The following is a 55,150-nucleotide window of genomic DNA, read 5'->3' as shown; positions in this document are numbered from 1 at the left end:
TGTTCAGCCTCGGCTACGTCCATGCCAGCGACCGCATCAACCAGATGGTCACCCTGCGCCTGCTCGCTCAGGGCCGTCTGGCGGAAATGTCCGGCGCCTCGATGCTCGATGCCGACCGCTACATGCGTGCGGTCAATCTGAAGAAAAGCGCCGGCGAGCTGTACAAGGCTTCGTCGCCACGCCTCAAGCGCTTCTTCGAAGTCTATGCGCGGGGCGTCAACGCTTACCTGTTCCGCTACGCCGACAAACTGCCGGGCGACCTCGCCTCCAGCGGTTACAAGCCGGAATACTGGAAGCCGGAAGATTCGGCGCTGATTTTCGCCCTGCTGAATTTCAGCCAGTCGGCCAACCTGCCGGAAGAGATTTCCTCGCTGGTGCTCGCGCAAACCGTCACCAGCGACAAACTCGCCTGGCTGACGCCGTCCGCGCCCGACGAAAACCTGCCGCTGGCTGAAGCCGACAAGCTGCAAGGCCTCAAGCTCAACGGGCAAATCCCGGGGCTGACCGAACTGAGCAGCGCCAACCAGCAACTGTCGGCACTGAACCTGCTGGGCACCACGTCTTCGAACAACTGGGCAATCGCCCCGCAACGCAGCCGCAGCGGCAAGAGCCTGCTGGCCAGCGACGCCCATGGGCCGTTGGCCGCGCCGTCGCTGTGGAGCTTCGTGCAGATCCGCGCACCGAAATATCAAGCCGCCGGCGTTACCGTGGCCGGTTTGCCGCTGGTCCTCGGTGGTTTCAACGGCAAAGTGGCGTGGAGCATGACCAGCGTGCTCGGCGACAACCAGGATCTGTTCCTGGAAAAAATCCGCCGCCAGGGCAGCAGCCTGACCTACGAGGTCAACGGCAAATGGCAACCGCTGGGCGTGCGTAACGAAACCTACTTCGTCAAAGGTCAGCGGCCGATTCGCGAAGCGGTGTACGAAACCCGTCACGGCGCGTTGCTCAACAGTGCTCAGGCAGCGGCGCAAGGCAGCGGTTTCGGCCTGGCCTTGCAAACGCAGAGCTTCACCGACGACAAGTCGCTGGATGCGTTTTTTGATCTGACCCGCGCGCAAACTGTAGAACGAGCTTCGGATGCCAGCCGGGAAATCCGCGCCATTGCCCTGAATCTGGTGTTCGCCGATGCAAGCAACATTGGCTGGCAAGTCACCGGACGCTTCCCGAATCGCCGCGAAGGCGAAGGCCTGCTGCCATCCCCGGGCTGGGAAGGTCGCTACGACTGGGACGGTTACGCTGACCCGATGCTGCACCCCTACGATCAGGATCCGGCACAAGGCTGGCTCGGCACCGCCAACCAGCGCGTGATCCCACACGGTTACGGCATGCAGTTGTCGAACTCCTGGGCGGCGCCGGAGCGTGGCGAGCGTCTGGCCGAACTGGCCGGCAGCGGCAAGCACGACAGCCGCAGCGTGATCGCCATGCAGTACGACCAGACCACTACGTTTGCCGCCAAGCTGAAGAAAGTCTTCGAAGCGCCGGGCATGAAGCAGCCGCTGAAACAGGCAATTGATGCCCTGCCGGAAGCGGATCGCAGCAAGGCACGCGAAGCGTTTACCCGGTTGATGGCGTTCGACGGAAAACTCAGCCCGACCTCGGCAGACGCGGCAATCTATGAGTTGTTCCTGCAGGAAAGCATGAAGCAGATCTTCCTCGACGAACTCGGCCCGGAATCGAGCCCTGCGTGGAAGGCGTTTATCGCCAACGGCGATTTGTCCTACGCGGCGCAGGCTGACCATCTGTTGGGACGCGAGGACAGTCCGTTCTGGGATGACCTGCGCACGCCGCAGAAAGAGGACAAAGCGGTGATTCTCGCCCGCAGCTTCGCCGCAGCGATCAGCGCTGGCGACAGTCAGTTGGGCGGCGACCATCGCGCCTGGCAGTGGGGAAAACTGCACAGTTATGCCTGGAAGAACAGCAATGGTCAGACCGTACGCGGGCCGCTGGCGGCGGGGGGCGATCACACGACGCTGAACACTTCGGCGTTCGCCTGGGGTCAGGATTTCACCACCACGCGTGCGCCGTCGATGCGTTTCATTGTCGACTTCGGCCAGACTGAACCGTTGATGGGGCAGAACGGTACGGGGCAATCGGGGAATCCGGTCAGCCCGAATTACCTCAATGGCATCGATGCGTGGTTGAAGGGACAGTACATCGGTTTGCCGATGCAGCCGCAGAACTTTGACCGGGTGTATGGCAAAACCCGCCTGACCCTTTCTCCCGGCAAATAAGCTGAACATCAAAAGCCCCTCACCCTAACCCTCTCCCAAAGGGAGAGGGGACTGATTGGGGGTTGCTGGAGATATACGCCGACCTGAACGGGCACTGCCGAATCCATAATCAACTCGGTTCGTGCCTTGCCGAATCCGTAATCGACTCGGTCTTTCAGGTCGATGTAGCTGGCCAGACACCTCAGTCGACCCCCTCTCCCTCCGGGAGAGGGCTGGGGTGAGGGGCTTTTGCTCTGGTCCAGAATCTGTGTTCGACTCGGTATTTCACGTCGGCGTAGCTCTCCCAGACACCTCGGTCGACCCCCTCTCCCTCCGGGAGAGGGCTGGGGTGAGGGTTGCCCTTCAAAGTCGATAGAACTTCCGGACACACGCCAACCTCATAGCTAACAAGCCCCCCATTTCTGGTAACGACATGGATCTTGTTATCGCCCGCCCCGAAGGCCTTTATTGCCCTGCGGGAGATTTCTACATTGACCCGTGGCGCCCCGTCGAGCGCTCGGTGATTACCCATGCCCACGGCGATCACGCGCGCACCGGCAACCAGAATTACCTCGCCAGCAGCGCCAGCGAAGGGATTCTGCGCGCGCGACTGGGGCAGGACATCAACCTGCAAACCCTCGCCTACGGCCAGCGCCTGACGCATCACGGTGTCACCTTGAGTTTTCATCCGGCCGGGCACGTTCTCGGCTCGGCGCAGGTGCGTCTGGAATACGGTGGCGAAGTCTGGGTGGCGTCCGGCGATTACAAAATCGAACCCGACGGCACCTGCGCCCCATTCGAACCGGTGCGCTGCCACACCTTTATCACCGAATCGACCTTCGGCCTGCCGATCTACCGCTGGCAGCCACAGGCGCAGGTGTTCAGCGAGATCAATCTGTGGTGGGCAGCGAACATTGCCGCCGGCAAAGCCAGCGTGTTGTTCTGTTACTCATTCGGCAAGGCCCAGCGGATTCTCCACGGTATCGACGCAAGCCTCGGCCCGATCCTCAGTCACGGCGCCGTCGAGCCGCTGAATCGGGTCTACCGCGAGGCTGGCGTGTACCTGCCGCCGACGATCTACGCCGGCGACGTGAAGAAAAGCGACCCGATCATGCGCCAGGCTCTGGTCATCGCCCCGCCCTCGGCGGGAGGCAGCAGCTGGATGCGTCGTTTTGGCGAGTTCAGCGACGCGTTTGCCAGCGGCTGGATGCGTTTGCGCGGCACCCGCCGGCGGCGCGGTGTCGATCGCGGTTTCGTGCTCTCCGATCACGCCGACTGGCCCGGTCTGTTGTGGGCCATCGAACAGACCGGCGCGGAACGGGTGATGGTCACCCACGGCTCGATTGGCGTGCTGGTGCGGCATCTGCGTGAAAAAGGCCTGGATGCCCAAGGTTTCAACACCGAATACGGCGATGACGAAGAAGAAAACATCGCTGCCGAACCGACCATCGCCGAGATGCCAGCATGAAAGCATTCGCCGAGTTGTACGCTGAACTCGACGCGACCACGTCAAGCAACGCCAAACTGGCGGCGATGCAAACCTACTTCGCCCAGGCCGAACCCCATGACGCTGCGTGGGCCGTGTACTTCCTGTCCGGTGGCCGGCCCCGGCAGCTGGTGCCAGTGAGAGTCCTGCGCGAACTGGCTGTCGAGATTTCCGGCCTGGAACCGTGGTTGTTCGAAGAAAGTTATCAAGCCGTCGGTGACCTCGCGGAGACCATTTCGCTGGTGCTCGCGGAAAACCCGCACAGTTCCGACGCCGGCCTCGCCGAGTGGATCGAAGACAAACTCCTGCCGCTGCGCGGTGAAACACCGGAATACCTGAACCGACAACTGCCCGCCCTGTGGGCGCAACTGGACCGATCAAGCCTGATGCTGTGCATCAAATTGATCACCGGCAGTTTCCGGGTTGGCGTGTCGAAATTGCTGGTCACCCGAGCCTTGGCTGCAATGGCCGGGCTGGACAGCAAGCGCGTGGCGCAACGTCTGGTCGGTTATACCGATCTGTCCAACCGGCCGAGCGCCGCCAGTTACCTGAAGCTGATTGCCCCTGAATCCAGCGATGAACATGCCCAGCGTGGCGGTCAGCCGTATCCGTTCTTCCTCGCCCATGCCTTGTCGCAACCGGTGGAAGAATTCGAAGCGCTGATCGGCCCGGCCAGCGACTGGCAGATTGAATGGAAATGGGATGGCATCCGCGCGCAAGTGGTCAAGCGTGAAGGCCGGTTGTGGGTCTGGTCGCGGGGCGAGGAACTGGTCACCGAGCGCTTTCCCGAACTTGATGTGCTCGTGCACGGACTGCCCGATGGCACGGTGATCGACGGCGAGATCGTCGTGTGGAAAAGCACGCATCCGCGCACTGAAGACGCCTTCGATCCGCAATCGACCGAACCTCCCGCAGTGCAACCCTTCGCCCTGCTGCAACAACGTATAGGCCGCAAGACTCTCGACAAGAAAATCCTCGAAGACGTACCTGTGGTGGTGCTCGCCTACGACTTGCTCGAATGGCAGGGCGAAGACTGGCGCAACCAGCCGCAAGCCAAGCGCCGCGCGCAACTGGAAGAGGTCATCGCCCGCTGCAACAGCCCGGTGCTGCTGCCCTCACCAGTGCTGAGCGGCACTGATTGGTTCGACCTCGCCCGCCAGCGCGAGTCCTCACGGCGCTTGGGTGTTGAAGGCATGATGCTCAAGGCGCGAGATTCCCTGTACGGCGTCGGACGCACCAAGGACATGGGCGTGTGGTGGAAGTGGAAAGTTGATCCGTTCAGTGTCGATGCCGTGTTGATTTACGCGCAGCGCGGCCATGGTCGGCGGGCCAGTCTGTACAGTGATTACACCTTTGCCGTGTGGGACGGTCCGCCCGAGTCCAGCCAACGCGCGCTGGTGCCGTTTGCCAAAGCCTATTCGGGGCTGACCGATGCGGAAATGCGCCAGGTCGACAGCATCGTACGCAAGACCACCGTGGAGAAATTCGGCCCGGTGAGCAGCGTGAAACCGAGCCTGGTGTTTGAGCTGGGTTTCGAGGGCATCGCCCTTTCGCGGCGACACAAGAGCGGGATCGCCGTGCGGTTTCCACGGATGCTGCGCTGGCGCCAGGATAAAACCGTGGACGAGGCGGATAGCCTAGCCACATTGCAGGATCTTCTCGCCTGAGTTCAACATGACGCGAAGATCGTTCCTACGCTCCGCGTGGGAATGTCTCAACGGACGCTCCGCGTTCGGCTCTGGATGGGACGCGGAGCGTCCCGGGCTGCATTTCCACGCAGAGCGTGGGAACGGTCAGCCCTGAATCAGTGCAAGCTATTTTCAGTGCCCGTTTGCGGGCACTGACTCGCTCATCCAATCGCTGCGCCAACCTTTTAAAACACTTGTTCGGGACTCTGGTTCGGAAATTGCTACTTTCTATAGGTCGTACGCGTTCCAGTAACAATAATTCTGCGCCACAAGCGCTCATATTGGTTCTTAGGGATTGAATAATGAAAAAAGCATTGCTGACCCTTTCTGCACTGGCGTTGTGCATGGCCGCTGGCTCCGCGCTGGCCAAGGAATACAAAGAGCTGCGCTTTGGCGTTGACCCTTCGTACGCACCGTTTGAGTCGAAAGCGGCCGACGGCAGCCTGGTGGGCTTCGACATCGACCTGGGCAACGCGATCTGCGCCGAACTGAAGGTCAAGTGCAAGTGGGTCGAAAGTGACTTTGACGGCATGATTCCGGGCCTCAAGGCCAACAAATTCGACGGTGTGATCTCGTCGATGACCGTGACCCCGGCCCGCGAAAAAGTCATCGACTTCTCCAGCGAACTGTTCTCCGGCCCGACCGCTTACGTGTCGAAAAAAGGCTCCGGCATCACCGCCGACGTCGCGTCCCTGAAGGGCAAAACCGTTGGTTACGAGCAGGGCACCATTCAGGAAGCCTACGCCAAAGCCGTGCTGGACAAGGCCGGCGTGAAAACCCAGGCCTATCAGAACCAGGATCAGGTGTACTCCGACCTGACCTCCGGCCGTCTCGACGCCGGTATCCAGGACATGCTGCAAGCGGAACTGGGCTTTTTGAAGTCGCCACAGGGCGCCGACTATGACGTCAGCAAGCCAGTCGACAGCGAATTGCTGCCAGCCAAAACCGCTGTCGGTATTAAGAAAGGTAACACTGAGCTGAAAGCGCTTTTAGATAAAGGTATCAAAGCGTTACACGACGACGGCAAATACGCCGAGATTCAAAAGAAACACTTTGGCGATCTGAATCTGTACAGCGGCAAATAATGCCCCGGCGCCCATCCTCGATGGGCGCCTTTTCCATCCGCTCAGGTTGCTGATTTATGTTCGAAAACCTCTTACAAAATCTGGGGCTCGCCGCCTTCAGCCTCAAGGGCTTTGGCCCGTTGCTGTTGCAAGGCACCTGGATGACCATCAAATTATCGGCGTTGTCGCTGCTGGTGGCCGTGTTGCTCGGCCTGCTCGGCGCCAGTGCCAAGCTGTCAAAAGTCAAACTGGTGCGCCTGCCCGCCCAGCTCTACACCACGTTGATTCGCGGGGTGCCGGATCTGGTGCTGATGCTGCTGATTTTCTACAGCCTGCAAACCTGGCTGACGACCCTGACCGACTACATGGAATGGGAATACATCGAGATTGACCCGTTCAGCGCCGGGGTGCTGACCCTGGGCTTCATCTATGGCGCGTATTTCACCGAAACCTTCCGTGGCGCGATCCTCGCCGTGCCGCGCGGTCAGGTTGAAGCCGCCACCGCGTATGGCCTCAAACGCGGCCAGCGCTTCCGCTTTGTGGTGTTCCCGCAAATGATGCGTTTCGCCTTGCCGGGCATCGGCAACAACTGGATGGTGATGCTCAAGGCCACGGCGCTGGTGTCGATCATTGGTCTGGCCGATCTGGTCAAAGCCGCGCAAGACGCCGGTAAAAGCACCTATCAACTGTTCTACTTCCTGGTGCTCGCCGCGTTGATCTACCTGTTGATCACCAGTGCCTCGAACTTCATCCTGCGCTGGCTCGAACGCCGCTACGCCGCCGGTGCCCGGGAGGCCGTACGATGATCGAACTTCTGCAGGAATACTGGCGCGCCTTCCTTTATACCGACGGCCAGAACATCACCGGGCTGGCAATGACGATGTGGCTGCTCAGCGCCTCGATCTTCATCGGTTTCCTGGTGTCGATTCCGTTGTCGATTGCGCGAGTTTCGCCGCACTTCTACATTCGCTGGCCGGTGCAGTTTTACACCTACCTGTTCCGTGGCACGCCGCTGTATATCCAGTTGCTGATTTGCTACACCGGGATCTACAGCCTCGCCGCCGTGCGTGCGCAGCCATTGCTCGACAGTTTCTTTCGCGATGCGATGAACTGCACGATCCTCGCCTTCGCCCTGAACACCTGCGCCTACACCACGGAGATTTTCGCCGGGGCGATTCGCAGCATGAACCACGGCGAAGTCGAAGCCGCCAAGGCTTACGGGCTAACCGGCTGGAAGCTGTATGCCTACGTGATCATGCCCTCGGCCCTGCGCCGTTCGTTGCCGTATTACAGCAACGAAGTGATCCTGATGCTGCACTCGACCACCGTGGCCTTCACCGCGACCATCCCTGACATTCTGAAAGTCGCCCGGGACGCCAACTCGGCGACCTTCCTGACCTTTCAGTCGTTCGGCATCGCCGCGCTGATCTACCTGACCATCACCTTTGCGCTGGTCGGCCTGTTCCGCCTTGCCGAACGCCGATGGCTGGCCTTCCTCGGCCCGACTCACTAGGACAACTCTGCAAATGCGCCACCTGATCCATGACTTGCTGGCCCCGCTGCCGGGGACCGCACGACAGATCCACAGCTTCCACTTCGGCCCGGAGCAGGCCAAGGGCAAGGTCTACATCCAGTCTTCGCTGCATGCCGACGAACTGCCGGGCATGCTCGTCGCCTGGCACCTCAAGCAACGTCTGGCCGAGCTGGAAGCCGCCGGCCGCCTGCGCAGCGAAATCGTGCTGGTGCCGGTAGCCAACCCGGTTGGCCTCGAGCAAGTGTTGATGGACGTGCCACTGGGCCGCTACGAACTGGAGAGCGGGCAGAACTTCAATCGCTGGTTCGTCGACCTGAGTGAAGAGATCGGCAACGCCATCGAGGGCAAGCTGAATGACGATCCGCAGCACAACCTCGAACTGATCCGCACGCATCTGCGCAACGCCCTCGCCCGCCAGACTGCCAGCACGCAACTGCAATCCCAGCGTCTGACTCTGCAACGGCTGGCCTGCGACGCGGATATGGTGCTGGACTTGCACTGCGATTTCGAATCTGTGGTGCATCTTTACACCACGCCCGAAGCGTGGCCGCAGGTCGAACCGCTGGCGCGCTACATCGAAGCGCAGGCGAGCCTGCTGGCCACCGACTCCGGCGGACAGTCGTTCGACGAATGCTTCACCCTGCTGTGGTGGCAATTGAAGGAACGCTTCGGCGAACACTTCGAAATTCCGCTGGGTAGTTTCTCGGTGACCGTCGAGTTGCGCGGCCAGGGTGACGTTACCCATCCGCTGGCCAGTCGCGACTGCCAGGCGCTGATCGATTACCTGATCCAGTCTGATGCGATCGTCGGCGAGACCAAACCGCAACCGCCGCTGCCGTTCCCCGCCACGCCACTGGCTGGCGTGGAACCGGTGACCACCCCGGTCGGCGGCCTGCTGGTGTACACCGCCACCGCGGGGCAGGTTCTGGAAGCCGGGCAACAGATCGCCGAAATCATCGACCCGATCCACGACCGGGTCACACCCATTCATTGCACCAGTGCCGGCGTGATGTACGCCCGTTCGCTGCGACGCATGGCCACTGCCGGCATGGTCATCGCCCATGTTGCGGGCGCTGAGGCCTATCGCAGCGGCTACCTACTTTCGCCTTGAGGATGTCTGTCCCATGTACAAACTGACCGTTGAAGGCCTGCATAAAAGCTATGGCGACCATCAGGTGCTCAAAGGCGTTTCGCTCAAGGCCAAGACCGGCGACGTGATCAGCCTGATCGGCGCCAGCGGCTCGGGCAAAAGCACCTTCTTGCGCTGCATCAATTTTCTCGAACAACCCAATGATGGCGCCATGAGCCTCGATGGCCAGGCGATCCGCATGGTCACCGACCGTCACGGCATGCACGTCGCCGACGCCGATGAACTGCAACGTTTGCGCACACGTCTGGCGATGGTGTTCCAGCATTTCAACCTGTGGAGCCACATGACCGTGCTGGAAAACATCACCATGGCCCCGCGCCGGGTGCTGGGTTGCAGCAAACAGGAGGCCGACGATCGCGCGCGGCGTTATCTGGACAAGGTTGGTTTGCCAGCACGGGTGGCCGATCAATATCCGGCGTTTCTTTCTGGCGGCCAGCAGCAACGCGTGGCGATTGCCCGGGCGTTGGCGATGGAACCGGAGGTGATGCTGTTTGATGAGCCGACTTCGGCGCTCGACCCGGAATTGGTCGGCGAAGTGTTGAAGGTGATTCAAGGGTTGGCGGAAGAAGGCAGGACGATGATCATGGTGACCCATGAGATGAGTTTCGCCCGGAAAGTCTCCAGCCAGGTACTGTTCCTGCACCAAGGCTTGGTGGAAGAAGAAGGCGCGCCCGAGGATGTACTCGGCAACCCGAAAAGCGAACGCCTCAAGCAATTTCTCAGCGGTAACCTCAAATAGCGCCGTACAACGCCCCCCTGTGGGAGCGAGCCTGCTCGCGAAAGCGGTGTGTCAGTTAAGAAATTGTTGGCTGACACACCGCATTCGCGAGCAGGCTCGCTCCCACATTCGTTTTCCATCGTCTACAAAAATCAAACTTGTCCGCCCGCTGCGTGGTCACTGGAAGAACCCCTCCAGAGCGCGCGCAGCCCGCATGGCGAAATCCCCCGACCTGGCAAAAATCTGGTTCAGCGCCCGCGACTGGAAGCCGTTCGCCTTTCAGAAACAGGTGTGGGCGGCGGTCAAAAACGGCGAATCCGGTCTGCTCCACGCCAGCACCGGTGCCGGTAAAACCTATGCGGTGTGGTTCGCCGCACTCAGTCGTTTCGCTCGCTCGCAGCCTCCCATCGAAACCTCACGCAAACGCAAACCGCCGGCCGAACCGCTGACAGTGCTGTGGATCACCCCCATGCGCGCGCTCGCCGCCGATACTGCGCGCGCCCTGCAAACCCCGGTCGATGATCTGCAGATCCCGTGGAGCATCGGCCTGCGCACCGGTGACACCAGCAGCAGCGAACGCGCCCGCCAAAGCCGACGCCTGCCGACCACGCTGATCACCACGCCGGAAAGCCTGACGCTGCTGCTGGCCCGCGCCGACGCACAAGTCGCGCTGTCGAGTTTGCGCATGATCGTCGTCGATGAGTGGCACGAACTGCTGGGCAACAAGCGCGGCGTGCAGTTGCAATTGGCATTGGCCCGCCTGCGCCATTGGCAACCTGATCTGATTGTCTGGGGCGTATCCGCGACCCTCGGTAACCAATCCCACGCCGAGCAGGTGCTAATCCCGCAGGGCGGCGGAATCAGTATTCAAGGACTAAGCGAAAAATCGCTGAAGGTTGACACCCTCCTCCCGCCGGCCATCGAGCGTTTTCCGTGGGCCGGGCACATCGGTCTGAAAATGTTGCCACAGGTCGTTGCTGAACTGGATGCCTGCGCCAGCACGCTGGTGTTCACCAACACCCGGGCGCAATCGGAAATCTGGTATCAGGCACTGCTGGAGGCACGACCCGATTGGGCCGGGTTGATCGCGTTGCATCACAGCTCCTTGTCACGCGACACTCGCGACTGGGTTGAGAAAGCCTTGAAGGACGGCCAACTGAAAGCCGTGGTCTGCACATCGAGTCTGGATCTGGGCGTGGATTTCCTGCCAGTCGAGCGCGTGCTGCAAATCGGCTCGGCCAAAGGTGTCGCGCGTTTGATGCAACGCGCCGGCCGCTCCGGTCATGCACCGGGACGCACGTCGCGAGTGACACTGGTGCCGACGCACAGCCTTGAATTGATCGAAGCGGCCGCCGCCCGTGATGCCGTCGAACAACGGCGTATCGAACCTCGCCTGTCACCGCTCAAACCGCTGGATGTATTGGTGCAGCATTTGGTCAGCATGGCCCTTGGCGGTGGCTTTATTCCTGAGGACTTGTACGAAGAGGTCCGCGGTGCCTGGGCATATCGTGACCTGACACCCGCCGATTGGGCGTGGGCCCTGGCTTTCGTACGCCATGGCGGGATGTCTCTGACAGCCTATCCGGACTATCGCCGGGTCGAACCGGACGAGCACGGCGTCTGGCGCGTACCGGATGCGCGATTGGCGCGGCGCCATCGCATGAGCATCGGCACCATCGTCAGCGATGCGAGCATCCATTTGAAATTCTGGAGCAAGGGTGGCGGTGGCAAGCAGTTGGGTAGCGTCGAGGAAGGCTTTATCGCGCGGCTCAAACCCGGTGATGGTTTTCTCTTCGCCGGGCGTTTGCTGGAGTTGGTGCGAGTGGAAAACATGACCGCTTACGTCAAACGCAGCACTGCGAAGAAAGCCGCCGTACCGCGCTGGAATGGCGGACGGATGCCCCTTTCCAACGAATTGGCTGAGGCCGTGGTCAGGCGCTTCAGTGCCGCCGCGCAGGGCGAGTTTGTCGGCCCGGAAATGCAGGCATTGCGACCGTTGCTGGAAACCCAGATGCGCTGGTCGGGTTTGCCCACCACAGAAAACCTGTTGGCCGAAGTATTGAAGTCCCGCGAAGGCTGGCACCTTTTCCTGTATCCGTTTGCCGGCCGCCAAGTGCATCTGGGGCTGGCGAGCCTGCTGGCATGGCGCGTCAGTCAACGCCAGCCCGTGACGTTTTCCATCGCGGTAAACGATTACGGCCTGGAATTGCTCAGCGCTACGCCGATCGACTGGGTCGGGCATTTGAATGCCGATCTCTTCAATGCCGATGATTTGTTAGCGGACGTTCTGGCCAGCCTGAATGCCGGCGAACTGGCGCTGCGGCGCTTTCGCGAGATCGCGCGGATTGCCGGGCTGGTCTTCGCCGGTTACCCCGGTGCACCGAAAAGTACCCGGCAGGTCCAGGCATCCAGCGGTTTGTTTTTCGAAGTATTCAAGCAATACGATGCCGACAACCTGTTGCTGGCCCAGGCCGGGGAAGAAGTCTTACGCGAAGAACTGGATATTCGTCGCCTGGAACTGACATTGGAGCGGATTAACGGGATGAAACTGGACGTGCATCAGGTTAAACGTCCTACACCGCTAGGATTTCCGCTGCTGGTGGAACGCATGCGCGAAAGCATGAGTTCGGAAAAGCTCGCTGACCGGATCAGACGGATGGTGGGTGATCTGGAGAATAGCGCCGACAAGGATAAATCCCCATGAACTCAGGCTACCCGGTGCGTCTGGCCGGCGAAGAACTTTGGCTTTTGCCGGAAAAAGCGCTGTACTGGCCGGCGCAACAGACATTGCTGATTGCCGATGTGCATTTCGGCAAAGCCGCCGCTTACCGCAGCCTCGGCCAACCGGTCCCGCAAGGCACCACGGCGAGCAATATCTCGGTGATTGATCGATTACTGGCGAAACTGCCCTGCCGGCAACTGATCTTTCTTGGCGACTTCCTGCACGGACCCGGCTCGCATGCCGTGGGGACTTTGCGCGCACTGGCCGAATGGCGGGCGCGTCATGTCGATCTGCCGATGACGCTGATTCGCGGCAATCACGACCAACGCGCAGGTGATCCGCCTGAATCGTTGAATATCCGGGTGGTGCCGGAACCGCTGCTGCTCGGGCCATTTGCCTTGCAGCATGAACCTGACCCCCACCCTGAAAGGCATGTGCTGGCGGGTCACGTACACCCGGTCTACCGGCTGCACGGCAAGGGTCGGCAGAGTTTGCGCCTGGCGTGTTTCAGGCTCGGCGAACGCATCAGCCTGCTCCCGGCATTCGGCGCATTTACCGGCGGATACGCGGTTGACCGGGAAGACAGTTGCAGGATTTTCGTCGTCGGCGATAACGAAATATGGCCAGTCAGTTGAAGTCTTTGCAGACCTCATCTGACTGGCCATTCGTTTTCAATGCAGATCAGGCAACCGGTGCCGGTGGTGGCTCGTCCGGAAGCGTCGGTTCGCCCGGTTCGGTCGGTTGTTCGTTAGGGGTATCGGGATCGGGTTGACCGGGAATTCCGCCGGCCATGCTAAGTGGCGGATGCGCCAACAAGGACCAGGCCAATACGCCAATCTGATTGGGCTCGAGCCTTGCCAGTTCGGCAGTGATTTGCGGATCGATCTTCATAGGGCACTCCTCGGCGAAGGCCCGTTTTGCCGAAAGCAAAAACGGGCAGTACACCCCATAGAGTGTCTGCCCGCCAAAGAATTCCCGCGATCTGTCGGATGGACCGATCAGGTGCGCGGCAAGGTCACGCCACGCTGGCCCTGGTACTTGCCGCCGCGATCCTTGTAAGACACTTCACATTCCTCGTCGGATTCGAGGAAGAGCATCTGCGCCACGCCTTCGTTGGCGTAGATCTTCGCCGGCAGGTTGGTGGTGTTGGAGAATTCCAGCGTCACGTGGCCTTCCCACTCAGGCTCGAGCGGCGTGACGTTTACGATGATGCCGCAACGCGCGTAGGTGCTTTTGCCCAGGCAGATGGTCAATACATTGCGCGGAATGCGGAAGTATTCAACGGTGCTGGCCAGGGCGAAAGAGTTCGGCGGAATGATGCAGACGTCGCTGTGGACGTCGACGAAACTGCCCGGGTCGAAGTTTTTCGGATCGACGATGGACGAGTTAATGTTGGTGAACACCTTGAAGTGATTGGTGCAACGTACATCGTAGCCATAGCTCGATACACCGTAGGAGATCACACGGCTGTCGTCGCTGCCGCGCATCTGGCGCTCGACGAACGGTTCGATCATGCCGTGTTCCTGCGCCATGCGGCGAATCCACTTGTCCGATTTGATGCTCATGGCGGGGTGTCCTGAATAGCGAGGTGGAAAAATTCTGTCCGGCATCTTACCGGGCGCGCCGCCGGGTTCAAAGTGCGGGCTGCAATTCTCGCCGATCCCCCATGATTTACGCAGTCTGGCGACGAACCGTCACACCGCCGATCCCTAAATCAAAGAAACCTTCGCAAGAAGCATTGGCACGTCCCGGAAAAAGGGTTAAGGTGGCGCCACTGTGCTGCTTGTGTCACTGAGAATCTCTACACGATATGTTGAATTTCGATCCAACCATCTACAAGAATTTTTCCTGCTCTTTGCACTCAGTCTCGGCCAGGGTTCTTCCTGCGTCGCAGTTATCTTTGTTCAAGGAGTTACACCATGTCTAATCGCCAAACCGGTACCGTTAAGTGGTTCAACGATGAAAAAGGCTTCGGCTTCATCACCCCACAATCCGGTGACGACCTGTTCGTTCACTTCAAAGCTATCCAATCCGACGGCTTCAAAAGCCTGAAAGAAGGCCAACAGGTTTCTTTCATCGCTACCCGCGGTCAGAAAGGCATGCAAGCTGAAGAAGTACAAGTTATCTAACTTGTAGCTTCTTTAGAAAAGAGCCCCGCCCTTAAAAGCGGGGCTTTTTTGTGGGCGCCTGTTTTGTACAGGCAAAAAAAATCGCAGCCCGACCAGGCTGCGATTTTTTTTGGGCGACTTACCAGGCCACGCCAAAACCTGCGGTGTAACGGGTCTTGTTCAGGTCCGCATCGTTGGTGCCGCTAATGATGTCACGCTCAGCCTTGAGGTTGAGCGAGGCCCAATCGGTAACTTTGTAGCGCAGCCCCAATTCAGCATCCAGCGCGTAATCAGCGACACCGGACAGCGGCTTGCCCACTTCACCGTTGGTGAAGAATTCGACCTTCTTGCCGATCAGGTAACGGTTGTAATCCCATTTCATGGCGACAGAGTAGAAGTTGTCCTTGCTGCCATCGCGATACTCGTAGTCGGTGCGGTTAAGCAGCGAGCCCAGCGAGAATGCGCCCAACTCGTCATCCCAGAACTGGTAGCCAGGACCGGTACCGACCACGCGCTGACGCGCCAGCTCTTCGATGTGATCGCGCTTGTAATTCAGACGACCCTGCCAGAACCATTTATCAGTCAGGAAGCGGTCGAGTGCGTATTCAGCACGCCAGTTGTTGGTAGTGGTCTCGTCGTCCTGCACTTCGCGGTTGTATTCGCCTTCGGCGGTATGACGCCAGCGCCCATGACGGGCCGTGGTCTTGAAGCCGACATCGTAGTCATCGGTGTCTTTCTCTGCGCGCTGATAGTCCAGCGCCAGGTCGACATTACCCTTCCACACCAGATCCTCGACCACCGGTTTCGGCTTGAGGATCTGCTGAATGCTCGCCAGCTCGACGGTTTTCGGCGCTTCGCCGTTGGCCAGAGTGACCTTGCCATCCTCGGCGGCAGTAAGCGACTTGGACACTTCACCGGTGTAGGCATCCTGTTTGACCAGCAAATGCTGATCGCTGTCCAGGGTTTTGACCTCTTTCCAGTCAATGGTGACCGCACCGGCATATTTGGTCTGGATCAACAGCTTGCCGCCATCGAACACGGTGATGGTGCCGCTCAACTTGTCACCGTTCTTCAACCAGACGGTGTCGGCAAGCAGGGGCGTGGACGCGCTGAAAACAGCAAGGCACAGCAAGGATCTGGAAAACATAAGCGAATCTAGGGCTCAAGTTTGCGAAAAGGTCGGCATTATCCGTAGGAATAAGACCCTGACAAGGACTGACCGGACGATTTCCATTGAGTTCATTTCTCAACTACGCCGCGACGGATTACCCTTGAAGCATCAAATCCGCCAATGTTCAGGAACCGCGCCCGTGACAGAGCAGCCCCACGACCGTGACAGTGAAGCGCAAATCCGACGCACGGCGCTCTATTCCACGCTCGCTCAAGTGCCCGAGGGCAAAGTCGTCAGCTATGGTCAGTTAGCTGAACTGGCCGGGTTGGGGCGCGCCGCCCGCTGGGTCGGCCGCACTTTGAGCCAGTTGCCCGGCGATACCAAGCTGCCCTGGCACCGCGTGCTGGGCGCCGGCGGTCGGATCAGCCTGCCGGTGGGCAGCCCTTCGGGCGATGAACAACGGGCTCGATTGCGCATGGAAGGCATCACCGTCCTGAACAATCGTGTGGATATTCAGCGCCATGGCTGGCGTCCGGTAGAGCACAGCGGTTAGAGTGCGCGCTTTGTTTTCGCAATCTTGAGGCAGACTCCAGCCCATGCCCCGTAAAACCTGGCGCGCCGCGCTAGCCGCTTATGCCAGTCCTTCGACGCTCGTGCTGTTGTTGCTCGGTTTCGCCGCCGGCCTGCCGTACATGCTGGTGTTTTCAACGCTTTCCGTCTGGCTGCGTGAAGCCGGCGTCGCCCGTGAAACCATCGGCTATGCCAGCCTGATCGGCCTGGCCTATGCGTTCAAATGGGTCTGGTCACCCCTGCTCGACCAATGGCGCCTGCCGTTGCTGGGCAAGCTTGGCCGTCGCCGCTCCTGGCTGGTGCTCTCACAGGTACTGGTCATCCTCGGCCTGATCGGCATGGGTTTCTGTGATCCACAGAAACATTTGTCCTGGCTGATCGCGATCGCCGTTGTCGTCGCCTTTGCCTCCGCCACTCAAGATATTGCGGTGGATGCCTATCGCCTGGAAATCGCCGAGGACAACCGCCAGGCCGCTCTTGCCGCCAGTTATATGTCCGGCTATCGCGTGGCAGCACTGCTGGCGACTGCCGGTGCGCTGTTCTTCGCAGAGGGCTTCGGCTCCACTGGCTTCAACTATCAACATTCCGCCTGGGCCGGCACCTACGCACTGTTCGGTGCATTGATGGTGCCCGCGCTGCTGACCACGCTATTCATGCGCGAACCGCCAGTGCCGCTACGCACACAGTTGCAGGCCGGGCGTTACACCTTCATGCATCAGTTGATGTCGGTATTTGTGCTGATCGTTTTGCTGGTCTCGGTGCCGGCGATGTTCACTCAGCTGTACAACACCGATTTCGCCGGCGTGCTGTTCGGCGACATGAGCCCGCTCGACCTGCTGCTCGAAGACCGCGCCTTCCTGCGCGCCATTCTCTATACGCTGCTCACCGGCCTGTGCCTGTCGACCATGGGCCGTCGCGGCCTGGCGCCGGTGCTGACGCCGGTCAACGATTTCATTCTGCGTTATCGCTGGCAGGCACTGCTGTTGCTCGGTCTGATTGCCACCTATCGCATGTCGGACACGGTGATGGGCGTCATGGCCAACGTGTTCTATATCGACCAGGGTTTCACCAAGGATCAGATCGCCAGTGTCAGCAAGATCTTCGGCCTGATCATGACGCTGGTTGGCGCCGGCATGGGCGGCCTGCTGATCGTGCGTTTCGGCATCCTGCCGATTCTGTTCATCGGCGGCGCGGCCTCGGCAGCTACCAACCTGCTGTTCGTCATGCTCGCCGACATGGGCCCGAACCTGCAGATGCTGGTGGTGACCATTTCCCTCGACAACTTCAGCTCGGGCCTGGCGACGTCGGCGTTCGTAGCCTATCTGTCGAGCCTGACCAACCTGAAGTTCTCCGCCACCCAATACGCCCTGCTCAGTTCGATCATGCTGCTGCTGCCACGCCTGATGGGCGGTTATTCCGGGGTCTTGGTCGAAAAGTTTGGTTATCACAGCTTCTTCCTGATCACCGCCCTCCTCGGTGTGCCGACGCTGGTGCTGATCGCCCTGCACTGGTTCCAGGAGAGCCGCCGCGAAGGCCCGACGCCAACGCCCGAGCCTGTCCCGACGCCGGTCACAGAAGAATCGTAAGACGTTTCGGCAACGGCGGGAGGAATCCCGCCGTCGTGCCTCCCCACTGACCTCACGCCTGTACGTCGGCAAAACTCGCCGGTACACTGCGGAGTCATTTCCAGTCATAGCAACCGACAACGGCCAACCATGCGCACCAGTCAATTTTTGCTCGCCACACAGAAAGAAACGCCTTCCGACGCGGTCGTGATCAGCCATCAGCTGATGCTGCGCGCCGGCATGATCCGCAAACTCGCCTCGGGCCTGTACACCTGGCTGCCCATGGGCCTGCGAGTCATGCGCAAGGTTGAAGCCATCGTTCGCGAAGAGATGAACGCCGCCGGCTCTCTGGAAGTGTTGATGCCGAGCACCCAACCGGCCGAGCTGTGGCAGGAATCGGGGCGCTGGGAAGAATACGGCCCTGAACTGCTGCGCATCAAAGACCGCCACGGTCGCGACTTCTGCGCGGGCCCGACTCACGAAGAAGTGATCACCGATCTGATGCGCAACGAGTTGAGCAGCTACAAACAGCTGCCAATCAACCTTTACCAGATCCAGACCAAATTCCGTGACGAAATCCGCCCACGCTTCGGTTTGATGCGTGGTCGCGAATTCATCATGAAGGACGCGTACTCGTTCCACGCTGATCAGGCGTCGTTGCAGATCACCTACGACCGCATGCATGAAGCGTACTGCAACATCTTCACGCGTCTGGGTCTGAAATTCCGCCCGGTTGAAGCCGACAACGGTTCGATCGGTGGTGCTGGTTCGCACGAGTTCCACGTACTGGCCGAGTCCGGCGAAGACGACATCGTCTTCAGCAACGGTTCCGACTACGCAGCGAACATCGAAAAAGCCGAAGCCGTGCCACGCGAAACGTCGCGCGCTGCTGCGACTGAAGAGCTGCGCCTGGTCGATACGCCAGATACCAAAACCATCGCGGCCCTGGTGGAAAAATTCAATCTGCCAATTGAAAAGACCATCAAGACCCTGATCGTGCGTGCCGAAGAAGAGGGCAAGCTGATCGCGCTGGTGATTCGTGGCGACCATGAACTCAACGAAATCAAGGCTGCTCAGCAACCTGGCGTGGCCAGCCCGCTGGTCATGGCCACTGATGCCGAACTGCGTGACGCCATCGGCGCCGGCGCCGGTTCGCTCGGTCCGCTGAACCTGCCGCTGCCAATCATCATCGACCGTTCGGTCGAGCTGATGAGCGATTTCGGAATCGGCGCGAACATCGACGACAAGCACTACTTCGGCGTGAACTGGGAGCGTGATCTGCCGGTTCCGACCGTGGCCGACCTGCGTAATGTTGTCGCCGGTGACCCAAGCCCGGACGGCAAAGGCACACTGGAAATCAAGCGCGGCATCGAAGTCGGGCACATCTTCCAGCTGGGCAACAAGTACAGCAAGGCGATGAAGTGCGAAGTGCTGGGCGAGAACGGCAAGCCGGTTACCCTGGAAATGGGCTGCTACGGCATCGGCGTATCCCGCGTGGTGGCTGCGGCCATCGAGCAGAACAACGACGAAAACGGCATCATCTGGAGCGACACTCTGGCGCCGTTCCAGATTGCTCTGGTGCCGCTGCGCTATGAAACCGAGCAGGTCCGCGAAGCCACCGACAAGCTGTACGCCGAACTGACGGCCGCCGGCTTCGAAGTGCTGCTGGACGATCGCGACAAGAAAACCAGCCCGGGCATCAAATTCGCGGACATGGAGCTGATCGGCATTCCTCACCGGATCGTGGTCAGCGACCGCGGCCTCGCCGAAGGCAACCTGGAATACAAGAGCCGTACCGAAGGCGAAGCGCAAGCATTGCCGGTGGCTGACGTATTGTCCTTCCTTCAGGCCCGTATCCGCCGCTGAAACCAGATAGAGACGTCATGTTCAAGCGAAACACCTTAGGCCTCGGAGGCACCGCCCTGTGCGGTGCCCTGCTGGTCAGCGGCTGTGCCAATCACATGTCACAACGCAGCGAGCACGAAGAGCGGGTCGAGCGAAAGTTACTCGACCATAGCCTGCAGATTGATGTCGGTGAGCCTAAGGAGCTTGAGCTGCCGCAGCGACGCGTGAAGATCAACGAACAGAAGACTTTTGAAGTCACCGAGTTCGAAGTGACGCGTCGCTACGATCGCTACACGCCTTACCAGCCTTGGCGGGAGGTCTACGAGATCCCGCTGGGCGCGGTGGCCGTAGTCGGTGGCGTCGGCGCCAACGTGGTCAACGTGTTTGCCCTCGGCAACCTGCCGGACAGCGTCACCAAGGACTGGCTGAGCTACGGTTTTGCCGGGCTCAACCCGTTCATGAACGTGCAGTCCAACGGTCGTGCTCAACAGAACCTCGCCGGTATCGATGAAGTCCAGCGCGACAAGCGCACGGAGTATTCGAGCCTGCCGTGGAGCGAGCGCCCGGTGCAGGTCAAGGCTGGCAAGCAGACCTTCGACATGACCACCGATCGTAACGGTGTGCTGCGTCTGAACCTGCTCGACAGTCCGTTTGCCGAAAATGACCTCAATCACGTCGGCAAACTGCAGATCAGCGTCGAAGATGCCAAGGATGACGTGCACTCGGACTCATCGCTGATGATCAGCAGTCATTTACGTGGCAAGCTGCTGGAAGCCCACGGGCTGATTTATGACGACCTGGAAGACGACGAAGTGAGTCAGTGGGTGCACCGGGTCAAACGTCTGTCGGAACTGGGTCTGGAAGAAGAAGCCAGCGAACTGGAACAAAGCCTGATCGAACTGACGCGCAACGATCCTGAGTTGCAGACTGAGTTTCTCAAGTCGCTGACCAAGGATGCCGGGCGTCTGGTGGCGGATCCAGGTCCGAACTAAAAGCTAAAAGCTAAAAGCTTCGCGAGCAGGCTCGCTCCCACAGGGTGGAATACATTCCAAATGTGGGAGCGAGCCTGCTCGCGAAGAGGCCCTGACAAACACCGCAAATCTACCGCTCAAACAACTCCATCTGCTCAAACCCGCCGCGCAAATCCTCCAGCCTCACCCCAACCCCCAACAACCGCACTGGTTTCCCGCCGCGATTGAACGCCTGCGTCAGCATCAACTGATAACTGCCCAGATCCCGCCCTGCCCCGGCTTGCTCCAGTGTCGTCTGGGTAAAGTCATGAAATTTCACTTTGACGAACGGCTTGCCCGGTCGATAACTGCTGTCGATCCGCGCCATACGGGTTTTCAGGGTTTCCAACAGCTCCGGCAATTTATCCAGGCAACTGCGCAAGTCCGGCAGATCAACGTCGTAGGTATTTTCCACACTGATCGACTGACGCCGACTGTCGTTATGCACCAGCCGGTCATCGATCCCACGGGCGAGACTCCACAGTCGCTCACCAAAACTGCCGAATTCGCGTACCAGCGCCAGCTTGTCCCACTCGCGCAATTGCAGGCAGTCGACGATGCCGAGCCTGCCCAGTTTGTCGGCGGTGACCTTGCCGACACCGTGCAACTTACTCACCGGCAAACCGCTGACAAAATCCTCCACCTGATCCGGCGTAATAACGAACAAGCCGTTGGGCTTTTTCCAGTCGCTGGCGATTTTCGCCAGAAACTTGTTCGGCGCGACCCCAGCAGAAACGGTGATGTGCAATTGATTGGAGACTCGGCGACGGATGTCCTGAGCGATGCGCGTGGCGCTGCCGCCAAAATGCGCACTGTCGGATACGTCGAGATAGGCCTCATCCAGCGACAGCGGTTCAATCAGGTCGGTGTAGTCGCTGAAGATCGTGTGTATTTCTTTCGACGCTTCGCGATAGGCGTCCATGCGCGGCTTGACGATGGTCAGATCCGGACACAGTTTCAAGGCATGCCCCGACGCCATCGCCGAACGCACGCCATACGCGCGCGCTTCATAGTTGCAGGTGGCGATCACCCCGCGCCGGTCCGCCGAACCACCCACCGCCAACGGCTTCCTAGCCAGACGCGGGTCATCGCGCATCTCTATGGCGGCGTAAAAGCAATCGCAGTCGATGTGGATGATTTTTCGCTGAGTCATGTCAGAAAAGGAAATGTGGCAAGCCGGACCTGCAGTATCTCACTGACACCTGTATATAGCACCAGTGGTATGAATGTTCTTTCCAGGCGGTAGGAAATGTCCTTTGAATTTATTTTCTCAATCGACGAGCGGCCACCAATAGAGCTAAAAGCCTTGTCCCACCTGCCCTGCAGCGTAAAAAACACCCGAGAAAGAACGCTAACCGATTGAACCTCAACAGATTTTATCCAGATTGCGGGTTGACACCCCGGCGTTCCTCTGTAGAATGCCGACACACAGACGCGGGATGGAGCAGTCTGGTAGCTCGTCGGGCTCATAACCCGAAGGTCGTCGGTTCAAATCCGGCTCCCGCAACCAAACATCAAAAAAGGCTACTCGAAAGAGTGGCCTTTTTTGTGCGCGTCTGTTTTGTGGATTTGCTCTTTATATAGAGAAGCGATCGCCAAACAGGAATTCGTTGCATTTCCGAAACTTAACGCGCCACCTGCGACCGTTTGACGCGATTGCACACTTATTTGACCCTTTACGGGATTAGCGGTTGACACCTCGCCGTTCGCCTGTAAAATGCCGCCACACAGACGCGGGATGGAGCAGTCTGGTAGCTCGTCGGGCTCATAACCCGAAGGTCGTCGGTTCAAATCCGGCTCCCGCAACCAAACATCAAAAAAGGCTACTCGAAAGAGTGGCCTTTTTTGTATCTGTTGAAAAAGTCCTTTCGCAACAATGATCTGTCACTGTGCAGTGAACCGCTTGGGATCTTCAGAGGTGCTGACTTGCGACTATGCTTGAGTCGCAGGCAACGCCTCTGCAATCCAGGAACTGCCCTCGCCGATACCCGGTGAGAGGCGTAGTATTTTGTGATTATTTTTTTCTACAGGGATTGGTAACTTGGCTGGATACCTCCATCCTGTCGCGCACAATCCAAGAGGTGATTGATGCGCGCCAACTCGTCTGATCCACAAGACACCGTCACAGCGGAACACCCGATCAAACCCGAGCGCTTGCGCTTGCTGGATCGGTTGAGCAAATACCGACAACCGATTGGTCTGGCGGTGACTTTGCTGCTGTTCGCCATTGCGCTGATTGCCTGTCGTCATCTGCTCGCCGAACTCGATCTCGATGCGCTGCACGACTCGATTCTCGACGTGCCGAAACCCGCCCTGCTCGGCGCATTCGCTGCGACCGTGATCGGCTTCATCATTCTGCTCGGCTACGAATGGTCGGCCAGCCGCTATGCCGGCGTGACTTTGCCACCGCGCACATTGGCGCTGGGCGGCTTCACCGCGTTTGCGATTGGCAATGCGATCGGTCTGTCGCTGCTGTCCGGCGGTTCGGTGCGTTACCGTTTATATGCACGACTGGGTCTGGGCGCTTCAGAAGTCGCGCACATGACGTTGTTCGCCAGCCTGTCGCTGGGTTGCGCCTTGCCACCGCTGGCCGCACTGGCAACGCTGAGCGACCTGCCTGCTGCCTCGCAGGCGCTGGGTTTGTCCGAAGGCCTGCTCGGCACAGTCGCCGCTGTCGTGCTGGCGCTTGGCGCAGTACTGGCTATCGGCATCTACCGTCGGCGCCTGCCGGAACAACCGTTGCGCGACAACCTGCTGGTCAGGGTTGGCCGCCGCACGTTGCGCTTGCCGGGGCGTCGCCTGACCTTCCTGCAACTTATCATCACCGCCCTCGACGTTGCGGCTGCCGCCACGGTCCTTTATCTGTTGCTGCCGGAAGCGCCGCCGTTTGGTGCGTTCCTGCTGGTGTATCTGCTGGCACTGGCTGCCGGCGTACTCAGCCACGTACCCGGCGGCGTGGGCGTCTTCGAAGCGATTCTGCTGGCCGCTTTCGCTGACAAGCTCGGTGCCGCGCCTCTCGCCGCTGCGCTGCTGCTGTATCGCCTGATCTACGTGGTGCTGCCGCTGCTGGTGGCCTGCGTATTCCTGCTGATCAATGAAGGTCAACGCCTGTTTCAAACCCAGACCATGCGCGCGGCGTCCGGTCTGGCGGCACCGATTCTGGCGGTGCTGGTGTTTCTGTCCGGCGTGGTGCTGCTGTTTTCCGGCGCTACTCCCGAGATCGATACACGCCTTGAGCACATCGGCTTTCTGATCCCGCATCGTCTGGTCGACGCCTCACACTTCGGCGCCAGCCTGATCGGTGTGCTCTGCCTGATGCTCGCCCAGGGCCTGCGCCGTCGCCTGTCGGCCGCGTGGATGCTCACCACCATTCTGTTGCTGGTTGGCGCCCTGCTCTCGCTGCTTAAAGGCTTCGACTGGGAAGAAGCGACGCTGATGACACTGACGGCTGCGCTGCTCGGTGTGTTCCGTCGCTCGTTCTATCGTCCGAGTCGCCTGACCGAACTGCCTTTCTCGCCGCTGTATCTGGTGGCCAGCCTCTGTGTGCTGGGCGCTTCGACATGGCTGCTGCTGTTCGCCTATCAGGACGTGCCGTACAGCCATCAACTGTGGTGGCAGTTCACCCTGGATGCTGACGCCCCGCGTGGCCTGCGCTCGCTGCTCGGCGCCGCCGTCCTGCTGCTGGTGATCGCGTTGACCTGGCTGCTGCGCACCGCGCGCCCGGTCATTCACCTGCCGACGCCTGACGAACTCGATCGTGCAGCGAAGATCCTGATGGCGTCGTCGCAACCCGACGGTGGCCTCGCGCTGACTGGTGACAAGGCGCTGCTGTTTCACCAGAACGACGAAGCGTTCCTGATGTACGCGCGCCGTGGCCGCAGTCTGGTGGCCCTGTACGACCCGATCGGCCCCGGCCAGCAACGCGCCGAGATGATCTGGCAGTTCCGCGACCTCTGTGACATTCACCACGCCCGCCCGGTGTTCTACCAGGTGCGCGCGGAGAACCTGCCGTACTACATGGACATCGGCCTGACCGCAATCAAACTCGGCGAAGAAGCCCGGGTCGACCTGCATCGCTTTGACCTGGAAGCCAAGGGCAAAGAGATGAAGGACCTGCGCTACACCTGGAACCGTGGCACCCGCGATGGCTTGTCGCTGGAAATCCACGAACCGGGTCAGGCGCCGATGGACGAACTGAAAGTGATTTCCGATGCGTGGCTGACCGGCAAGAACGTGCGTGAGAAAGGCTTCTCCCTCGGCCGTTTCAGCGACGAATACCTGAAGCATTTCCGCATCGCGGTGATTCGCTTCGAAGGTCGCCCGGTGGCATTCGCCAACCTGCTCGAGACTTACAGCCACGACCTGGCCAGTCTCGACCTGATGCGCGCGCACCCGGACGCCCCCAAGCTGACCATGGAATTCATGATGGTCGGCCTGATTCAACACTATAAGAGTCACGGATACGCGCGCTTCAGCCTGGGCATGGTGCCGTTGTCGGGGTTGCAACCCCGGCGTGGTGCACCGCTGACCCAGCGTCTGGGCTCGATGGTTTTCCGCCGTGGTGAGCAGCTGTACAACTTCCAAGGCTTGCGCCGCTTCAAAGACAAGTTCCAGCCCGACTGGGAACCCCGTTATATGGCCGTGCCCGCCGGACTCGATCCGCTGGTGGCGCTGGCCGACACTGCTGCCCTGATCGCGGGCGGCTTGACTGGATTGGTGAAACGCTGATGATTCAACGCTCCCTGAAGTACATCCTGGCTGCACTGATCGTGCTGGCCGTGATTGCCGGCGGCGGTTTCTGGTACCTCAAACGTCCGGCACCGGAACCAACGCTCGAACCTGTTACGGCGGCAGACGGCACCGTTTTGATCCGAGTCATCCCCGGCACCAAACCCAAGGCGCAGGTGCTGGTCGCGGTCAACGACGACCAGAAACTCTCTGAAAAACAACTGACCACCCTGAGCCGCAGCGCCTCGGCGCAGATCGTTCAGGTGATTCTGCCCAAGGACTGCTTGCTGCAAAGCCGCGCTCTGCAAACCGGTCTGCGCGAACTGAACGGCCCGGCTACGCTGGTCAGCGGTATCGGCCCCGGCGCGGTATTGGCCTGGCGTTGGTTGTCCGAGCAAAAGGACGACAAGGCCCAAGCGATTTCCGTGGACCTCGCGCTGGAAAAACCCGGCTGCACTCACCTGTTGCCGAAATCCGCCGCGCATGGTCACTGGCTGGTGGCATGGAACGACAACCCGGATGATGCCAGCGCGGGTTTTGTACGCGATCAACCAAACGCCGAAACCAGCATCAGCGACTACGACATCAACCTGCCGCAAGTGCTGAACAACGAACTGCGCAAAATCCTCGTTGGTGGCGACAAGGCCAACGGTGGTCTGGCGATCCCGGTGGTTGAAGTGCCGGCCGGCCAAGCCAAAGACACCGTGACCCTGTTCCTCTCCGGTGACGGCGGCTGGCGCGACCTCGACCGCGACGTCGCGGGCGAAATGGCCAAGATTGGCTATCCGGTGGTCGGCATCGACACCCTGCGCTACTACTGGCAGCACAAGAGCCCGGAGCAAAGCGCGCTGGACCTGACCGAACTGATGCAGCATTACCGGCAGAAATGGGGCACCAAGCGCTTCATCCTCACCGGTTACTCGTTCGGTGCTGACGTACTGCCAGCGATCTACAACCGCCTGCCGGACACCGAGCAGCAGCGCGTAGACGCAATCATCCTGCTGGCCTTCGCCCGCACCGGCAGCTTCGAAATCGAAGTCGAAGGCTGGTTGGGTAACGCCGGCAAAGAAGCCGCCACCGGCCCGGAAATGGCCAAGCTGCCAGCGGCCAAGGTTGTGTGCATCTACGGTGAAGAAGAGACCGATGAAAGTGGCTGCACGGACAAAACTGCGGTGGGCGAGGCAGTCAAACTGCCTGGCGGCCACCACTTCGACGAGAACTACCCGGCGCTGGCCAAGCGCTTGGTGGACTTGATCGAGAAGCGTCAGAGCAAGGACTCGGTCGCCGAAGAGTGATCTGAGCCACGCCCACAAAAAGCCCCCGCAACTTCGCAGTGCGGGGGCTTTTTACATTCCAGCAGCCACGAAAAAACCCTGTGGGAGCGAGCCTGCTCGCGAAAGCGGTGGGTCAGTTTGCAGATTCGTCGACTGACACTACGCCTTCGCGAGCAGGCTCGCTCCCACAGGGGAATTGCGCTGGATTCAAATAATCGTCAATCCTCACAGGCGTACTTTGCCCGCATATCGTCATGGCTGATCACTTGAGCCGGATCGAGGTTGATCAGTCGTTCCATTGCTTCGGCTTCAATTCGAAGGTTCTCGAGATCATCATGCTTTTCTTGTTCCGATGATGCCGTCATACCTGCCTCGCTCATTTGCACACGCCAGTTCGTGTCAGACGTTTAGTATCGTTTACTTCCAGTCTCGCAATATCAGATGACGCCCACAGACCTTGTAGGCAAACTCCGAAACTCGTGTTCGGGCGCTTTGCCGCTCTATTGCGCTGTTTTTCGACGGGATACTCTCCGGACGTCGCTGCCCCATTCAGCGATCGGGTGTGGTAACCCGGAGAAACCATCGCAACAGCGCGCTCCTCAAGTTATGGCGGCTGTGCGTGGGACGCTTTCGGGCGTGCCGGTTTCCTTGGTTCCCGGTTTACCACCCTGCGTACAGTTGCCTCCCTTTCGCGTGGTAACGAAAGTCGCGGCACTTCGAACTAAGGAGTAACACGATGACCGAAACTGATCTGCACGGACTCGCAACCGTTAAAACCATCGGCTTCACCCCTTTCCTCTACAACTCGGATCAAGCGTTCTTCAATGTCCGCGCCGGCATCCCGATCATCGATGCCTTGTCCCAATCCTCAGACCTGCTGTCCCTCGCCAAATCCTTCGCCGAGGATGCAGCCTTCATCAAAGACACCGACCGCCATGCCTGGGCTGCGCATTACCTGACGGTGATGGGCAAAGCTTTGATTGATGATGTGATTCAGGCGTTGATCCCACGACCTGCGCGGACGAAGACTGAATCTGAAGCTGATTTATCTGAACGCACCTCTTGATTCCATCCAATACCCTGTGGGAGCGAGCTTGCTCGCGAAAGCGGTGGGTCAGCCGAAGAATGCTTCTCCTGACACTAAGCCTTCGCGAGCAAGCTCGCTCCCACAGGGGATTTGCAGTGGATTGGAATTTTATGTGAAGCACAAAAAAGCCCCCGACAGCCTTCAAGCTGACGAGGGCTTTTGAGTTGCGGCGGGGCTTACATCTCCACCTGCGTGCCGAGCTCAATCACCCGGTTCAGCGGCAGATTGAAGAACCTCAAGTTCCCATTGGCATTCTTCAACATGAACGCAAACAGCGCTTCACGCCAACGCGCCATGCCTTCCAGTTTCGAGGCAATCACCGTTTCGCGGCTGAGGAAGTAAGTGGTACGCATCGGGCTGAAATCCAGATCATCCAGATGACACAGCTTCAGCGCTTGCGGCACGTCCGGCTCGTCGGTGAAGCCGAAGTGCAGGATCACCCGGAAGAAACCCTCCCCGTGTGCTTCCACTTCGAAGCGCCGTGATGGCGGTACGCGCGGGATGTCTTCGTAGACCACCGTCAGCAACACCACTTGCTCATGCAACACCTGGTTATGCAGCAGGTTGTGCAACAGCGCATGCGGTACGGCGTCGGAGCGTGCGGTGAGGAACACGGCGGTGCCCTGCACACGATGCGGCGGTTGCACGCGGATGCTGCTGATGAAGATAGGCAGCGGCAGCGCGCCTTCGTCGAGGCGTTCGACCAGCAATTGCTTGCCGCGTTTCCAGGTGGTCATCAGCACAAACAGCGCGATACCGGCGATCACCGGGAATGCGCCGCCCTGCACGATCTTCGGCACGTTGGCAGCGAAGTAGAGACCGTCCACCAGCAGGAAGCCGATCAGCACCGGCACCGCGAGGATCGGTGGCCATTTCCACAGCAGCAGCATCACCGCCGACACCAGAATGGTGGTCATCAGCATGGTGCCGGTCACCGCCACGCCGTAGGCCGAGGCCAGGGCGCCGGAGGATTCGAAGCCGAGCACCAGCAGCACCACACCGACCATCAGCGCCCAGTTCACCGCGCCGATATAGATCTGGCCTTGCTCGTCGCTGGAGGTGTGCTGGATGTACATGCGCGGAATGTAGCCGAGCTGAATTGCCTGACGCGTCAGGGAGAACGCACCGGAAATCACCGCTTGCGAAGCGATCACCGTGGCCAGCGTCGACAGACCGACCAGTGGAATCAGCGCCCAGCTCGGTGCCAGCAGATAGAACGGGTTACGCGCCGCCTCAGGGTTTTCCAGCAGCAAGGCGCCCTGACCGAAGTAATTGAGCACCAGCGCCGGCAAAACCAGAATGAACCACGCGCGGGCAATCGGCTTGCGGCCAAAGTGGCCCATGTCGGCGTACAGCGCTTCGGCACCGGTCAGCGCCAGCACCACGGCGCCGAGGATCGCCACGCCCATGCCCGGATGAACGACGAAGAAATTCACCGCCCAGATCGGGTTCATCGCATGTAACACTTCTGGCGCGTGGCTGATCCCATACACACCGAGGGCGCCGAGGACGAGGAACCAGGTGACCATGATCGGTCCGAACAGAATGCCAATCCGCGCCGTACCGTGTTTCTGAATCAGAAACAGTGCGACAAGAACCACCAACGACAGCGGCACCACCCAATGGTCGATACCATCAAACGCCAGCCCCAGACCTTCAATCGCCGACAGTACGGAAATCGCCGGGGTGATCATGCTGTCGCCATAAAACAGCGCCGCGCCGATCAGTCCGCAAACCACCAGCAACGAGCGCAATTTCTTGCGATGCCCCGCCGCCCGCCGCGCCAGTGCGGTGAGCGCCATGATGCCGCCCTCGCCCTGGTTGTCGGCGCGCAGCACGAACATCATGTATTTGATCGACACGACCCAGATCAGCGACCAGAAGATCAACGACAGAATGCCCAGCACGCCATCGTGATTGACCGATACGCCGTAAGCGCCGGAAAACACTTCTTTGAGGGTGTACAACGGGCTCGTGCCGATGTCGCCGTAAACCACCCCGACCGCCGCGACCAGCATGCTCAGCGGCTTGGTGGCCGAACCCTCGGCGCCTGCCGCATGACTACTTGCCTGACCCATCCAACACTCCTACTTCTCAGAACCGGCTTCTTGAATGAAGCACTATGCTTTGTGGTGCAGCATGCGCTGTTTTACCTGTTGTTACAGACGTTTTGTTGACTGTAAAAAATTGGTAAAGCTCAACGGCGCGAAGCATAGCGCAGCACTCGTCGTATTTCCCTGCATAAAGCTGGTCAAGTGCGTTGCCCGCCGCTAGAATTGCGCACTTTTTGATCAGAGGCGCGCCCTAAGCGCCCGTCCGTCGGCTTTCGCACCAAGAAAGCGATGTCACAAAATACCGAGGTTAGACATGTCCACCACTCCTGCGCCGGCCAATCCAAAGGTTGGCTTTGTATCTCTGGGTTGCCCGAAAGCACTGGTCGACTCCGAGCGCATCCTGACCCAGCTGCGCATGGAAGGTTATGACGTGGTGTCCACCTATCAGGACGCCGACGTTGTAGTCGTCAACACCTGCGGTTTCATCGATTCGGCCAAGGCTGAGTCGCTGGAAGTGATCGGCGAAGCGATCAAGGAAAACGGCAAGGTGATCGTCACCGGTTGCATGGGCGTGGAAGAAGGCAACATCCGCAACGTGCACCCGAGCGTGCTGGCCGTAACCGGTCCGCAGCAGTACGAGCAAGTGGTCAACGCCGTGCACGAAGTCGTGCCGCCGCGTCAGGATCACAACCCGCTGATCGACCTGGTACCGCCGCAAGGCATCAAGCTGACCCCGCGCCACTACGCGTACCTGAAGATTTCCGAAGGCTGCAACCACAGCTGCTCGTTCTGCATCATCCCGTCGATGCGCGGCAAACTGGTCAGCCGTCCGGTTGGTGATGTGTTGGACGAAGCTCAGCGTCTGGTCAAATCCGGCGTTAAAGAGTTGCTGGTCATTTCGCAAGACACCAGCGCCTACGGCGTTGACGTGAAATACCGCACTGGTTTCTGGAACGGCGCGCCGGTGAAAACCCGCATGACCGAACTCTGCGAAGCGCTGAGCACCCTCGGCGTCTGGGTCCGTCTGCACTACGTTTACCCGTACCCGCACGTTGACGAGCTGATCCCGCTGATGGCCGCCGGCAAGATCCTGCCGTACCTGGACATCCCGTTCCAGCACGCCAGCCCGAAAGTGTTGAAGTCGATGAAACGCCCGGCGTTTGAAGACAAGACCCTGGCGCGTATCAAGAACTGGCGCGAAATCTGCCCGGATCTGATCATCCGCTCGACCTTCATCGTCGGCTTCCCGGGCGAAACCGAAGAAGACTTCCAGTACTTGCTGAACTGGCTGACCGAAGCGCAACTCGACCGCGTCGGCTGCTTCCAATACTCGCCGGTGGATGGCGCTCCGGCGAATGATCTGGATCTGGAGATCGTACCGGACGACGTCAAGCAGGACCGTTGGGATCGCTTCATGGCGCACCAGCAGGCGATCAGCTCGGCGCGACTGCAAATGCGCATCGGCCGTGAAATCGAAGTGCTGGTGGACGAAGTCGACGAGCAAGGCGCGGTTGGCCGCTGCTTCTTCGATGCCCCGGAAATCGATGGCAACGTGTTTATTGATAACGGCAGCAATCTGAAGCCGGGTGACAAGGTCTGGTGCAAGGTTACTGACGCTGACGAGTATGACCTGTGGGCTGAGCAGATCTGATCTGAAGATCAAAAGCCCCTCACCCTAGCCCTCTCCCAGAGGGAGAGGGGACTGATCTATGCGTTCTTGCGTGCTGCACCGACCTGAACGTTCGAGTCGGGCTCAGGTTTTGAACAGCATGAAGATCAGCTCCCTTCCCCCTCGCCCTCTCCCGGAGGGCGCGGGGACTGATCTATGTGTTCTTGCGTGCTGCACCGACCTGAACGTTCGAGTCGAACTCAGGTTTTGAACAGCATGAAGATCAGCTCCCTGCCCCCTCGCCCCCTTTGGGGGAGAGGGTTGGGGTGAGGGGGAGAGATCTTGCTGGCGACAGAAATAGCCAGCCAGACACCGCAACAAATACAGAAAGCCCCGCTCTTTTTACAAGATGCGGGGCTTTTTTACGGCTATCGTTTAGCGGGGGATGGACTCCCTTGAAACGGACAAGAGGCAGACAGGCATGCGTCACCATTCGGTCATCCATACGCCGAAACTCAGCGATTATCAGGAACTGACCCGGGTCTGGGAGGCCTCGGTCCGCGCCACCCATGATTTTCTGCCGGACAGTTATATCGAGCTGCTGCGCAATCTGGTGCTGACCCGCTATCTCGATGCGGTAATGCTGGTCTGCACCAAGGACGCCGACCAGCGCATCACCGGATTTGCCGGGGTTGCGGCGGGCAAGATCGAGATGCTGTTCATCGATCCCAATCATCGCGGTCAGGGCTTGGGCAAGAAACTGCTCAACTATGCCATGCAGCATCTGAATGCCGATGAGCTGGACGTCAACGAGCAGAACCCGCAGGCGCTGGGGTTCTACTTCAAGCAGGGTTTCGAGGTGATCGGCCGCTCGGAAGTCGATGGCATGGGCCAGCCGTATCCGTTGCTGCACATGCGCCTGCGACAAAATCAGCAGCGCTCAGGCAACGGCTGACACACCATGGAACTCCTGTGGGAGCGAGCTTGCTCGCGAATGCGGTGTATCAGTCACTGCACATATAGACTGGCAGGACGCCTTCGCGAGCAAGCTCGCTCCAACATTGAATTCAGCGCCTTTAAATGGAACCGGGCTTAACCGGCGCCACACAGGTACAATGCCCACCCCTTTTTTGTTACGGCCCTGTCATGACTGACCCGATTCGCCTCTCCAAACGCCTCATCGAACTGGTCGGTTGCTCCCGCCGGGAGGCCGAGCTGTTCATCGAGGGCGGCTGGGTCACCGTGGACGGCGAAGTGATTGACGAGCCGCAATTCAAGGTTGGCGACCAGAAGGTCGAACTCGACAAGGATGCCAAGGCCACCGCACCGGAGCCGGTGACCATCCTGCTCAACGCACCCGCCGGCATGGATGTCGAGACTGCCATGCAGTCGCTGAGCGCCGAAACCCTCAGCGAAGAGCACCGCTACAGCAAGCGCCCTCTGCGCGGGCACTTCCTGCGCCTGACCGCCAGCTCTGACCTGCAGCCCAAGGCCAGCGGCCTGCTGGTGTTCACTCAGGACTGGAAGATCCTGCGCAAGCTCACCGCCGACGCCGCGAAGATCGAGCAGGAATACGTGGTCGAGGTCGAAGGTGACATGGTCGCCCACGGCCTCAACCGCTTGCAGCACGGCCTGACGCACAAGGGCAAGGAGCTGCCGCCGGTCAAGGCTAGCTGGCAGAACGAAAACCGTCTGCGCTTCGCCATGAAAAACCCGCAGCCCGGCATCATCGCCCAGTTCTGCGAAGCGGTCGGCCTGAAGGTCATCGGCATCCGCCGCATCCGCATCGGCGGCGTCTCGATCGGCAAAGTCCCGGTCGGCCAATGGCGCTACCTGTCCGGCAAAGAGAAGTTCTAAGACTTCCACTGCCGCCACACATTCCGGCAGCGCGCCTGCGTGCTGCCCACAACGCTTATCAGGATTACTCACATGATTCATAACGACGTATTGCGCAGCGTGCGCTACATGCTCGACATCAGCGACAAGAAGGTTGTCGAGATCATCAAACTCGGCGGCATGGACGTAGCGCTCGCCGATGTAGTGACCTGGCTCGACAAGAAAGAAGAAGACGAAGAAGGTTTCGTGCGCTGCCCGGACGAAGTCATCGCGCATTTCCTCGACGGTCTGGTGATCTTCAAGCGTGGCAAGGACGAAAGCCGTCCGCCGCAGCCGATCGAAGTGCCGGTGACCAACAACATCATCCTGAAAAAACTGCGCGTGGCCTTCGAATTGAAAGAAGACGACATGCACGCGATCCTCAAGGCCGCCGAGTTCCCGGTGTCCAAGCCTGAGCTGAGCGCGCTGTTCCGCAAGGTCGGCCACACCAACTACCGCCCGTGTGGCGACCAGTTGCTGCGCAACTTCCTCAAGGGTCTGACCCTGCGCGTTCGCCCAGCCTGATCCTCTCTGCGGTGGTGATCGATGGTCGCCACCGCAACGCATGACCGTTCATTCCCTCCGAAAATAGTGGCTCCGCTTTTCGCGGCTGACGACTAGGGTGTATTGATCCCTAATCCTCAGGACTCGCCATGCACCCGTATTTCTCCCTGCAAGGCCGCACCGCTCTGGTGACCGGCGGCACCCGTGGTATCGGCAAAATGATCGCCAAAGCCTTTGTAGAGGCCGGCGCGCGCGTTTACGTCTGCTCGCGCGACGCCGAAGCCTGCCATCAAACCGCTGAAGAGCTCAGCGCCTTGGGCAAGTGCCACGGCGTGGCGGCGAATCTGGCGACGGAAGAAGGCGTGCAGGAACTGGCCGCGCGCTTGGGTCAGCAGATCACGCATTTGGATATTCTGGTGAACAACGCCGGCACCACTTGGGGCGCGCCGCTGGAGAGCTACCCGGTCAAGGGCTGGGAAAAGGTCATGCAGCTCAACGTAACGTCGGTGTTCACCTGCATCCAGCAGTTTCTGCCGTTGTTGCGCAAGGCTGGCTCGGCAGCGAATCCGGCGCGGATTATCAACATTGGTTCGGTGGCGGGGATTTCTTCGTTTGGCGAGCAGGCGTATGCCTATGGGCCAAGCAAGGCGGCCCTGCATCAGTTGTCGCGGATTCTCGCGCGGGAGCTGGTGAGCCAGCACATCAATGTCAACGTGATCGCACCGGGGCGGTTTCCGAGCAAGATGACTCAGCATATTGGCAGCGATCAGCAGGCGTTGGCTGAGGACACGGCGCTGATTCCGATGAAGCGTTGGGGGCGTGAGGAAGAGATGGCGGCGTTGGCGATCAGTCTGGCGAGTACAGCTGGGGCTTATATGACCGGGAATATTATTCCTCTTGATGGCGGGTTTAGCCTCTGAGATTGGCGGTGCCGCCTTCGCGAGCAGGCTCGCTCCCACATTGGATCTATGGCGTGCAAAAGATCCCTGTGGGAGCGAGCTTGCTCGCGAATAGGCCAGCCCTGCCACCACCAGACTTGAGGTTGGACGGGTTATCATGCCCACCCTGCCCCCGCTTCGAATGCAAACCATGACTTACAGCGTCTCCCCCATCGGCTTCGTGCGCTCCTGTTTCAAGGAGAAATTCGCTATCCCCCGCCAACCGCAACTGGCCCCGGCCGCCCGTGGTGTGCTGGAACTGGTGGCGCCGTTCGATCAGGGTGACGCCGTGCAGGGTCTGGAGCAGGTCAGTCATGTGTGGCTGCTGTTCCTGTTTCATCAAGCGCTGGAAGATAAACCGCGACTGAAAGTCCGTCCGCCGCGCCTGGGCGGCAACAAGTCCATGGGCGTGTTCGCCACCCGCGCCACACACCGACCGAACGGCATCGGCCAGTCGGTGGTGAAACTGGACAAAGTCGAAGCCAATCGCCTGTTCATCTCCGGGATCGACTTGCTCGACGGCACACCGGTTCTCGACATTAAACCCTACGTGCCTTATGCGGACATCATTCCCGAGGCCTCCAACAGTATCGCCAGCGCCGCACCGCAGTTGATTGACGTGCAGTGGACGGACTCAGCACTGAAACAAGCGCACACACACGCTCAGCGCCTCGACGAGCCGTTGGTTGAGCTGATTGAACAGTGCCTGGCTCAGGATCCGCGTCCGGCGTATCAAACCCCGGTGCCTGAGCGCGAATACGGCGCGCAGTTCTGGGATCTGGATGTGCGCTGGCATTACCCGACTCCGGAGCAGATCCGCGTGCTCGAAGTCATTCCCGCCACAGCCTGAGACCTCGGTCAATGTAGGAGCTGCCGAAGGCTGCGATCTTTTGATCTTACAGCAAGATCAAAAGATCGCAGCCTTCGGCAGCTCCTACATGGATTGTGGCAGGCATGAAGGAAATGTTTCGGGCATAAAAAAGCCCCCATTGCCAATTCAGGCAATGGGGGCTTTTTCAGTGGAGCTTACTTCTCGACGAACGCACGCTCGATCAGGTAATCACCCGGCTCGCGCATCCGCGCCGAGATCTTCAGGCCGAAGCTGTCGAGCACTTCGCTGGTCTCGTCGAGCATGCTCGGGCTGCCGCAGATCATCGCGCGGTCGTCCTGCGGGTTGATCGGCGGCAGGCCGATGTCGCTGAACAGCTTGCCGCTGCGCATCAGGTCGGTCAGGCGGCCCTGATTCTCGAAAGGCTCGCGGGTCACGGTCGGGTAGTAGATCAGCTTGTCACGCAGCGCTTCGCCGAAGAACTCGTTCTGCGGCAGGTGCTCGGTGATGAATTCGCGGTAGGCGACTTCGTTGACGTAACGCACACCGTGAACCAGGATCACTTTTTCAAAGCGCTCGTAGGTTTCCGGGTCCTGGATCACGCTCATGAACGGCGCCAGGCCAGTGCCGGTGCTCAGCAGGTACAAGTGCTTGCCCGGGTTCAGGTCGTCGAGCACCAGGGTGCCGGTAGGCTTCTTCGAGATGATGATCTCGTCGCCTTCCTTCAAGTGCTGCAGCTGCGAAGTCAGCGGGCCGTCCTGCACCTTGATGCTGAAGAATTCCAGATGCTCTTCCCAGTTCGGGCTGGCGATCGAGTAAGCGCGCATAAGCGGGCGGCCGTTGGGCTGTTGCAGGCCGATCATCACGAACTGACCGTTCTCGAAGCGCAGGCCCGGATCGCGGGTGCACTTGAAGCTGAACAGAGTGTCGTTCCAGTGATGAACACTGAGGACACGCTCGTGGTTCATGTTGCTCATGTACGTTTGACTCCTGGAGATTGGGTCTGCGCTGGCTTTTAAAGGCGACGGTGCGCAATTGCATCGCATTCTAATAGCGACGACAATATCTGTTAACTGGATTATTAAGATAAGGGTTATCGGTTATATCGATATGCGATTTACTCTCCGTCAACTGCAAGTCTTCGTCGCCGTCGCCCAGCAGGAAAGCGTATCCCGTGCTGCGGGTCTGCTCAACCTCTCGCAGTCGGCTGCCAGCACCTCGATCACCGAGCTCGAGCGCCAATCCAGCTGCCAGCTGTTCGACCGCGCCGGCAAACGCCTGAGCCTCAACGCCCTCGGCAAACAGCTGTTGCCGCAGGCGGTGGCCCTGCTCGATCAGGCCAAGGAAATCGAAGACCTGCTCAACGGCAAATCCGGTTTCGGCTCACTGTCGGTGGGCGCGACGCTGACCATCGGCAATTATCTGGCGACTCTGCTGATCGGCAGCTTCATGCAGCGCCACCCGGAAAGCCAGGTGAAGCTGCACGTGCAGAACACGGCCAATATCGTGCAACAAGTTGCCCACTACGAAATTGATCTGGGTCTGATCGAAGGCGATTGCAGCCACCCGGACATCGAAGTGCAGAGCTGGGTCGAGGATGAACTGGTGGTGTTCTGCGCGCCGCAGCATCCATTGGCCCAACGCGGCAGTGCAACCATGGAAGAGTTGACCCACGAAGCGTGGATTCTGCGTGAGCAGGGTTCCGGCACACGCCTGACCTTCGATCAGGCTATGCGCCACCATCGCAGTGCACTGAACATTCGTCTGGAGCTTGAGCACACCGAAGCGATCAAACGCGCGGTGGAGTCAGGACTGGGGATTGGCTGCATCTCGCGGCTGGCGCTGCGCGATGCGTTCCGCCGTGGCAGTCTGGTGCCGGTCGAAACGCCGGATCTGGATCTGGCGCGACAGTTCTACTTCATCTGGCACAAACAGAAGTATCAGACTTCTGCAATGCGCGAATTTCTTGACCTGTGCCGCGCTTTCACCGCCGGGGTGCAGCGCAGCGACGAGATCGTTTTGCCGACGATCGCTTAAAGCAGAATCACTGCCCACACCAGCGCGATCATGCTCAGTGCCACGAATTGCGCGGCGCTGCCCATGTCCTTGGCGTTCTTCGACAGCGGGTGCAGTTCCAGCGAGATGCGGTCGATGGCCGCTTCTACCGCCGAGTTCAGCAGCTCGACGATCAGCGCCAACAGGCACACGGCAATCAGCAAAGCCTGTTCGACACGGCTGACATTGAGAAAGAATGTCAGCGGAATCAGCACGACATTGAGCAGCACCAGCTGACGGAATGCCGCCTCACCGGTGAAGGCTGCGCGCAGACCGTCCAGCGAATAACCGGAGGCGTTGAGGATGCGTTTCAGGCCGGTCTGGCCCTTGAAAGGTGACATAAAGTAGAAACCAACCAAAAAGGAGTGGGAAAGCTAGAGCAACAAAAGTCAAAAAAGCGTGAAGACGCCAGCCATTATTGGCTCGGAATTGACTCAAGTTGTTGCAGCAGTAAAGCCGCTTGCGTGCGAGTACGCACATTCAGCTTGCGAAAGATCGCCGTGACGTGGGCTTTGATGGTCGCTTCCGACACGCTCAGCTCATAGGCAATCTGCTTGTTCAACAGGCCTTCACAGACCATGGTCAACACGCGGAACTGCTGCGGCGTCAGACTGGCGAGGCCATCGCTAGCGGCTTTGGCTTCGTCGGAAACAGCGACCGCTTCAAACGCTTGCGGCGGCCAGAAGACATCGCCATCGAGCACTTTGCGCACCGCTTCCTGAATCACGCTGAGGTCGCTGGACTTGGGAATAAAGCCACTGGCGCCGAACTCACGGGATTTGACCATCACCGAAGCTTCTTCCTGCGCCGAAACCATCACCACCGGAATCTGCGGATACTGCCCGCGTAGCATGACCAATCCGGAAAACCCGAAAGCGCCGGGCATGTTCAGGTCCAGCAGGACCAGATCCCAGTCAGCCTTTTCGGTCAGGCGGGTTTCCAGTTCGGCGATGCTCGCCACTTCCACCAGCCGCACATCCGGGCCAAGGCCCAGCGTCACCGCTTGATGCAGGGCGCTACGAAAAAGGGGGTGATCATCGGCAATCAGGATGTCGTATGTGGCCATTTTTCAAATGATCCTGTTTTTGATGGCAGACGCGGTGCATTCCGGTCAGGCCAAAGCAACTCAAGATGCCGCTTTTGAAGCGATATCCACAGGGGCACGTTCAACGCCAATCAACAGCAAACACGGCGTTTCAAACCTTGGCCGCACCCTAAACGGCGCCAAGCATGCCCAGCGAAGACGGGGTGGTCAAGCAGCACGGCCGCCGCTGTGTACAGTATGGGCCACTATTGGGCCAACTCCGGCTGCGGCTTTCGTATATAGGGCAGCAACTCGGCGTGAGCAGGGGTGGACTCATTCATGTCGACCTGCTGTTTGGCGCCGAGGTAATGCTGGCTGAACACGTCGAAATAGGCGTCCAGCGCAGAGGCGGCGTTGCTGTCTCCGGCCAGTTCCAGACACAACGCGGCGACTTCGGCAGTGCACAAGTGCTCGCTGCGGGTCGAACGGCGCAAGCGATAGCGCGAAAGTTTATCCGGCAGCAGACTGAGGATCGGCAAACGGTCGAAATACGGGCTCTTGCGGAAAATCTTCCGCGCTTCGGTCCAGGTCGCATCCAGTAAAATGAACAGCGGGCGCTTGCTACTATCGATCGCGACGGTGTTGGTCACTCGCGACGGCTCCACGTATTCACCGGGAAACACCAGATACGGCTGCCACTGGGGATCGTTGAGCAGCGCGAGCATCTGCGGATCGGGCTCGGTGCGCGACCAGATGAATGCGTGGTTATCGCGCACCACATCGGCAATCAGCCATCCCGTGTTACTCGGTTTGAACACTTCCTTGCCGGTCATGATCAGGCACACACCCGAACGGGTTTCGACGCTGGGCCGCCAGGCGCACAGGCAATGGCTGATGATCACCCGACAGTCGCGGCAACGTTCGGAGCGAAAACCACGGGCCTGAATCGGCTTGATGCCTTCATCTTCGCGCTGGTCACGCAGACGAGCGACGGCGTTTGGGGCATGGTTCATCGCGGATAACGCCGAAAAGCAGGAAAACTCGACACGAACAACACTCGGCAGGGCAATAAAGGCCGGCAGTTTACCAGAGCAACGGGCACAAGCCTGTACCCTCCCGACCGGCTCCCCTATAATTCGCCGCCACTGAACGCACAGTCACGTGGCTGGTCGAACCACCAGTCACTGAACCAGGAGAGTTTCATGCTGCGCCTTATCGTTCCCACCGCTGCCATTCTGCTGGCGTCGTCCTTCACCGCTCAGGCTGCCTCCCTGAGTGAGCAGAATCTGAACCGCGAGCTGCGCAACGTCGCCGCCCAGAGCAGCGTCGGCACGCCACGCGCCATCAGTGAAGACATTCTTGATCAGGGCTTCACCGTTGAAGGCACGCAGTTGATCAACCACCTGAGCGTGCAAAAGAGCCACGCCGACAAGATGCGCGCTGATCCTAAAGCCGTGTATTTCCAGTTGGGCGCTTCGGTGTGCAACAACCCGTCGTTTCGCAAGCTGATGGCCAAGGGTGCGATCATGCGTTACGACTTCACGGAAGTGAAAACCAACAAAGCGATCGGCTCCGCCAGCTACCAGGAATCGGATTGCCCGAAAGCCGGCCCGGCGAAGAAGAAGTAATCATCGCGAATTGGCGCGCCGCTGTTCATCCTCGGCGCGCAGTTCGGCCAGCAAGGCCTGTAAATAGTGCGAACGGCGCTCGCCGCCCGCCAACCGCCGGCAGCACTCCTCTTCGAGACTGAGATGATTGGTCTCGGCTGATGCCTTCAACATTCGATACAACTGCGTATCGATCTCCAGAATCACTCTGGCCATGTGCCTCGCCTCCTTGCCACCCGCAAATCCTTGAATCGCGTGCACCTTTACGTTTGTTGACGCAAAGCCGTCGTACGGCGCCTGTAAGTTAGTTAATCAGAGAGATTGCTGCTCGGCGCACGTTCGGACGAGCGGTGAAGGAACGCGCGGAAAATCAATAAACGGTTGCCAGCCAAAACCTTGCAGCGCAATGATCAAGTCAGCGCGATTGCGCGCAAGGGTCTAGATTCAGAGTATTCCCGATCATTTTTCAACGGCAGACAAGGAACTGCCGATCGTGTGTTTTTTGCAGCGCGGCACTGACGCCGCTCGTCAGGGCCAACCGCTCTGTGCAGAAGGAGACGTTGAATGCCTTATCAACCGAATGACCTCTTGAGTCGTCATTTTCAGGAAAGCGGCCCCGACCTCATCAGTAAGGTCGAAGAACAACTCAACCGTGTTTCCCCCAACAGCCCGAACATTCCGATCTACCGCGACATGATCCTGACCGTGCTGCGCATGGCTCAGGAAGACCACAACCGCTGGAACGCCAAGATCACCCTGCAGGCACTGCGCGAACTGGAGCAGGCGTTCCGGGTGCTGGAACAATTCAAGGGCCGACGTAAAGTCACGGTGTTCGGCTCGGCGCGCACACCGGTCGAACATCCTTTGTATGCCATGGCCCGAGAGCTCGGCGCAGCGTTGACGCGCTCGGAGATGATGGTCATCACCGGTGCCGGGGGCGGCATCATGGCCGCCGCCCATGAAGGCGCCGGCCGCGATCATAGCCTCGGGTTCAACATCACCCTGCCCTTCGAACAGCATGCCAACCCGACCGTCGACGGTACCGGCAATCTGCTGCCTTTCCACTTTTTCTTCACGCGCAAGCTGTTCTTCGTCAAAGAGGCTGACGCCCTGGTTTTATGCCCCGGCGGGTTCGGCACACTGGATGAAGCGCTGGAAGTGTTAACGCTGATCCAGACCGGTAAAAGTCCATTGGTGCCGGTGGTGTTGCTGGATGCGCCGGGCGGCACATTCTGGCAAGGCGCGATGGACTTCATCCGCCAGCAATTGGAGGCCAACCACTACATCCTGCCTACCGACATGAAACTGATGCGACTGGTTTACACCGTCGAAGAGGCGGTGGATCAGATCAACCAGTTCTACAGCAACTTCCACTCCAGCCGCTGGCTCAAGCGGCAATTCGTGATCCGCATGCATCACAAGCTCAGCGATCAAGCGCTTGAACATATGCAGGATGCCTTCGCGGATTTGTGCCTGAGCGGCCAGTTCCATCAACACGCCTACAGCGGTGAGGAGCAGGATGAAGCACAGTTCAGCCATCTGGCGCGACTGGCATTCGCCTTCAATGCGCGCACCCACGGGCGTCTGCGGGAATTGATCGACTACATCAATTTGCCGGAAAACTGGGCTGATTCAAAACCGCAAACTGCGCAACGTTCGCGCGAGCCCTCAAAGGTAATTTGAGGGCAAAAAAAACGGCCCGCTATTTTCATAGCGGGCCGTTTTTATTGAATCGTTTTAATCGTCCATGCCTCGACCGCTGAACAAGCGGTTGATCATCTCCATCGAGAAGCCCCGATACGCCAGGAACCGGCCTTGCTTGGCCCGCTCTTTCGCATCAATCGGCAAATGTCCGGAGAACTTGCGGCGCCAGGTGTCCTGCAGTTGTTCCTGCCAGCTGATACCGCTTTCGCGCAGGGCGAGTTCGATATCGGCGCGTTGCAAGCCACGCTGACTCAGTTCCTCACGAATCCGCAGAGGGCCATAGCCGGAGCGGGCGCGGTAGGAAACAAAGCTTTCAAGGTAACGGGCTTCGGAAAGCAGTCCCTCTTCCGTCAAACGGTCGAGGGCTGTTTCGATCATCTCCGCCTCGGCGCCGCGCTGACGCAGTTTGCGCGTCAGCTCGACTCGACCATGCTCGCGGCGTGCGAGCAGGTCCATGGCGGTTCGCCGCACAGCGACGAGGGTATCGAGTACGGCGGTGGTCATCGCTGCAATCAGATATCAGCGTCGGCCAGGTCGTCTTCAGTCTCTTTGACTGCAGAAGCCTTGGAGTCGATCACCGCAGGAGTCAGCAGCTTGTCACGCAGTTGCTTCTCGAGCTTCGCGGCGACTTCCGGGTTGTCTGCCAGGAACTTGGCCGAGTTGGCCTTGCCCTGACCGATCTTGGTGCCTTCGTAAGCGTACCAGGCGCCAGACTTCTCGACGAAACCGTGCAGCACGCCCAGGTCGATCATCTCGCCGTTGAGGTAGATGCCTTTGCCGTAAAGAATCTGGAACTCGGCCTGACGGAACGGGGAAGCGACCTTGTTCTTCACAACCTTGACGCGGGTTTCGCTACCGACCACTTCGTCGCCTTCCTTCACCGCGCCGGTACGGCGGATGTCGAGACGAACCGAGGCGTAGAACTTCAGCGCGTTACCACCAGTGGTGGTTTCCGGGCTGCCGAACATCACGCCGATCTTCATGCGGATCTGGTTGATGAAGATTACCAGGCAGTTGGCGTTCTTGATGTTACCGGTGATTTTACGCAGCGCCTGGGACATCAGACGGGCTTGCAGGCCCACGTGCATGTCACCCATTTCGCCTTCGATTTCAGCCTTCGGTACCAGTGCCGCCACGGAGTCGACGATGATCACGTCAACGGCGTTGGAGCGCACCAGCATGTCGGTGATTTCCAGAGCCTGTTCGCCGGTGTCCGGCTGGGACACCAGCAGGTCGTCGACGTTGACGCCCAGCTTGCCGGCGTACTCAGGGTCGAGGGCGTGTTCGGCGTCGACGAATGCGCAGGTCGCGCCGGCTTTTTGCGCCTGGGCGATCACGGACAAGGTCAGTGTGGTTTTACCGGAAGATTCAGGACCGTAGATTTCAACGATACGGCCTTTTGGCAGACCGCCAATGCCGAGCGCGATGTCCAGACCCAGAGAGCCGGTGGAGATAGCCGGGATCGCCTGACGGTCCTGATCGCCCATACGCATTACGGCACCCTTGCCGAATTGACGTTCGATCTGACCCAGGGCCGCAGCCAAGGCTTTCTTCTTGTTGTCGTCCATTAAAGTCCTCACGTAATCAATAAGGCCTGACGGCCAACACCTGTATAAGTAGCCAGTATTATTCCACAGCGTTCGCGGATCGCCTACCCCTGATTTTCGATTTCTCGTGCCGCTAGTCGCAGGAGCCCCTCTAGCGCGGCCTTCACCGTTTGTCGGCGGACGTCATCGCGGTTGCCGGGGAAGTGCTGCACCTCACTGGTCACGGTCTCGCCAACACCCCAGGCCAGCCACACAGTGCCGACCGGTTTGTTTGGCGAGCCGCCGTCCGGACCGGCCACACCGCTGACCGCCACGGCAAATCGCGCCAGGCTTTTCTCCTGGGCACCACGCACCATCGCCTCGACCACCTCGCGACTGACCGCGCCCACCGTTGCGAACAACTCGGCCGGCACATTCAGTTGCTGGGTTTTCTGCCGGTTGGAATACGTCACATAGCCCGCCTCGAACCACGCCGAACTGCCGGGAATCCGTGTAATGGCTTCGGCAATCCCGCCACCGGTACACGACTCAGCCGTGGTGACGTGGGCATTGAGCAGTTGCAGACGTCGGCCAAGGTCGGCGGCCAGTTGAGTGATCTCTTTCACGGCGTGCTCCGGATCGTGTGGAATGCCTCCACCGTACACGAGCCGGTTGCGCTTTCAATACACAGACTCATTCAAAATGTTCGGGCGCCAGCGCTCTGACATACGCCTGACACGCCTGCAAGGCGATCAGTCCACGGTCGCCGGTATCGGTGATGGCGATAATTCGTTGAGCATGCGCCGGGTCAAGTCGGGCGCGTACGGTTGCATGATCCACGCCGCTGGCGCCGGTGGCGGCTGGCATGTTGCAGCCTGCGGCAGTGTCGCTGGCGTCGAGAAGGACTGACAGGCGCACATCAGCAGTGGCAAGACGATCGCGCAGGCGATCCTGATCACGTTGGGCATCGCTCAGCGCTCGATAATGGGTTTGTTCACTGGTCGCGAGCCGTTGCTCCAGCGCCAGGCGTTTATCCTGCTCAGCCTGTTGCGCTGAAGCAGCAGCAACATTCTGTTGATTGAAGAATTCGGCGTTTAACCTTGCCTGCTCCGCCAATTGCCGCCCGTAGCGCCAGTCCTGAAACTGCCACGCCGTAGCAAAAGCACCAGCGGCCAGCAACAGGATGCCGATCATTCGCCAGGGGATTGGCATAACACCGCCCTCGCCCGCGCCCAGATTTCCAGGCGATCCTGCAAACCATTCAACCCGCCGTTGATGCGCCGCGTGATGGTGTTGAACTGGTCGCGATCGGCCAGTTCGTTCAAGCCGTTTTGTTCCCAGAACCATGCCGCGGACTCGGCGGCCCATTGCGGTTGTTCGAGCAGTTCGGGCAGGGACAGCAGACGCTCATCGCCGAACAGACCGAGGCTGCACTGGCGATAATTCGAACGGCCGGTAATCTGGATCAACCCGCGACCTCGGTATTTTTGCCCGTCGCCATCGGCCTCCGGTGTATTGCCCAAACGCAAGGCCAACGTACCCGTGTCGTATTTGCTCAGGTATTGGTTGTTGCCCAGTTCGCGCACATAGCGCAACTGCCCCGACTCATGGCCAACTTGCGCAAGGAACGCAGCAATACGTTTGGGCGAGTCGATATGGCGGCGAGCCATGGCACTGTTGAGCGCAGAAACAAAAACGCCCGCTTGGGAGCGGGCGTTGGGCATGATGTCGATAAGGTTGTCTTCAGTTATTTGCATAATGCTTGATCCTCCCTGGATATTGCCCCCGATTGAATCACGATTGACGACCAACACCTGTGAACCATTTTCTTGCCAGAGTTTTCAGTGAGTTGTCCGGCGCAAGTTCTTCGGGGGATGTGAACATCCAACCGAGGGTTCCGAAATTGGCAGTCCAGTCGATTTGCGGTGTCGGAGTGATTTCTGTGATGTCGACCCAGAGCAGATCCGGATGAAACATTTCGGCCATGTTTCCGTTGGTCGAGAACAGTTCGACCACGGTGTTGTGGGTGATGCGTGCGTAGGTTTTCATCAGGCGTACTCGTAGATGATCACGGCGCCTGAAGCACCTGTGCCACCTGGTCTGCCAGGTTGATTGGGGGCGTTAGCGATTCCTCCCGCACCGGAACCGAAACCGGAACCTGGTGCGGCCAGAGAGCCTGCTGCGCTGTTGCCAAAACCGCCTCCGCCCAACGGCGAGCTGCCACCGTGCCCAGCAAGGGTCGAGCCGTTGACAGATATCCCGGGGGCGCCTGCATTTCCCGCGCTATTGACGATGTTGCCTCCACTGGCCGTCTGACCGGGATAGCCTCCGGTATAAAGCCCCATGCCCTGATTCGCGACAAATCCAATCCACGGCGACCCTCCACCACCGGCAGCAGAAACCAGCGAACCGAAAGAACTGGTACCACCACCTCCGGCATTCGCCGCTGCCAGTCCCGCGCCTCCGCCAGCCCCCACCGTGACGACCTGACGAGAACCAATCGCGTCGGAAGACAGCCATGCTTCAGCATAACTTCCGGATGCGCCGCCACCCACGGTTGCATACTGGGAGGTTGTGGTCGCACCGACTCCCGCACTTCCGCCACCGCCGGCCACCACCTTGACCAGAACATGCTTCATCCCGGTTGTCGGCTCATAGGTGCCGGATGCGGTAAACGTCTTCACTCCCAACAACCGGCCGCTTACAGCATTACCGCCGCTGGCATACACCAGCACCCAACTATCCAGTGCTGCGCTGTACACCACCGAACACACACTACCGCCGACAATCTCGGCAGGCCGCAATGCACTCGCTGCAAGACTGACCAGCGGCTTGGGCATCAAGCCGTTCGGTGCAAACGTACTCGCCCCGCTATTGGCATTACCGGCAGTAAAGCGCAGCGCCAAGCCGTCCTTCAATACAGTGACGGCAGGCAAATAATTGGCCATATAGAGATTGGCCGCGCCGATGTCAGTGGCATGTTTGTCTTCACCTGCCTGACTGAGTTTTTTCACCGCTTGCAACAATTGGGTTGCATCGTCTTCGCTCGGTTCAACGCCGGCGGCTTTGACGACGTTCAACAACTCATCGGTGACGCTGTTGCCCCAGGTTGCCGGGATCAACGATCCGGGCAATCCCGCGACGACGTCTTCATTGACAAATTTGCCATTCACCAGCCCGACACTGGGAACGCTTTTTGGATAGTCCATTTCAACTTCCCTGATGACTTACAGCGCAGCAGCCAACCACCTCGGGGCTACCGGCCGATGCTCGCTGAACGGAAAAAAAGAACCCTGCGGCCAATCCCGCAGTTCACGACGATAGGTTTGCAATTCGGCGTATTGCTCGGTGGTCAGGGTCGTGCCACCACCGTCCTCCAGTTCATCCCGATCGCGTGCCACCAGACCGTCAGTGGCCGCCAGCTGCGCCGTGCGCCAAGAACGCTCGGTTTGAGCGGCTTCGTCCGGCGAAGGTGGTGGTGGATCGACCAGAACCGGGTAACCGTTGTCGGCACTCACGCCAATCATTTTTGGAGTGACTGCCAATTGCTGCAGCAGCGAGATCCAGTAACCCTGAGGAATTTCGATAACGTCGTCGGGAATATCCGTCGAGTTGATACCCGGCACATAAGCACTCCGGGTGCTGGCGCTGAACAAAACATTGAAGGTGTTCATTTCAGTAACCCTTTGCAAAATAGTTCACAGACCAACCTGCGCTTACTTGGCCGACAGAATTGCGAATTTTCAGCGTGCAGCCCTGCTGGTTGTATGCGATGACCGCAACCATCGCCGCATCGCCTCCCGAATGGGTGGCTACAAGCGAGAAGAATCCCTTGGGAAACGGAATTGGAAATGTCACGTACACATTGCCCTCGGCATTGGACATTCCCGAGCCCCACTGATCGATGTTCCCGCTGGCATGTTTTTGATATCCGGGGTTACTCACCAGTCCGGAAAACAACGCGGCATATTTCAGACTGGCCGTTCCGTGAACCGTCCAGATGCCATTCTCTTTGACCACGTTGGCACTCTCGCCGCTGTTCATCACGATCGATGTGAGATAGGCACCTTGCGGGCTTATTTGCGTACCGCTCATGCACGCGACGGTAATCACGGCATTACTGCGGCAGTGAAAGCCGATCGTTGCACCGTTGGGGACCGTGGTGATGTCCGGCAGGGTTACGGTGTACGCCGAATTCCCCCCCAGACCGATCGTCCAGCCCACATCCGCTGCCGTCAGTTGTGTCGCAGCAGACACGCCACGCGCTCCGGCGTAATTACCCAGTGCGCGCTGCACAAACTCGGACGTTGCGGCCGAACGGCTGACATCGAATGGTGCTGCCGTCTGGAACAATTGGTTGCTGCGAAGAGCACCGAGCAATTGAGTATTCGACGCCTCACTCGGCGTCAGACCACCCGCCCGCACCACCCCAAGGATTTCCTGGGTAACACCGTTGCCCCAATTGGCTGGGATCAACGAACCTGGCGAGCCATTGATCGGGTCTTCGTCGACAAACTTGCCGTTCACCAGACCGGCGCTGGGAACACTATTCGGGTAATCCATTATTTCTCTCCTGTTTTGCAAGCCAGCCACGTCGGGGCCGAAGGCCGGGAAACTGGCGAAGGAAACTGACTTGAATCAGGCCAGTCGCGCAGTGCCTGGCGGTATTCCAGCAACTGCAGATACTGCGCGGCCTTGAGCGTCGTCCCGCGCCCCAGCGCCTGCTCGTCTAGATGTCGCGTCACCCACCATTCCGTGGCCGACAGGCTGGACTGACGCCAGGTACGCGCTGCTACCAAAGGCTCCTGTTCTTCAATGATGGTTTCGGCGGGAACGACCGGATTGTCGACTACCGGCAACGCCGATATCTCTTGACGCAGTTCGCCGACTGGCGCGCCAATTTCGATCTGCATGCCCTCCGGCACCAGCACCATCGTCTCCACAAAAGCGGGGGCAAACAGTTGGGAAATCGCGTAGTCTCCGGTATCGATTAGTTCAACCGCGACACCATTTTCCACTCGGGCATAACGGGTCATTATTCGTACTCCCAGATTTCACAGAAGGCGTTACCGCCGACACCGCTAAGAACAGAGGCGGACGCACTGGTCGAACAAGAACCACTGCCACCCGAGCCTCGGCTTCCTGAGGTACCGGGGCCACTGAGGCCCATCAACGGGCCGCCGCCATCAAACGGACTCGCCCCACCGCCGCCGGCCAATACGCCCCAATTGGCGTTGTACATGGCATAACCACCGCCAATTCCCCGTGCGTTAGCCAGGTTGCCACCCGTGACGGCTTGCCCTCCGGCGCCACCCTGGACGAAGCCGACAGCCGTGGCTGTCACGGGAAAGGTCAGGATTTGCCCGCCCATACCTCCCGCTGCGCTCATGTAGCTGCCAAAAGAAGCACCACCACCGGCCTGTCCCAACGCGTTACGTGAAGCGCCACCCGCGCCCAGTGAAACTGGCACGCCGGCCATCATTTCCGCGCTCACGTCATACAAACTCTCGCCATAGGCGCCACTACCACCGCCACCGCCGATGCTGTGATAACCCGCTGCCACCGGTGCACAGCCGCCTCCCGAGCCACCGGCTCCGACCAGCCGCACACGAATGCGTTTGGCTCTTGGGTTGGGCTTGTAAACCGTGATCCCGACCGTTTCGAACTGCCTGACTGCCAGCAATCGCCCCACCGCATCGGTGATGCCGTAACCGGCCAACGTGGTTGGGGTATTTTTCAGTTTGGTGAAATCAACGAGAGCGCCGATGGCGGTGGCCAGTTGATCGGTTCTGGCTTCATCCGGTGTCAATCCGGCAGCCTTGATCGCATTGAGAATTTCTTGCGTGACGCTGTTGCCCCAAGCGGCCGGAATCAACGATCCCGGCGAACCGGCGAGCGGGTTTTCATCAACGAAGCCGCCGTTGACCAGCCCGACCCCGGGAATACTTTTTGGATAATCCATTGCACTGCTCCCTGTGCTGAAATCAGTTGGCTACGGCTGTGCCGGGGGCGACCGGCCAGGTAACTTCATCGGGGAAACCGGCCTGTTTTTCGATGCGGTTAAGCTCGACGCTGTAGAGCTTCCACTCGATCAGCAGCAGTTGTTCGTCATGGCTGGCATCGCCGATGTCTTCGGCGTATTGCAGCGGCGCGATGCGCAGCACGGCATCGCGTAGCAGTGCGTCGCGCTTAGCGAGGACGATGCGTTTGCGATCCGCCAGTTGCGCGGCCTCATCGACCTGCCAGGCGTTGTCCAACCAAACGTGAAAGCCACCCGGAAAAGGCAACCGGGTGAAGCCCTCCGGCAATTCGCCAAGCGCGTTCCAGGTTTCCCGAATGCCTGTGTCAGTGCGATAGACATCGCCACGACAATCGATCTGCTGTTGCAACGAACCCTTGTTATAGGCCCAGGCAAACCCCTCAGGCGCAGGGGAGAGTTCGATACTCAGCGTCACAGCATTGCTTGGCAGTTGCAGACCGATCCCGGGCACCAGCGGAAACTCGACAGGCCCGGTCAATGCACCGCTGTCATCTATCAAATAATTGAACATGTGCACCTCAGATCAGTTTGATTCGCGCGGGATAGGCGATGTTTCGCGGTCGGGTTTCGCCAGCGAAATTGCCGATATTGCCGATGTAGGCATCATTGTCGAATGCTGGGTTGGGATAGGTCGTTGCCACCGTTGCTGAAGTCGGTAAAAAATTGACGTTGGTGGTAACGTCCCAGGCGGTATCCGGAATCGCTGGAGCAGGCTTGAATGTCGCCCCGGTTCCAGTCGGCAGATAATGGTTGTGGCTTTGCAAGGCGTGCATTTGCAGACTGCCTATTACACGTCCAGCGTCAACGCTTCTGTTCTCACTCAGCACCCGCAAAAACTCACCCCGAATTTCGGGAATTCGAAAGTTCGAAGCGCCATCGCCACTGGTCCAGCCACCTTCTCTGCCCGCTCGGGCCGCTTCGGTCGTCAGTGCCCCGGACGCCTGAGCAAAATCCCACAGCCACGGCCATTCGGCTCGCTTGAACAGATCACCGTTGGGAACCCCATAACCTCCCGGGTTAAGCGCTGTGGTGGTCTCGAAAAACGGGCGTCCCAAGGCGGTATTGTCGAAGCGTCCTATCGGCCACCAGCTCCCGGCTCCGTCACTGCGCAGATGCCACCAGTCACCTCCCCCCATCAACACCAGAAACGGATAACCGCTGGCCGACAAGTAGGTGTGAAAGCGAATCCTGTCGGTGCCGGATGCTTGAACAACGAGGCGATTGCCGCTGTTGTCGACACGACGAAGAATCACATCGCGTACACCCAGGGAAACATCCGCCGGAGGTAAAGTCAGGGTCACGGGAGCGGGGCTGCCATCGATCAAAACCAGACCGAGTTCCTGCTCAGCCAGTGACTTGGAAGCTGTAAGCCGGGTAATCACCGAACGCATCGGACTAGCGCTGCTAACAATCGATTGAATCGCCTTGAACAACTGCCCGGTATCCGCCTCGGAAGCCACCAGCCCCCCACCAGTAATCACACTCAGAATTTCCTGAGTCACACTGTTGCCCCACACCGCTGGGATCAACGACCCCGGCGTTCCCGCCACCGGGTTTTCATCGACGAAGCGGCCATCGACCAGGCCGACGCTGGGGACGCTTTTTGGATAATCCATAGGTTGTTCGTTCCTTTGAAATGACAAATGACCGGCGTCGACACAGCGTCTTCTGCGTGCCTGTCCACGGTCTGTTTTCTGAAAATAAAAAGCCCACAACGAAGTGGGCTCGGGTGACGCTGAACGAAGGCTTTCGGCTTAGTTGGAAAGACCGCTGGCCAATTCGCGAATGGCGACCAAAGCTTCGTCACCAGCGCTGCGCGCCAGATCCATTTTGCCCTTGGCAGCCTGCGCGCGAATTTGCGCTTTGGCCTTCAAGCGCAACGTACGCAGCGCCAGCAGATGGTCGGTCAGTTGATCGGCCTTGCTCAGAATTTGCTCGGCGGCCTGTTTGGCGCTGCGCCCTTTGGCAACCCACGCAGCGACCGACAGTGGCACTTCCTTCTTTGGGTAACCGGCGTCCTGATAGGCCTGTGCGTCGGCGGCGGCCTGGGCGTATTCCATGGCTTTGAGCGGGTCGCCGGCCAATGCGATGCGAGTGCTGTCGGCAGCGGCGTCAACTTTGACGCAAATCTGTTCAACTTCCTGCGCATTCAGTTCAGTCTGTTTGTCAGCGTTCAGAACCCATGCCTCACCGTCCCAGTCATGTGCGGCAGAAGGTTGAGGAAGGCGCATTTCGCCGTCTAACTGATGAAGCTCCTGAATTACGATCATCGAATAAGCTCCCAGGAAAACTGGACGTTGACGGCATCGGAAAAATTGACCGCGATTCCGACACTGTAATCAGTGACCGGATGGCTCTTGATGCCCATGCTCAGCAACAACTCATCACTGTCGGCATTCGACTGTCCCAGGTTGTGCTCTGCCTGATAGCACTGCCACAGCGAGCGCAAATTGGCGTGATCGAAGCTGGCGACCAGCGTTGAAACCGTCACGTCGTTGACGATGTTGTTAGTGAACAACACACAAGGAGTAACCGTTGCGGGGTTCCAGCCACCTGCATTATTGGAGCTGCCAGCGATAATGGGCGACAGGAAGCAATAGTTGCCCCCCGCCCAACCAGTTGATGGAAAACCAACAGCCGTCACTGCAGTTGACGACGGTGTCGGGTTGCCGGCAACCAATCGTGCAGAACGAGCATGGGGATCCAGTGGCAGGAAAATTGCGCCCGTTCCGTTGACGGTCTGGGTCCAGGTCAAACGGGCACGGTTGTAGATCGTTCGCACCGTCGGCACCGAACCCGGCGCACCGGTCACGACCCAGGCCAGGCACATGTCCAGTGCCGTTGACTGGAAGCCGCCACCGGCGGCACCGTTTACCGTTCCTTTCAACGAATCGGGCGTCACGTCATGGATGTTGCCACGCTGCACGTAGAACGTCAGCGCACCGCCAGAGACCTGAGCGCGCAAAAAGTAATGGCTGCTGGGCAACAGATCCGCACTGCTCCAGGCAGACGTCACAAACGTGCGCGAACGACCCAACTGACCATTCACGACTTCCTGACCGAGGCTGATATAAGTGCCCGCCGCTATCGAAACCCTGCCACCACTGGTGGATGCCGCAGCCGGGCTGACCGTCAACCGACCATCGGCGGTGGCCACCGTCGGCAGCGGCAATGCCACCAGCGGCAACGCCAGATCCTGATTCCAGCCTTTGGCCGTCACCGATTGAATCGCCTGCAACAGCTGATCGTATTTCTTCTCGTCCGGCGTCAACCCGGCCGCATTGATCACGTTGAGAATCTCCAACGTGACACCGTTGCCCCAATCCGCAGGAATCAGCGATCCCGGGGTTCCGGTCATCGGGTTCTCATCGACAAACTTCCCATTCACCAAGCCGGCGCTGGGCACACTGTTCGGATAATCCATGGCTCATTCCTCCCTAGTCATAATTGATGTGCACCTTGGTGTGCGCCGGGGCACTGCGATGAATCAGGCATTCCAGCGCCGAACCCGGGTTGACACCGAAACGCTCCCCCCAATAGCTCGCGCCGAAACGCCGACCCAGCAACAAGCGCCCGCCGGTATTGAGCGTCCACATGAACTGCGCTTCCCACGTACCCCAATGCGCTGAGCCGAAACGCGAGCGGCCCATGCGTGGTGCTTCGAGTTCGGTGATGGTCGCGTTGGGGTAACCCTGGCTTTTGGCGATGTCGATGTAGTAACCGACAGCCTGGCTGCCGACCGCGAGCAAGCGTCGGCGTACGGCGAGGCGGCGGTCGTCGAACAGCGGTGTGGCGCCGAGGCACGGGTCGGGCAGGTTCATCACCCGCTCCCAATCCGGCACCAGTTCGCTGACGCCGGCCGGGTCCATTTCGTTGAGCAGGTCGGCAGCACGCGCATCGAGGCGTGCCAGTTCAACGGCGACGCCTTGCAGTACTTCCTCCAGCTCCGGCACGCGCTCCGGATCCCACGCCGGGCCACTGGGCAGCAAGGCGCGCAGTTGCGCCTGATATTGCGCGGCGGTTCTTATGCCCCCCATACGCAACCTCCGAAGGTGAGCAGTTCGCTGTCGTTGGCCGACACGTTGGCGACGGGGGCCGTCAGCACGTGGTCGGTTTCACCCGCTGCGCTGCTGATGGCTTCGCGAATATGGCTGATCAGCAGATCCTCGCCGAGGTCAGCCTCACGGTTGTGCAGGTCGCGCAATTGGGTTTCGACCGCCGCGCGTACGGCGCTGGTGTCTGGGGTCAACTTCAGGCGATAGGTCACGGGCACCTGAATCGGCGGACGCACATGCACTTCAGCCGTCACCGGGCGCAACGGTTCGATATAGGCCTGCACCTCGGCCAGTTGCTCGTCGTTAGGTACCGGTTGCGGATCGTCGTCACGCATGATGTACACGCCCACGGTGCCTGGGCCGAGAAAGCCACCACGGCACCAGGCGCGCGTCACGCCGGGCACTTCCAGCGCCCAGGTTTCGTAGTCACTGGCCGAGCCGCCATGGGGAATCACGCGGTAGGAACGGATCACCCGCGAACGCAGTGACTCCAGACTTTCCCGCGCCACACCGCCGCTGAGTCCCGGCGCCAGCACCACAAAACTGTTGCCGACGACACCGGCAATCGGCTGCACCGGGGTCAGCGCCAGCCCGGCGTCAGCATTGCCCAGACTGCCGGCATCCAGCGCGGCAATCGTGGTGGTGTTGCTGCCATTGGTCGTGGTGCGCGCGGCGGTGACTTTGTAGGTGCGACCGTCGTTCGATTGCAGCAGGGTGTCGACGTCGAGCACAGCGCCAGCGGTCGCGGTAAAGCTGACGCTGCCGGTGGCGACTTGCGCGGGTTTGCGCGGTTGGTTCAAGCGCAGCGCGGCGATACGTTCCAGGGTCGACTCATCGGCCTTGTCGGGCAGAATCTGCTCGGCAATCCAGTCGAGATAACCGTACAGACCATAAGCCGCACCACCGAGGGTACGGGCCAGCACTTGCGCATCGGACTGGCGCAGCGAATCGCCGGCCAGGTCGCTTTGGGTGCGCTTGATCAGCACCGGCAGCGAAGGGGTTTCAAACGGCATAGATCACCTGCCAACTGTTATCGGGGTTGATGTCCAGACGTTCGCCGTCAGCCAGAGTGAGGACCGTGCGCAGGTTCAGGCGCTGGGCGTCGAGGCGTTCGCTGATGATGTCGATGGCGCTGCAGTGGCCGTCGTCGATCAGCCACTGCAAGGCTTCACGGGCGTAGAACTCGGCGTCCATCTGCGTTTGTCGGGTCAGTTTCACCCGGCGCAGCAGCCACAGCCGCGAGCCGATGCGGTCGTCGGCAACGGTGGGAAAGGTGTCGCCCCACCAGCCGAAACGCTCGTCGTCATCGAGGGCGTCGTCATCGGCGGCGCGGCGCCAGGTGAACAGGCTGATCAATACAGAGCGGGTCAGTGCAGCGTGGAGGTTCGGGCTGATCAGCATCACTTGCCTCCTGCCGGCGCGCCGGTCTGGCCGCTGCCGGCCTGCACGCCGACGTGCAC

Annotated in this window: 57 protein-coding genes and 2 tRNA genes (1 of these 59 cut by a window edge); 29 read left to right on the top strand and 30 right to left on the bottom strand. The window is 59.6% G+C overall.

Annotated features, from left to right (window positions below; translation table 11 throughout):
* The 10 genes from F8N44_RS19050 to pdeM all read left to right on the top strand — a co-directional run.
* Nucleotides 1–2,231, top strand: partial view of a penicillin acylase family protein gene (locus tag F8N44_RS19050; protein WP_150651379.1) — the 3' portion only. 220 nt of this gene lie to the left of the window's left edge; the window shows 2,231 of its 2,451 coding nt (coding positions 221–2,451); the start codon falls outside the window, past its left edge; its stop codon occupies nucleotides 2,229–2,231.
* A 412-nt stretch (nucleotides 2,232–2,643) separates the two neighbouring features.
* The gene (locus F8N44_RS19045) at nucleotides 2,644–3,678 is read left to right on the top strand and encodes a ligase-associated DNA damage response exonuclease (RefSeq protein ID WP_150651378.1); all 1,035 of its coding nucleotides are present in this window, start codon (nucleotides 2,644–2,646) and stop codon (nucleotides 3,676–3,678) included.
* Entirely contained in the window at nucleotides 3,675–5,363 is a 1,689-nt protein-coding gene (locus F8N44_RS19040; RefSeq protein WP_150651377.1) for an ATP-dependent DNA ligase, read from the top strand. Before F8N44_RS19045 ends, F8N44_RS19040 begins: the two co-directional genes overlap by 4 nt.
* 323 nt (nucleotides 5,364–5,686) lie before the next feature.
* Entirely contained in the window at nucleotides 5,687–6,469 is a 783-nt protein-coding gene (locus F8N44_RS19035; RefSeq protein ID WP_150651376.1) for a transporter substrate-binding domain-containing protein, read from the top strand.
* Nucleotides 6,470–6,525: 56 nt separating this feature from the next.
* Nucleotides 6,526–7,254: an ABC transporter permease gene (locus F8N44_RS19030; protein WP_122600778.1), complete on the top strand. Its 729-nt coding sequence runs from the start codon at nucleotides 6,526–6,528 to the stop codon at nucleotides 7,252–7,254.
* Complete coding sequence (locus F8N44_RS19025) at nucleotides 7,251–7,961, top strand: ABC transporter permease (RefSeq protein ID WP_034154960.1); 711 nt, start codon at nucleotides 7,251–7,253, stop codon at nucleotides 7,959–7,961. The genes F8N44_RS19030 and F8N44_RS19025 overlap by 4 nt, the downstream gene beginning before the upstream one ends.
* A 13-nt stretch (nucleotides 7,962–7,974) precedes the next feature.
* Nucleotides 7,975–9,093 (top strand): succinylglutamate desuccinylase/aspartoacylase family protein, encoded by a 1,119-nt coding sequence (locus tag F8N44_RS19020; protein ID WP_150651375.1) that lies wholly within the window; start codon nucleotides 7,975–7,977, stop codon nucleotides 9,091–9,093.
* Nucleotides 9,094–9,106: 13 nt separating this feature from the next.
* The gene (locus F8N44_RS19015; protein ID WP_034154958.1) at nucleotides 9,107–9,871 is read left to right on the top strand and encodes an ABC transporter ATP-binding protein; all 765 of its coding nucleotides are present in this window, start codon (nucleotides 9,107–9,109) and stop codon (nucleotides 9,869–9,871) included.
* A 193-nt stretch (nucleotides 9,872–10,064) separates the two neighbouring features.
* On the top strand, nucleotides 10,065–12,554 hold the full coding sequence (locus F8N44_RS19010; RefSeq protein ID WP_150651374.1) for a ligase-associated DNA damage response DEXH box helicase: 2,490 nt from the start codon (nucleotides 10,065–10,067) through the stop codon (nucleotides 12,552–12,554).
* Nucleotides 12,551–13,207 carry a ligase-associated DNA damage response endonuclease PdeM gene (pdeM, locus tag F8N44_RS19005; RefSeq protein ID WP_150651373.1) on the top strand — a complete coding sequence of 219 codons (657 nt, stop codon included), beginning with the start codon at nucleotides 12,551–12,553 and terminating at the stop codon, nucleotides 13,205–13,207. Before F8N44_RS19010 ends, pdeM begins: the two co-directional genes overlap by 4 nt.
* 46 nt (nucleotides 13,208–13,253) lie before the next feature.
* Here pdeM and F8N44_RS19000 read toward each other — a convergent pair whose 3' ends face one another.
* Both F8N44_RS19000 and dcd read right to left on the bottom strand, forming a co-directional pair.
* Nucleotides 13,254–13,463: a hypothetical protein gene (locus tag F8N44_RS19000; RefSeq protein ID WP_007918615.1), complete on the bottom strand. Its 210-nt coding sequence runs from the start codon at nucleotides 13,461–13,463 to the stop codon at nucleotides 13,254–13,256.
* 107 nt (nucleotides 13,464–13,570) lie between these two features.
* Nucleotides 13,571–14,137, bottom strand: a complete 567-nt coding sequence (gene dcd / locus F8N44_RS18995) for a dCTP deaminase (protein ID WP_007918616.1) — start codon at nucleotides 14,135–14,137, stop codon at nucleotides 13,571–13,573.
* A gap of 354 nt (nucleotides 14,138–14,491) precedes the next feature.
* Between dcd and F8N44_RS18990 the strand changes: the two genes are divergently transcribed.
* A complete protein-coding gene (locus F8N44_RS18990; protein ID WP_002554837.1) occupies nucleotides 14,492–14,701 on the top strand; it encodes a cold-shock protein in 210 nt (69 codons plus the stop codon).
* Between the two features lie 118 nt (nucleotides 14,702–14,819).
* Here the strand turns inward: F8N44_RS18990 and F8N44_RS18985 are convergent, their stop codons facing one another.
* Nucleotides 14,820–15,827, bottom strand: coding sequence for a DUF481 domain-containing protein (locus F8N44_RS18985; RefSeq protein ID WP_007918617.1), 1,008 nt, complete (start codon nucleotides 15,825–15,827; stop codon nucleotides 14,820–14,822).
* Between the two features lie 136 nt (nucleotides 15,828–15,963).
* On the opposite strand from F8N44_RS18985, the gene F8N44_RS18980 reads away from it, so the two are divergent.
* From F8N44_RS18980 to F8N44_RS18965, 4 genes are all read left to right on the top strand, one after another.
* Nucleotides 15,964–16,344 (top strand): MGMT family protein, encoded by a 381-nt coding sequence (locus F8N44_RS18980; RefSeq protein ID WP_401045952.1) that lies wholly within the window; start codon nucleotides 15,964–15,966, stop codon nucleotides 16,342–16,344.
* Nucleotides 16,345–16,387: 43 nt separating this feature from the next.
* The gene (locus F8N44_RS18975) at nucleotides 16,388–17,947 is read left to right on the top strand and encodes an AmpG family muropeptide MFS transporter (protein ID WP_150651372.1); all 1,560 of its coding nucleotides are present in this window, start codon (nucleotides 16,388–16,390) and stop codon (nucleotides 17,945–17,947) included.
* A 129-nt stretch (nucleotides 17,948–18,076) separates the two neighbouring features.
* Nucleotides 18,077–19,792, top strand: a complete 1,716-nt coding sequence (locus F8N44_RS18970; protein ID WP_150651371.1) for a proline--tRNA ligase — start codon at nucleotides 18,077–18,079, stop codon at nucleotides 19,790–19,792.
* 17 nt (nucleotides 19,793–19,809) lie between these two features.
* Nucleotides 19,810–20,763 (top strand): hypothetical protein, encoded by a 954-nt coding sequence (locus F8N44_RS18965; RefSeq protein WP_077571384.1) that lies wholly within the window; start codon nucleotides 19,810–19,812, stop codon nucleotides 20,761–20,763.
* Nucleotides 20,764–20,872: 109 nt separating this feature from the next.
* On the opposite strand, the gene dinB is transcribed toward F8N44_RS18965, so the two are convergent.
* Nucleotides 20,873–21,934 carry a DNA polymerase IV gene (gene dinB / locus F8N44_RS18960; protein WP_150651370.1) on the bottom strand — a complete coding sequence of 354 codons (1,062 nt, stop codon included), beginning with the start codon at nucleotides 21,932–21,934 and terminating at the stop codon, nucleotides 20,873–20,875.
* Nucleotides 21,935–22,214: 280 nt separating this feature from the next.
* On the opposite strand from dinB, the gene F8N44_RS18955 reads away from it, so the two are divergent.
* The 4 genes from F8N44_RS18955 (at nucleotide 22,215) to F8N44_RS18940 (ending at nucleotide 26,804) form a co-directional block, all read left to right on the top strand.
* Nucleotides 22,215–22,291 (top strand) — tRNA-Met (locus F8N44_RS18955).
* Between the two features lie 222 nt (nucleotides 22,292–22,513).
* Nucleotides 22,514–22,590: transfer RNA gene (locus F8N44_RS18950), tRNA-Met, on the top strand.
* Between the two features lie 279 nt (nucleotides 22,591–22,869).
* A complete protein-coding gene (gene mprF, locus F8N44_RS18945; protein ID WP_150651369.1) occupies nucleotides 22,870–25,509 on the top strand; it encodes a bifunctional lysylphosphatidylglycerol flippase/synthetase MprF in 2,640 nt (879 codons plus the stop codon).
* Complete coding sequence (locus F8N44_RS18940; RefSeq protein ID WP_150651368.1) at nucleotides 25,509–26,804, top strand: virulence factor family protein; 1,296 nt, start codon at nucleotides 25,509–25,511, stop codon at nucleotides 26,802–26,804. Before mprF ends, F8N44_RS18940 begins: the two co-directional genes overlap by 1 nt.
* A 197-nt stretch (nucleotides 26,805–27,001) precedes the next feature.
* Here F8N44_RS18940 and F8N44_RS31385 read toward each other — a convergent pair whose 3' ends face one another.
* The gene (locus F8N44_RS31385) at nucleotides 27,002–27,163 is read right to left on the bottom strand and encodes a hypothetical protein (RefSeq protein WP_191630922.1); all 162 of its coding nucleotides are present in this window, start codon (nucleotides 27,161–27,163) and stop codon (nucleotides 27,002–27,004) included.
* A 356-nt stretch (nucleotides 27,164–27,519) separates the two neighbouring features.
* On the opposite strand from F8N44_RS31385, the gene F8N44_RS18935 reads away from it, so the two are divergent.
* Nucleotides 27,520–27,849 carry a DUF3077 domain-containing protein gene (locus F8N44_RS18935; RefSeq protein ID WP_150651367.1) on the top strand — a complete coding sequence of 110 codons (330 nt, stop codon included), beginning with the start codon at nucleotides 27,520–27,522 and terminating at the stop codon, nucleotides 27,847–27,849.
* A 197-nt stretch (nucleotides 27,850–28,046) separates the two neighbouring features.
* On the opposite strand, the gene F8N44_RS18925 is transcribed toward F8N44_RS18935, so the two are convergent.
* Nucleotides 28,047–29,888, bottom strand: a complete 1,842-nt coding sequence (locus F8N44_RS18925; RefSeq protein ID WP_371857626.1) for a potassium transporter Kup — start codon at nucleotides 29,886–29,888, stop codon at nucleotides 28,047–28,049.
* Between the two features lie 349 nt (nucleotides 29,889–30,237).
* Between F8N44_RS18925 and rimO the strand changes: the two genes are divergently transcribed.
* From rimO to tsaA, 6 genes are all read left to right on the top strand, one after another.
* The gene (gene rimO, locus F8N44_RS18920) at nucleotides 30,238–31,575 is read left to right on the top strand and encodes a 30S ribosomal protein S12 methylthiotransferase RimO (RefSeq protein WP_095188906.1); all 1,338 of its coding nucleotides are present in this window, start codon (nucleotides 30,238–30,240) and stop codon (nucleotides 31,573–31,575) included.
* Nucleotides 31,576–32,014: 439 nt separating this feature from the next.
* Nucleotides 32,015–32,488: a GNAT family N-acetyltransferase gene (locus F8N44_RS18915; RefSeq protein ID WP_150651365.1), complete on the top strand. Its 474-nt coding sequence runs from the start codon at nucleotides 32,015–32,017 to the stop codon at nucleotides 32,486–32,488.
* Between the two features lie 191 nt (nucleotides 32,489–32,679).
* Nucleotides 32,680–33,390: an rRNA pseudouridine synthase gene (locus F8N44_RS18905; protein ID WP_150651363.1), complete on the top strand. Its 711-nt coding sequence runs from the start codon at nucleotides 32,680–32,682 to the stop codon at nucleotides 33,388–33,390.
* Nucleotides 33,391–33,462: 72 nt separating this feature from the next.
* Nucleotides 33,463–33,933, top strand: a complete 471-nt coding sequence (locus F8N44_RS18900) for a DUF1456 family protein (RefSeq protein ID WP_064393114.1) — start codon at nucleotides 33,463–33,465, stop codon at nucleotides 33,931–33,933.
* A gap of 128 nt (nucleotides 33,934–34,061) precedes the next feature.
* Entirely contained in the window at nucleotides 34,062–34,832 is a 771-nt protein-coding gene (locus F8N44_RS18895) for an SDR family oxidoreductase (protein WP_150651362.1), read from the top strand.
* A gap of 169 nt (nucleotides 34,833–35,001) precedes the next feature.
* A complete protein-coding gene (tsaA, locus tag F8N44_RS18890; RefSeq protein ID WP_191630921.1) occupies nucleotides 35,002–35,700 on the top strand; it encodes a tRNA (N6-threonylcarbamoyladenosine(37)-N6)-methyltransferase TrmO in 699 nt (232 codons plus the stop codon).
* A 176-nt stretch (nucleotides 35,701–35,876) separates the two neighbouring features.
* Here the strand turns inward: tsaA and fpr are convergent, their stop codons facing one another.
* The gene (gene fpr, locus F8N44_RS18885; RefSeq protein WP_007908723.1) at nucleotides 35,877–36,656 is read right to left on the bottom strand and encodes a ferredoxin-NADP reductase; all 780 of its coding nucleotides are present in this window, start codon (nucleotides 36,654–36,656) and stop codon (nucleotides 35,877–35,879) included.
* A 133-nt stretch (nucleotides 36,657–36,789) separates the two neighbouring features.
* On the opposite strand from fpr, the gene F8N44_RS18880 reads away from it, so the two are divergent.
* On the top strand, nucleotides 36,790–37,716 hold the full coding sequence (locus F8N44_RS18880; protein WP_038358063.1) for a LysR family transcriptional regulator: 927 nt from the start codon (nucleotides 36,790–36,792) through the stop codon (nucleotides 37,714–37,716).
* Here the strand turns inward: F8N44_RS18880 and F8N44_RS18875 are convergent.
* The 3 genes from F8N44_RS18875 to F8N44_RS18865 all read right to left on the bottom strand — a co-directional run bounded on the left by F8N44_RS18875 (nucleotide 37,713) and on the right by F8N44_RS18865 (nucleotide 39,771).
* On the bottom strand, nucleotides 37,713–38,075 hold the full coding sequence (locus F8N44_RS18875; RefSeq protein WP_003222276.1) for a diacylglycerol kinase: 363 nt from the start codon (nucleotides 38,073–38,075) through the stop codon (nucleotides 37,713–37,715). The genes F8N44_RS18880 and F8N44_RS18875 overlap by 4 nt on opposite strands.
* A gap of 74 nt (nucleotides 38,076–38,149) precedes the next feature.
* Nucleotides 38,150–38,800: a response regulator transcription factor ErdR gene (gene erdR / locus F8N44_RS18870; RefSeq protein WP_008077176.1), complete on the bottom strand. Its 651-nt coding sequence runs from the start codon at nucleotides 38,798–38,800 to the stop codon at nucleotides 38,150–38,152.
* 224 nt (nucleotides 38,801–39,024) lie between these two features.
* Entirely contained in the window at nucleotides 39,025–39,771 is a 747-nt protein-coding gene (locus F8N44_RS18865; RefSeq protein ID WP_150651361.1) for a tRNA-uridine aminocarboxypropyltransferase, read from the bottom strand.
* Between the two features lie 189 nt (nucleotides 39,772–39,960).
* Here F8N44_RS18865 and F8N44_RS18860 point away from each other — a divergent pair, with 189 nt between their 5' ends.
* A complete protein-coding gene (locus F8N44_RS18860) occupies nucleotides 39,961–40,386 on the top strand; it encodes a PA3611 family quorum-sensing-regulated virulence factor (protein WP_008077172.1) in 426 nt (141 codons plus the stop codon).
* Here the strand turns inward: F8N44_RS18860 and F8N44_RS18855 are convergent, their stop codons facing one another.
* Nucleotides 40,387–40,581, bottom strand: coding sequence for a hypothetical protein (locus F8N44_RS18855; RefSeq protein WP_034154934.1), 195 nt, complete (start codon nucleotides 40,579–40,581; stop codon nucleotides 40,387–40,389).
* Between the two features lie 348 nt (nucleotides 40,582–40,929).
* Here F8N44_RS18855 and F8N44_RS18850 point away from each other — a divergent pair, with 348 nt between their 5' ends.
* Nucleotides 40,930–42,048 (top strand): TIGR00730 family Rossman fold protein, encoded by a 1,119-nt coding sequence (locus F8N44_RS18850; RefSeq protein ID WP_150651360.1) that lies wholly within the window; start codon nucleotides 40,930–40,932, stop codon nucleotides 42,046–42,048.
* A 54-nt stretch (nucleotides 42,049–42,102) separates the two neighbouring features.
* On the opposite strand, the gene recX is transcribed toward F8N44_RS18850, so the two are convergent.
* From recX to F8N44_RS32235, 19 genes are all read right to left on the bottom strand, one after another.
* A complete protein-coding gene (gene recX / locus F8N44_RS18845) occupies nucleotides 42,103–42,573 on the bottom strand; it encodes a recombination regulator RecX (protein WP_008077166.1) in 471 nt (156 codons plus the stop codon).
* An 8-nt stretch (nucleotides 42,574–42,581) separates the two neighbouring features.
* Nucleotides 42,582–43,637 carry a recombinase RecA gene (gene recA / locus F8N44_RS18840; protein WP_127926070.1) on the bottom strand — a complete coding sequence of 352 codons (1,056 nt, stop codon included), beginning with the start codon at nucleotides 43,635–43,637 and terminating at the stop codon, nucleotides 42,582–42,584.
* A gap of 83 nt (nucleotides 43,638–43,720) precedes the next feature.
* Nucleotides 43,721–44,221, bottom strand: a complete 501-nt coding sequence (locus F8N44_RS18835) for a CinA family protein (protein WP_150651359.1) — start codon at nucleotides 44,219–44,221, stop codon at nucleotides 43,721–43,723.
* A 67-nt stretch (nucleotides 44,222–44,288) separates the two neighbouring features.
* On the bottom strand, nucleotides 44,289–44,807 hold the full coding sequence (locus F8N44_RS18830) for a lysis system i-spanin subunit Rz (protein WP_150651358.1): 519 nt from the start codon (nucleotides 44,805–44,807) through the stop codon (nucleotides 44,289–44,291).
* Complete coding sequence (locus F8N44_RS18825; protein ID WP_150651357.1) at nucleotides 44,786–45,352, bottom strand: glycoside hydrolase family 19 protein; 567 nt, start codon at nucleotides 45,350–45,352, stop codon at nucleotides 44,786–44,788. Before F8N44_RS18825 ends, F8N44_RS18830 begins: the two co-directional genes overlap by 22 nt.
* 37 nt (nucleotides 45,353–45,389) lie before the next feature.
* Nucleotides 45,390–45,644 carry a hypothetical protein gene (locus F8N44_RS18820; protein ID WP_150651356.1) on the bottom strand — a complete coding sequence of 85 codons (255 nt, stop codon included), beginning with the start codon at nucleotides 45,642–45,644 and terminating at the stop codon, nucleotides 45,390–45,392.
* Nucleotides 45,644–46,804 carry a hypothetical protein gene (locus F8N44_RS18815; protein ID WP_150651355.1) on the bottom strand — a complete coding sequence of 387 codons (1,161 nt, stop codon included), beginning with the start codon at nucleotides 46,802–46,804 and terminating at the stop codon, nucleotides 45,644–45,646. The genes F8N44_RS18820 and F8N44_RS18815 overlap by 1 nt, the downstream gene beginning before the upstream one ends.
* Before the next feature lie 18 nt (nucleotides 46,805–46,822).
* Nucleotides 46,823–47,269 (bottom strand): phage tail assembly chaperone, encoded by a 447-nt coding sequence (locus F8N44_RS18810; RefSeq protein WP_150651354.1) that lies wholly within the window; start codon nucleotides 47,267–47,269, stop codon nucleotides 46,823–46,825.
* Between the two features lies 1 nt (nucleotide 47,270).
* Nucleotides 47,271–48,158, bottom strand: a complete 888-nt coding sequence (locus tag F8N44_RS18805; protein ID WP_150651353.1) for a phage tail protein — start codon at nucleotides 48,156–48,158, stop codon at nucleotides 47,271–47,273.
* Nucleotides 48,158–48,631, bottom strand: coding sequence for a phage tail assembly chaperone (locus tag F8N44_RS18800; RefSeq protein WP_150651352.1), 474 nt, complete (start codon nucleotides 48,629–48,631; stop codon nucleotides 48,158–48,160). The genes F8N44_RS18805 and F8N44_RS18800 overlap by 1 nt, the downstream gene beginning before the upstream one ends.
* Nucleotides 48,631–49,557, bottom strand: a complete 927-nt coding sequence (locus F8N44_RS18795) for a hypothetical protein (protein ID WP_150651351.1) — start codon at nucleotides 49,555–49,557, stop codon at nucleotides 48,631–48,633. The genes F8N44_RS18800 and F8N44_RS18795 overlap by 1 nt, the downstream gene beginning before the upstream one ends.
* A 22-nt stretch (nucleotides 49,558–49,579) precedes the next feature.
* Nucleotides 49,580–50,146 carry a tail fiber assembly protein gene (locus tag F8N44_RS18790; protein ID WP_150651350.1) on the bottom strand — a complete coding sequence of 189 codons (567 nt, stop codon included), beginning with the start codon at nucleotides 50,144–50,146 and terminating at the stop codon, nucleotides 49,580–49,582.
* A gap of 7 nt (nucleotides 50,147–50,153) precedes the next feature.
* Nucleotides 50,154–51,251 carry a phage tail protein gene (locus F8N44_RS18785; protein WP_150651487.1) on the bottom strand — a complete coding sequence of 366 codons (1,098 nt, stop codon included), beginning with the start codon at nucleotides 51,249–51,251 and terminating at the stop codon, nucleotides 50,154–50,156.
* Nucleotides 51,252–51,389: 138 nt separating this feature from the next.
* Entirely contained in the window at nucleotides 51,390–51,905 is a 516-nt protein-coding gene (locus F8N44_RS18780) for a phage tail protein (protein WP_150651349.1), read from the bottom strand.
* Nucleotides 51,902–53,059 carry a phage tail protein gene (locus tag F8N44_RS18775; RefSeq protein WP_150651348.1) on the bottom strand — a complete coding sequence of 386 codons (1,158 nt, stop codon included), beginning with the start codon at nucleotides 53,057–53,059 and terminating at the stop codon, nucleotides 51,902–51,904. Before F8N44_RS18775 ends, F8N44_RS18780 begins: the two co-directional genes overlap by 4 nt.
* A 13-nt stretch (nucleotides 53,060–53,072) precedes the next feature.
* Complete coding sequence (locus F8N44_RS18770; protein ID WP_093436472.1) at nucleotides 53,073–53,672, bottom strand: YmfQ family protein; 600 nt, start codon at nucleotides 53,670–53,672, stop codon at nucleotides 53,073–53,075.
* Nucleotides 53,660–54,703: a baseplate J/gp47 family protein gene (locus F8N44_RS18765; RefSeq protein WP_150651347.1), complete on the bottom strand. Its 1,044-nt coding sequence runs from the start codon at nucleotides 54,701–54,703 to the stop codon at nucleotides 53,660–53,662. The genes F8N44_RS18770 and F8N44_RS18765 overlap by 13 nt, the downstream gene beginning before the upstream one ends.
* Nucleotides 54,693–55,091: a phage GP46 family protein gene (locus F8N44_RS18760; RefSeq protein WP_016985043.1), complete on the bottom strand. Its 399-nt coding sequence runs from the start codon at nucleotides 55,089–55,091 to the stop codon at nucleotides 54,693–54,695. The genes F8N44_RS18765 and F8N44_RS18760 overlap by 11 nt, the downstream gene beginning before the upstream one ends.
* Nucleotides 55,091–55,138 (bottom strand): hypothetical protein, encoded by a 48-nt coding sequence (locus tag F8N44_RS32235; protein WP_224794792.1) that lies wholly within the window; start codon nucleotides 55,136–55,138, stop codon nucleotides 55,091–55,093. Before F8N44_RS32235 ends, F8N44_RS18760 begins: the two co-directional genes overlap by 1 nt.
* Between the last annotated feature and the right edge of the window lie 12 nt (nucleotides 55,139–55,150).

The organism is Pseudomonas fluorescens (assembly GCF_902497745.1).
Taxonomy (GTDB): Bacteria; Pseudomonadota; Gammaproteobacteria; order Pseudomonadales; family Pseudomonadaceae; genus Aquipseudomonas; species Aquipseudomonas fluorescens_BM.
This window is presented reverse-complemented; position numbering and strand designations above follow the sequence as displayed.

Excerpts from the sequence above, each read along its gene's own strand:
- F8N44_RS18865 (WP_150651361.1), bottom strand. The coding sequence starts at position 39,771 with ATGAACCATGCCCCAAACGCCGTCGCTCGTCTGCGTGACCAGCGCGAA.
- F8N44_RS18940 (WP_150651368.1), top strand. The coding sequence starts at position 25,509 with ATGATTCAACGCTCCCTGAAGTACATCCTGGCTGCACTGATCGTGCTG.
- F8N44_RS18975 (WP_150651372.1), top strand. The coding sequence starts at position 16,388 with ATGCCCCGTAAAACCTGGCGCGCCGCGCTAGCCGCTTATGCCAGTCCT.
- erdR (WP_008077176.1), bottom strand. The coding sequence starts at position 38,800 with ATGGCCACATACGACATCCTGATTGCCGATGATCACCCCCTTTTTCGT.
- F8N44_RS19010 (WP_150651374.1), top strand. The coding sequence starts at position 10,065 with ATGGCGAAATCCCCCGACCTGGCAAAAATCTGGTTCAGCGCCCGCGAC.
- F8N44_RS18935 (WP_150651367.1), top strand. The coding sequence starts at position 27,520 with ATGACCGAAACTGATCTGCACGGACTCGCAACCGTTAAAACCATCGGC.
- F8N44_RS19015 (WP_034154958.1), top strand. The coding sequence starts at position 9,107 with ATGTACAAACTGACCGTTGAAGGCCTGCATAAAAGCTATGGCGACCAT.
- F8N44_RS18880 (WP_038358063.1), top strand. The coding sequence starts at position 36,790 with ATGCGATTTACTCTCCGTCAACTGCAAGTCTTCGTCGCCGTCGCCCAG.
- F8N44_RS18815 (WP_150651355.1), bottom strand. The coding sequence starts at position 46,804 with ATGGACTATCCAAAAAGCGTTCCCAGTGTCGGGCTGGTGAATGGCAAA.
- F8N44_RS18900 (WP_064393114.1), top strand. The coding sequence starts at position 33,463 with ATGATTCATAACGACGTATTGCGCAGCGTGCGCTACATGCTCGACATC.
- F8N44_RS18805 (WP_150651353.1), bottom strand. The coding sequence starts at position 48,158 with ATGGATTACCCGAATAGTGTTCCCAGCGCCGGTCTGGTGAACGGCAAG.
- F8N44_RS18965 (WP_077571384.1), top strand. The coding sequence starts at position 19,810 with ATGTTCAAGCGAAACACCTTAGGCCTCGGAGGCACCGCCCTGTGCGGT.
- F8N44_RS18850 (WP_150651360.1), top strand. The coding sequence starts at position 40,930 with ATGCCTTATCAACCGAATGACCTCTTGAGTCGTCATTTTCAGGAAAGC.
- F8N44_RS18895 (WP_150651362.1), top strand. The coding sequence starts at position 34,062 with ATGCACCCGTATTTCTCCCTGCAAGGCCGCACCGCTCTGGTGACCGGC.
- F8N44_RS18830 (WP_150651358.1), bottom strand. The coding sequence starts at position 44,807 with ATGCCAATCCCCTGGCGAATGATCGGCATCCTGTTGCTGGCCGCTGGT.
- F8N44_RS19040 (WP_150651377.1), top strand. The coding sequence starts at position 3,675 with ATGAAAGCATTCGCCGAGTTGTACGCTGAACTCGACGCGACCACGTCA.
- F8N44_RS19030 (WP_122600778.1), top strand. The coding sequence starts at position 6,526 with ATGTTCGAAAACCTCTTACAAAATCTGGGGCTCGCCGCCTTCAGCCTC.
- dcd (WP_007918616.1), bottom strand. The coding sequence starts at position 14,137 with ATGAGCATCAAATCGGACAAGTGGATTCGCCGCATGGCGCAGGAACAC.
- F8N44_RS18775 (WP_150651348.1), bottom strand. The coding sequence starts at position 53,059 with ATGGATTATCCGAACAGTGTGCCCAGCGCCGGCTTGGTGAATGGGAAG.
- F8N44_RS18985 (WP_007918617.1), bottom strand. The coding sequence starts at position 15,827 with ATGTTTTCCAGATCCTTGCTGTGCCTTGCTGTTTTCAGCGCGTCCACG.
- F8N44_RS18970 (WP_150651371.1), top strand. The coding sequence starts at position 18,077 with ATGCGCACCAGTCAATTTTTGCTCGCCACACAGAAAGAAACGCCTTCC.
- F8N44_RS18990 (WP_002554837.1), top strand. The coding sequence starts at position 14,492 with ATGTCTAATCGCCAAACCGGTACCGTTAAGTGGTTCAACGATGAAAAA.
- mprF (WP_150651369.1), top strand. The coding sequence starts at position 22,870 with ATGCGCGCCAACTCGTCTGATCCACAAGACACCGTCACAGCGGAACAC.
- F8N44_RS18800 (WP_150651352.1), bottom strand. The coding sequence starts at position 48,631 with ATGACCCGTTATGCCCGAGTGGAAAATGGTGTCGCGGTTGAACTAATC.
- tsaA (WP_191630921.1), top strand. The coding sequence starts at position 35,002 with ATGACTTACAGCGTCTCCCCCATCGGCTTCGTGCGCTCCTGTTTCAAG.
- F8N44_RS19035 (WP_150651376.1), top strand. The coding sequence starts at position 5,687 with ATGAAAAAAGCATTGCTGACCCTTTCTGCACTGGCGTTGTGCATGGCC.
- recA (WP_127926070.1), bottom strand. The coding sequence starts at position 43,637 with ATGGACGACAACAAGAAGAAAGCCTTGGCTGCGGCCCTGGGTCAGATC.
- pdeM (WP_150651373.1), top strand. The coding sequence starts at position 12,551 with ATGAACTCAGGCTACCCGGTGCGTCTGGCCGGCGAAGAACTTTGGCTT.
- F8N44_RS18820 (WP_150651356.1), bottom strand. The coding sequence starts at position 45,644 with ATGAAAACCTACGCACGCATCACCCACAACACCGTGGTCGAACTGTTC.
- F8N44_RS18765 (WP_150651347.1), bottom strand. The coding sequence starts at position 54,703 with ATGCCGTTTGAAACCCCTTCGCTGCCGGTGCTGATCAAGCGCACCCAA.
- F8N44_RS31385 (WP_191630922.1), bottom strand. The coding sequence starts at position 27,163 with ATGAGCGAGGCAGGTATGACGGCATCATCGGAACAAGAAAAGCATGAT.
- F8N44_RS18780 (WP_150651349.1), bottom strand. The coding sequence starts at position 51,905 with ATGATCGTAATTCAGGAGCTTCATCAGTTAGACGGCGAAATGCGCCTT.
- rimO (WP_095188906.1), top strand. The coding sequence starts at position 30,238 with ATGTCCACCACTCCTGCGCCGGCCAATCCAAAGGTTGGCTTTGTATCT.
- F8N44_RS18760 (WP_016985043.1), bottom strand. The coding sequence starts at position 55,091 with ATGCTGATCAGCCCGAACCTCCACGCTGCACTGACCCGCTCTGTATTG.
- F8N44_RS19045 (WP_150651378.1), top strand. The coding sequence starts at position 2,644 with ATGGATCTTGTTATCGCCCGCCCCGAAGGCCTTTATTGCCCTGCGGGA.
- F8N44_RS18915 (WP_150651365.1), top strand. The coding sequence starts at position 32,015 with ATGCGTCACCATTCGGTCATCCATACGCCGAAACTCAGCGATTATCAG.
- recX (WP_008077166.1), bottom strand. The coding sequence starts at position 42,573 with ATGACCACCGCCGTACTCGATACCCTCGTCGCTGTGCGGCGAACCGCC.
- F8N44_RS19025 (WP_034154960.1), top strand. The coding sequence starts at position 7,251 with ATGATCGAACTTCTGCAGGAATACTGGCGCGCCTTCCTTTATACCGAC.
- F8N44_RS18855 (WP_034154934.1), bottom strand. The coding sequence starts at position 40,581 with ATGGCCAGAGTGATTCTGGAGATCGATACGCAGTTGTATCGAATGTTG.
- F8N44_RS18825 (WP_150651357.1), bottom strand. The coding sequence starts at position 45,352 with ATGCAAATAACTGAAGACAACCTTATCGACATCATGCCCAACGCCCGC.
- F8N44_RS18785 (WP_150651487.1), bottom strand. The coding sequence starts at position 51,251 with ATGGATTATCCAAAAAGCGTCCCCAGCGTCGGCCTGGTCGATGGCCGC.
- F8N44_RS18905 (WP_150651363.1), top strand. The coding sequence starts at position 32,680 with ATGACTGACCCGATTCGCCTCTCCAAACGCCTCATCGAACTGGTCGGT.
- F8N44_RS19000 (WP_007918615.1), bottom strand. The coding sequence starts at position 13,463 with ATGAAGATCGATCCGCAAATCACTGCCGAACTGGCAAGGCTCGAGCCC.
- dinB (WP_150651370.1), bottom strand. The coding sequence starts at position 21,934 with ATGACTCAGCGAAAAATCATCCACATCGACTGCGATTGCTTTTACGCC.
- F8N44_RS18925 (WP_371857626.1), bottom strand. The coding sequence starts at position 29,888 with ATGCTGGTCGCGGCGGTCGGGGTGGTTTACGGCGACATCGGCACGAGC.
- F8N44_RS18770 (WP_093436472.1), bottom strand. The coding sequence starts at position 53,672 with ATGGGGGGCATAAGAACCGCCGCGCAATATCAGGCGCAACTGCGCGCC.
- F8N44_RS18810 (WP_150651354.1), bottom strand. The coding sequence starts at position 47,269 with ATGAACACCTTCAATGTTTTGTTCAGCGCCAGCACCCGGAGTGCTTAT.
- F8N44_RS18790 (WP_150651350.1), bottom strand. The coding sequence starts at position 50,146 with ATGTTCAATTATTTGATAGATGACAGCGGTGCATTGACCGGGCCTGTC.
- fpr (WP_007908723.1), bottom strand. The coding sequence starts at position 36,656 with ATGAGCAACATGAACCACGAGCGTGTCCTCAGTGTTCATCACTGGAAC.
- F8N44_RS18860 (WP_008077172.1), top strand. The coding sequence starts at position 39,961 with ATGCTGCGCCTTATCGTTCCCACCGCTGCCATTCTGCTGGCGTCGTCC.
- F8N44_RS19020 (WP_150651375.1), top strand. The coding sequence starts at position 7,975 with ATGCGCCACCTGATCCATGACTTGCTGGCCCCGCTGCCGGGGACCGCA.
- F8N44_RS18875 (WP_003222276.1), bottom strand. The coding sequence starts at position 38,075 with ATGTCACCTTTCAAGGGCCAGACCGGCCTGAAACGCATCCTCAACGCC.
- F8N44_RS18795 (WP_150651351.1), bottom strand. The coding sequence starts at position 49,557 with ATGGATTATCCAAAAAGTATTCCCGGGGTCGGGCTGGTCAACGGCGGC.